The sequence below is a fragment of the Arthrobacter jinronghuae genome (genome assembly GCF_025244825.1).
Lineage (GTDB): Bacteria > Actinomycetota > Actinomycetes > Actinomycetales > Micrococcaceae > Arthrobacter_B > Arthrobacter_B jinronghuae.
The window spans coordinates 3,084,989-3,141,280 of record NZ_CP104263.1; the positions used below are offsets into that span (position 1 = coordinate 3,084,989).

Here is a 56,292-nt window from a genome sequence, read left to right on the forward strand (position 1 = left end):
TTCGCCGGTGACGGCGCCAAGAAGGACGAGGACGGCGACATCTGGCTGCTCGGCCGCGTGGACGACGTTATGAATGTCTCCGGACACCGGCTCTCCACCACGGAGATCGAGTCCGCCCTGGTCAGCCACCCGTCGGTGGCCGAGGCCGCCGTCGTCGGCGCTGCGGACGACACCACCGGTGAAGCCGTGGTTGCCTTCGTGATCCTGCGCGGCAGCGCGAAGGACGACGACGACATTGTCACCACCCTGCGCAACCACGTGGGCAAGGAGATCGGTCCCATCGCCAAGCCGCGGCACATCCTGGTGGTTCCCGAACTGCCCAAGACCCGCAGCGGCAAGATCATGCGCCGGCTGCTCAAGGACGTGGCCGAGGGCCGGGAAGCCGGCGACTCGAGCACGCTGGCGGACAACACCGTGATGCAGCAGATTGCGGCTTCGCTCAAGAAGTAGGCACAGCGAAATAGACACAGCGAAATAGACACAGCACCAAACAGCAGCAGGTGCCGTCCCTTGATCGGGACGGCACCTGCTGTTGTTCAACCCTGTGACCCTTAGCCGACGGTGACGTCCAGGTTCACGTCAATGTTGCCGCGGGTGGCGTTGGAGTAGGGGCAGACCTGGTGGGCGGCCTGGGTCAGCTTGTCCGCAGTTGCTTCGTCGACGCCGGACATCTCCACGTGGAGTTCAACGCCCAGCTTGAAGCCGCCGTCGTCGTTCTTGAAGATGCTGACGTCCGCCGTTACGGCGGCATCCGAGATCGGCGCCTTTTCTGCGCGGGCAATCATCTTCAGTGCGGAAAGGAAGCAGGCGGCGTAACCGGTGGCAAAAAGCTGCTCGGGGTTCGTGCCTTCGCCGGAACCGCCCATTTCGGTCGGAGTGGACAGGTTCACCTCGAGCTTGCCGTCGCTGGTACGGGCTTCTCCGTTGCGTCCGTCTCCGGTGGCGGTGGCAGCGGCAGTGTACAAAGCGCTCATGGGGAACTCCTTTTGTGGGGAAAGTCGGTAGACCTCAAGGTAGACTAACTAGTACGTCTACTGCAAGTGAGGGAGTCAGGGGAACCATGATGGCAGCTACACCCGTGCGGGAGCGGATCCTGGCACAGGCCTCTCTCCTGTTTTACCGAGAGGGGATCCGGGCAGTCAGTGCGGACAAGATCATTGCCGCTGCCGGCACCACGAAGGTGACCTTCTACCGCTACTTCCGCTCGAAGGATGATCTCGTGGTCGCGTACCTGCGGGAGCAGTCGGCGGCGATGCAGGCGCGGGCAGCGAAGCTGGATCCGGATCCGTGCACCGGGCTGCTGCAGTTCGCCGAAGCGATGGGTTCCGAGGCGTGCAGCGCAGGCTTCCGCGGCTGCCCGTTCATCAATGCGGCGGCGGAATATGCGGATCCCGGCCACCCCGTCCGCGTGGTTGTTTCGGAGCACCGGGCCTGGCTCCATTCCCTGGTCACCGGGCGGCTGCAGCAACTGGGCGCCGCAGACGCCGGACAGCTCGCGGACCAGCTGCTTATGCTGCGGGACGGGGCAATGGTGCATGGATACGTGGCGGACGGGACCGCCGTCGAACCGGCACTGATCACCGCCGGGAAGGCGCTGATCCTCCCGCACCTTCCGGAGCCGGGACAGTCCTCGTAGCGCGGCGGAAATCCGGACCGGTGTGACGTTGGACTCATGGACTTGGTGAAAGCCTCCGCTGCTAGGACAATTCCTGTCTGTGTCTACTACACCCGCAGCGGCCGCACCGCCCGCTTCCCCCACCCCCTCCTCTTCCAAGATGGCCCGCAAAGTTGCGGGCGCCTCGTTTATCGGCACCGCCCTGGAGTCCTACGACTTCTATGTTTTCGGCACCGCCGCAGCCCTGATCCTGAACCGGATTTTCTTTCCCGACGTGGATGCAGCAACAGGCATTCTGCTGTCCTTCCTCACCCTGGGCATGGGCTTCATTGCCCGACCGCTGGGCGCCATTCTCTTCGGCCACATCGGTGACCGGGTAGGACGCAAAACGTCCCTGATCGGAACCATCGTCCTGATGGGTACCGCCACCGGAGCCGTCGGCCTGCTGCCGGACTACGACACCATCGGGATCTGGGCGCCGCTGCTGCTGGTGGGTCTGCGCCTGCTCCAGGGCCTGGCCGTCGGGGGTGAATGGGGCGGTTCCATCCTGATTGCCACCGAGCACGCCGCTCCCCGAAAACGCGCGCTGTACGCGGCCATCCCGCAGATCGGTTCACCGGTAGGCACGATCATGGTCACGGGCATCTTCCTGCTGCTCACCCAGGTCTCCGACGCGGACCTGGCAGCAGGGGTCTGGCGCATTCCGTTCCTGCTGGCCTTCCCGTTTATGGGCATCGCCCTGTACCTGCGGCTGGCCATCGATGAAACCCCCGTTTTCAAGGGCGTGGCACAGGCCCACCAGATCACCCGGGTTCCGCTGCTGGAGGTGCTCCGCACCCAGTGGGCTGCGGTCCTGGTGGCAGCCGCCGCTGCGCTGCTGGGTATCGGCTCCTACTTCCTGATGACCACCTACACCCAGTCCTACGGGACAACGGTGCTGGGGCTGTCCGAATCCACGGTCCTGAACGCCGCATTGGTCGGTTCGGTGCTGCAGCTGGCAACCATCCCCGCGTTCGGTTTCCTGGCCAACCGGATCGGTTCGGCACGGATGGTGATGGCCGGGGCCGTTGCGACCCTGCTGATCTCCTTCCCGCTGTACTTCATCATCAGCAACGCCACCACACCGGTCTACATCCTGACCATCCTGATCGGCGGCATCGCGCCGACGGCCGCGTGGGCGGCGCTGGGCGGGTTGATGGCGGATCTGTTCCCGGCCCGAACCGGGTTCACGGCAATGTCCCTGGCCTACAGCTTGGCCGGCATCCTCTCCGGATTCACCCCATCCATCACCCAGGTGTTCTCCAACGCAACCGGCGGCGCGTGGTGGCATCCCGGCGTCGTCCTGGCCCTGATGTCCCTGATCACCATTGCCGGCGCGCTGGCCGCCCGCCGCATGACAGCGCGCAACACGGACGCGCTGCAGTCCGCTTCGCAACTGAACTCCGGCATAGTTAAGCCATGACTGCAGCCGGCACCCGCAACCTCCTCGTCCTTAACGGCCCCAACCTGAACCTGTTGGGCACCCGTGAACCGGCGATTTACGGCAGCTCCACCCTGGCGGATGTGGAGGCCGCGGCCATGGCCGCGGCCTCCGCCCACGGCTGGACCGTGGACTGTGTCCAGTCCAACCACGAAGGCGATCTGATCGATGCCATCCACGCGGCGCGCGGCACTGCGGACGGCATTGTCATCAATCCCGCTGCCTACAGCCACACGTCGGTTGCCATCCCGGACGCATTGTCCGGCGTGGAACTGCCGGTGGTCGAGGTTCACCTGAGCAACATCCACCGCCGCGAGGAGTTCCGCCACCACTCCTTCGTCTCCGCCGTGGCGGAGGTAGTGATCTGCGGGGCCGGTATCAGCGGCTACCGCATGGCGGTGGACTACCTGATCGGGTCCGCCGGGCAGGCCGCCGAGTAGCCATGGCCGCCACTGCGCAGCGGTATGCCCGGTTCGCCGAATTCGAGGCCCGGGGATCCTCCCCTGTCTACGAGCAGTGGACCGCGGCTATCAGCGCGGACCCTGAGGTGCTGGAGCTGATTGACGGCCTTCCGGAGGCCAAGCGCCAACCCAACCTCGTGCTGGCGGCCGCCCGGAGCCGTGGCGCCGCCGCCGGACCCTACGCGCAGTTCCGCTCCTTCCTGCAGGAGCATTGGGAAGACATCCGGTCGGTCATCCTGCGCCGGAGCACGCAGACCAACGAACCCCGCCGCTGTGCCGTCCTCCTTCCCCTGTTCGCCGAAATCGCGCGGACGGAGGGGCGCCCGCTGGCCCTGATCGAAGTCGGCGCTTCCGCCGGGCTGTGCCTATATCCGGACCGCTACGGTTACCGGTACGACGACGGCGACCTCCTCAACGATCCGGGCCGCCCGGACCTGGTCCTGGACTGCACAACCACCGGCAATCCGCCGCTGCCGCGGGCCTGTCCCGAGATCATCCACCGGACCGGCGTGGACCTGTCGCCGCTGGACCCTGCCGACCCCGAAGACCTGGCCTGGTTGGATGCCTTGATCTGGCCCGGCATGGAAGACCGCCGAATACTCCTGAAGGCAGCGGCCGAAACCGCCGGCCAGTCCCCAGCCCGGATCGTCAAGGGGGACCTCAACGCCGAAATCGCCGGATTAATTGAAGCAGCCCCGGCCGAGGCCGCCGTCGTCGTGTTCCACACCGCCGTCCTCGCCTACGTTCCGAAGGCGGACCGGGAAATCTTCCGGGAGAAGGTGTCCAGCTACGTGGATATCCCCGGACGCCCGGTGCATTGGATTTCCAACGAAGGCAGCGGTGCTCTTCCGGGGCCGGTGGAGCCTGAGCCCGTTGCGGAACCGGGACTGTTCGTCCTGCACCACAACGGCAGGGCGGTGGCCCGCACCGGAGCGCACGGGCAGTCCCTGCACTGGCTCTAGCGGGTTGACTGCTGGCCGTGTATTGAGCGGGGCAGCTTTATTTGCTCGTGCACTGACCGGCTGAAACCGGGCTGTCGTAATCCGACGCGGCGTCAACCACGGGGCCGACTTCGGCCAGCGAGAGGGCGTAGCCGATGGGCTGGTCACTGGTGGTCTTGGCGAAAATGATGCCGGCGAGGCGGCCGTCCATGTCCAGCAGCGGCCCGCCGGAATTGCCCTGCTGCACGTTCGCGGCCAGGGTGTAGACCTCCAGCACTTCGGGGGAGGTTCCGTAGATATCCCGGACGGACACGTTGGACAGGCCCTCAACACTTGCTGCCTGCAGCCGGAACGGGCCGCCCGCCGGATAACCGGCAAAGGCCGCGGTGGTGCCGGCAGCCAGCGCCTCACCCATGGGGACGGGATCGGCGTCGAGGCCGTCCACCGCGAGGACGGCCAGGTCGCGTGCCGGATCGAAGTGGACCACCCGTCCGGGCAGTACGCTGCCATCGGGAACTTCCACCACCGGTTCGTTCACGCCAGCAACCACGTGGGCGTTGGTGACCACGCGGTCATCCGCCACCACAACGCCTGAACCTGTCTGGTTCTGTCCGCACTGATATGCCGTGCCCGTGATTTTGAGGACCGACGCCGACGCGGTCCGCAGCTCTTCGGAGTCCACCTCGGCGCTCGGCGGGACAGCCGTTTGGGGCGCGGCGCTGTCGAGGATGGTCGGCAGCCCCTCGGAAACAGTGAAGGAACGGATCTGCGCACTCCAGGTCTTCACCTGCTCGGGGGTGGCATCGTCAATGGCGGTGAGTACCTTCGAGGCGGCAATCTGCTGGGACAGGAACGGGACGCCCAGCGTCGTCACGCTGAAGGCAAGCATCGCCATGACCAGCGCAGCCACTGCAAGGTTGGCGGCGCCGCCGAGTACGCGGTCCAGGAACCTCAGCGGCGGGAAATTCAGCCACCTGCGGATCATTCCGCCAAGCGCGGCTCCGGCCGCGTGGCCCACGAGCACCAGGACGACGGCCGTGGCAATGACCACCGTCAGCCGCCAGCCGTTATCCGGAACCCATTCGGTAACCAGCGGAATGGCAAAGAACGCGCCGACGGCGCCGGCAACGAATCCGACGATCCCGCCGAGGGTGACCACCAGTCCGTTGCGCAGACCTGCAGCCAGGTAGAAGATCAGGACAAGGAGCAGGATGATGTCCAGAAGTGTCAGTCCGAGCACAAAGAGCTCCAAGCGTGTCAATCGGGGTGGCCGGGCGGTGGAAGGCCGCTGCAGTGCGAGTTTATAGGGACAACCTCCGGAACCCGTTATCAGGATTGACCCCGCGCCTGTGGTCCTGCCCTCTTTTTCGGAGCTATCAGTGAACAAACGTGCTTTAGGTATCACTAGGGGGTGACGTGCGGCAAGATAATAAGGAGAGACCACTATTTACAGGAGATTTCATGGATATCGAGGTACTGCGCCGCGCGCCGTTGTTCGCCTCTCTGGGAGACGACGTCTTCGCCGCCCTGACCGAAGAGCTCACTGAGGTCGACCTCTCACGCGGCGCCTCCGTCTTCCGCGAAGGCGATCAGGGCGACCAGCTCTATTTCATCGTCTCCGGCAAGATCAAGCTTGGCCGCTCCGCCCCGGACGGCCGTGAAAACCTGCTGGCGATCCTCGGCCCGGGCGAACTGTTCGGCGAGATGGCCCTTTTTGATCCGTCGCCCCGGAACGCCACGGCAACCGCCGTTTCCGAAACCCGTCTTGCGGGCCTCCGCCACGAGAACCTGCGCGCCCTGATTGAAACCCGCCCCGAGGTTTCCGTTCAGTTGCTGCAGGCGCTGGCCCGCAGGCTTCGCCGCACGAACGAGTCCCTGGCGGACCTCGTGTTCTCCGACGTTCCGGGCCGCGTGGCAAAGGCGCTGTTGGACCTGGCGGACCGCTTCGGCCGTCCGGCGACGGACGGCATCCTCGTTGCGCACGAGCTCACGCAGGAGGAACTGGCCCAGCTGGTGGGCGCCTCCCGCGAAACCGTGAACAAGGCCCTCGCCGAGTTTGTCCAGCGCGGCTGGCTGCGCCTGGAAGCCCGCGCGGTTGTCATTCTTGACGTGCAGCGGCTGCGCCAGCGCTCCCGCTAAAGGCACGAAACACCAACAACGGCGGCGCCGGTCCCTGGGACCGGCGCCGCCGTTGTTGGTTCAAACCCGTGCACATTTGTGCACCGACGGTCCCGCGGCGGTTAGCGCCCGTGCTGCGAGGACCCTTCGGCACCGCCGCCTGCACGAACGGCTACGCAGGGCTTTCCGTCAACTTCCACCAGTTCCGGCTGATAAACAGCGGCGGGCCGGCGGCTCGAAAGGTAAGCGATACAGCCGCGGGCGGACGCCACCTTTTCCAGGGTGATTTCGACGGCGGGAACCACCAGTTCTCCCAGGGTCAGTCCGGAGGTGTCCGGCTGGCCGATTTCGTCGCCCAGCGCGGTGCTCTCCCGCGCGGCGATGACTTCCGCCGCCGGTTTCCAGTCTGCCCAGACACCTTTACCCTCCAGCAGGGTGGCGTCCTGGCCTACCGGCTGGACCGCAGCAAAATAACGGGTATCGAAGCGCCGGAGCGCAAAGTCGGCACTGTGCCAGTTGGACAGCGGGCGCAAAAGGTCCGTGCGCAGACCGAGGCCGCGCTTTCCAAGCAACTCCAGGAAGGATGCCTCCTGGGTGGCAATCGCCGTCCGTGCAGCCATCCATTCCGGGCCGCGGTTGCTTTCCAGCAGCGTGGACTCGTCCGGGCCGGCCAGCAGGATGCCGGTTTCTTCGAACAACTCGCGGATCGCGGCCACGACGTGGCGGCGGGCCAGCCGGGCGTCGTCGGCGCCCATGGACTTCGCCCACAGCGCCGGTGCCGGACCGTACCAGGTGACCTGCGCGTCGTCGTTCTCCTCGATGCTGCCGCCCGGGAAGGCGACCTTACCCAGGGGCGATTCGCCCCGCCGGTAGGAAAGGTACGTCTGGGTGCCGCGCGGAGAGTCCCGCAGCAGCACTACTGAGGACGCCAGCCGCGGTTTGCGGGGCGTGCGGTCGGGGCGCTCGAACCAGGTCTGGGCCGCCACCCGTTCCGAGGGCGCCACCGGGAACAGCCGGACTGGGGTGTTAGGCAAATTCAACGATCATTTCTATTTCAACCGGCGCATCCAGAGGCAGGACTGCGACGCCGACGGCGGAACGCGCATGGCTTCCCGCGGAGCCGAAGACATTTCCCAGCAGCTCGGAAGCACCGTTAATGACGGCCGGCTGGCCGGTGAAGGAAGGGTCGGAAGCGACATAGCCCACCACTTTGACCACCCGTACCACGCGGTCAAGGTCACCGATCTGAGCCTTCACGGCGGCCAGGGCATTGACGGCACAGACGGCCGCGTAGGACGCCGCATCCTCTGCGCCCACTTCCGCACCCACCTTGCCCGTGGCCGGCAGGACCCCGTCCACAAACGGCAACTGGCCGGACGTGTGGACGAGGTTGCCGGTGATCACGGCCGGAACGTAGACAGCCACCGGAGATGCGACGGCGGGAAGGCTCAGGCCCAGTTCCCGGAGCCTGGTCTCAACAGCCGAGACTGCACCGGCAGCGCCAGTCACTGGTTTTTTTCGCGTTTCATGTAGGCGACGGAACCGGTTCCATTCGGCGCCGAAGCGATCTGTACCAGTTCCCAACCTTCTTCCCCGTGCATATTCAGGACTTGCCCGGGTGTGTGCAGTGGAAGAGGCGTAATGAAGTATTCCCATTTGGTCATAAGGGAAAGCGTAACGTGCTTGTAGACTGTCTCGCATGGCAGCACGCAAATCACCGTTCTTTGACACGGCGACCACTCTCGGGAAGCTCGTCGCGTTCTTCGGCATCAGTGCTCTTTGCGGAGTCCTGGCTGCCGGTCTCCTGGTTCCGGTAGCCGCAGCAGCAGGCACAGCCGCATCCGGATCCATCCAGTTCTTTGACCAGCTTCCGTCGGAACTGGAGCGCGGGGCACTGGCCACGCCGTCAAAGATCTATGCAAACGACGGCTCCCTGATCGCCACCGTGTACGAGGAGAACCGCCAGCCCGTGACCCTCGACCAGGTGTCACCCAACATGGTGGACGCCATGCTGGCCATCGAGGATGACCGGTTCTACGAACACGGCGGGGTGGACCTGCAGGGCATCATGGGCGCCCTGGTGTCCAACGCCACCAGTGACAGCACCCGCGGTGCTTCCACCATCACCCAGCAATACGTAAACAACGTCATCATTGACACCAACATGCAGAACAACAAGGAAGTTGTTTTCAGCGGCGGTAAATCGGTGGGCGACAAGCTTCGCGAAATGAAGCTTGCAATTGCGGTGGAGAAAGAGCTGAGCAAGGACGAAATCCTTGAGGGCTACTTCAATATCGTTCCCTTCAGCGGCACCACGTACGGCGTCCAGGCTGCGGCGCGCTACTTCTTCAACGTGGACGCCAAGGACCTGAACATTGCGCAGTCGGCGCTGCTGGCCGGCGTCGTAAACGGTCCCACGTTCTACAGCCCGGAGCTGAACCCCGAGCGCTCCCTCGAACGCCGGAACCTGGTGCTTCAGGCCATGTTGGATAAGGGCCGCATCAGCCAGGAAGACTTCGACGCTTCTGTTGCCACCGGTTTGGACCTGCAGATCACGCCGGTGTCCAGCAACTGCGTTGGGGCCTCACAGGCCCCCTACTTCTGTGACTACGTAACGCGCCTTGTGCTCAATGACGAGAACTTCGGTGCCACGGAGGACGACAGGGACAAGCTGCTCAAGCGCGGCGGCCTGACCATCAAGACCACGCTGAACCCGACGTTCCAGAACGCCGCGCAGACAGCCGTCAACGAAACGGCCAATCCGGACACCACCGATGCTGAAATCGGCCACGCAATGGTCAGCGTTGAACCCGGCACCGGCAAGATCCTGACGATGGCCCAGAACACCCGGTACACACCCGAACTCGCGGACGGCAACTCCGTCCAGAACTTCAACGTGGACGTTAACCAGGGCGGTGATCCGACCAAACCCCTTAACGGCCTCGGCGGATTCCAGCCCGGATCCACCTACAAACCGTTTACGGTTGCTGCCTGGCTGGATGCGGGCAAGACCCTGAACACCACGCTGAACGGTTCCAAGCGCACCTACCCCGCCGGACACTCCTGGAACGCCTCGTGCCTGCCCGGCGGCCGCTATGTGGCACTGGAACCGTGGACGCCCATCAACTACGGGGATACGAACTACAAAACCACCACCGTCCTGGACGGCCTGGCCCAGTCCTACAACACCATCACCCTCGCCGAGATCAACCAGCTGGATCTGTGCTCCTTCCAGCAAATAGCCTTTGCTGCAGGAATCCACGACGGCAAGAGCTCGGAAGGCAAAGAGGACATGCTCTCCGTCAACCCGCCGTCAACCTTCGGCGGCGGCGGCGACGCCTCTCCGCTGTCCATGGCCACCGGTTTTGCAACTTTGGCCGCCGAAGGCCTGCAGTGTGACCCCATTGCCCTTGAATCCGTCACCGGTGCCGACGGCACCGAATATCAGGTTCCGGAGCAGTCCTGCGAACAGGTGATGCGTAAAGAGGTTGCCCAAGGCGTCAATATGGCCACCCAGCGGGTTATGACCAACGGTTCCGGTGTGAACCTGCAGGTCGGTGTTCCCACCGCAGGCAAGACCGGCACCAACGACACCCGCTCGCAGACCTGGTTCATGGGTTACAGCACCGGAATGGTCACCGCCTCGTGGATCGGCAACTGGAAAGCCAATAACACCACCATGTCGGACAAGTTGATCGGCGGACGGACCTACCCGGAGATCGACGGATCCCTGATCGCCGGCCCCTCGTGGAAGAACTACATCCAGCGGATTGCCGGACAGTACGAAGCCAATGCGTTTACCGCTCCCCCGGCCAGCATGGTCGGCAACACGGCTCCTGCCCCGCGCGCCACACCCCCTGCCTCCCCGCCGGCGTCCCCGGCTGCAGATCAGGGTCCCGGCAACGGCGGCGGCGGTGAAGGCGGCGGTCCCGGCAACGGCGGCGGCGGTGAAGGCGGCGGTCCCGGCAACGGCGGCGGCGGTGAAGGCGGCGGCGGTGAAGGCGGCGGTCCCGGCAACGGCGGCGGCGGTGAAGGCGGCGGTCCCGGCAACGGCGGCGGTAACGGATAGTGGCTGATTCAACCCTGTCATCCGTGGGACGCAAGGCGGCATGGCTGGCCGGCGGCTTGGCCGGCACCGGTGCTGCGGCCTTCGCCTACGGCTCCCTGATAGAACGGAACCTCTTCGGTGTCCGTGAAGAAACCGTCCGGGTCCTTCCGGCCGGAAGCACTCCCCTGCGGGTCCTGCACCTTTCGGACATCCATTTTGTTCCCGGCCAGGAACGGAAAGTCCGCTGGCTGCAGGGCCTGGCTGACCTGGAACCGGACCTGGTAGTCAACACCGGTGACAATCTCAGCCACCCCCAGGCAGTACCAGCCGTGCTTGAGGCGCTGAAACCCGTAATGCGTTTCCCGGGCGTATTTGTCCCGGGCTCCAATGATTACTACGCCCCGGTACTGAAGAACCCGTTTACGTACTTCACGGGCCCCTCCAAGCATCGGCGCGAGCCGGAGAAGCTGCCTTGGGGAACCCTCTTCGGATCTTTCCAGGACGCCGGCTGGCAGAACCTCACCAACACCAACAGCGTGATGGACCTGCCCGGCCTACGCCTGAACTTCTCCGGCGTGGATGACCCGCATCTGGGGCGGGACAAATATCAGGGCTTTGCACCGTCCGGCGTACCCGCTTCCACGGGAACCAACACAGCGCCAGAAGTGAAAATCGGCGTCGCCCACGCTCCCTACCAGCGCGTACTAAACGAATTCACCGGTGGAGGCGCCGAGATCATCCTTGCGGGGCACACCCACGGCGGACAGGTCTGCATTCCCGGCTACGGCGCCCTGGTCAGCAACTGCGACCTGCCGACCTGGCAGGCCCGCGGCCTGACCTCCTGGGCACATGCGGGACGCCGGGTGCCACTGAACGTCTCCGCCGGCATCGGCACCTCGCGCTACGCGCCGGTGCGCTTTGCCTGCCGTCCCGAGGCAGTCCTGCTGACCCTGACGGCGCGGGACGCCTAGCTCGGATCGGGGTCCGGACCTGCCTTTCGCAGGTGCCGCCGGAGACGTTCAAAACGCCCGTTTCGCGGAATCGGGATTTGTCTAGTATCCTTGTAAAGTTGCTTCGCGAGGTCGTCAAACACTTCAGCGAAGCAGTGGTTACGGGGTGTGGCGCAGCTTGGTAGCGCGCGTCGTTCGGGACGACGAGGTCGCAGGTTCAAATCCTGTCACCCCGACCAGCAAGGGCCGGTCAGAGAAATCTGACCGGCCCTTTTGCGTTAAGCGCCCCGCGCCTCGGGAAACTTACACGAATCCCTCCCCGGTCAGCCGTTCATAGGCCTCCACATACCGGGCCCGGGTTCGTTCGACGACGTCGTCCGGGAGGGCAGGGGGCGGCGTATCGGAGTGCCGGTCCCAGCCCGAGGCCGGTGAGGTAAGCCAGTCCCGCACATACTGCTTATCGAAGGACGGCTGGGCCTGACCGGGCGAATACAGTGCCGCATCCCAGAAACGGGACGAATCCGGGGTCAGCACCTCGTCCCCCAAGGTGACCGCCCCGGTCAGCGGATCCTTCCCGAACTCCACTTTGGTATCGGCAAGGATGATCCCGCGTTCCCGTGCGACGGCTTCGGCACGGGTGTAGATCTGCAGCGTCAGCGAACGCAGCTCGTCGGCCGTGCCGGCGCCCACCGTGTCCACCACCGCTTCAAAGGTGATGTTCTCGTCATGTTCGCCCTGCTCGGCCTTGGCCGAGGGGGTGAAAACGGCCGCTTCAATCCGCGAACCGTCCACCAGCCCGGCAGGCAGCGGCAGCCCGCACACTGTTCGGGAGGCCTGGTACTCGGCCAGCCCGGAGCCGGTCAGGTAGCCGCGGGCAATGCACTCCACCGGGTACATCTCAAGCTTCTTGCAGATCATCGCCCGGCCGGCCACGGCCTCCGGAATGCCTTCCTGTGCGGAAATCACGTGGTTCGGAATTTCCGCCAACTGGTCGAACCACCACAGACTGAGCTGCGTGAGGATCCGTCCCTTATCCGGAATGGTGCTGGCCAGCACGTGGTCATACGCGCTGATCCGGTCGCTGGCCACCACCAGCACGCGGCCGGCGTCGTCCCCGGCTCCCTCGGGCACGTACAGATCGCGGACCTTGCCGGAATACACATGCCGCCAGCCCGGCAGCTGGGGCGCACGGCCCGTACCGTCACTCATGCCGGGTTCCCTTCGCGGGCCGCAGCCGCGTCCGGCGCAGGCATGCTGCCGGACTGTCCCGAACTGCCTTCCGGGACCCGCACTTCGCCGCGGGCAGCCTTCAAGGCAATATCGGTGCGGTGCTGGGAGCCTTCCAGCCGGATCAGGTCGACGCCGGCGTAGGCGCGGTCCCTCGCTTCGTCCAAGGTGGAACCCAGCGCGACCACGGAAAGTACCCGCCCGCCGGCGCTGCGCACCTTGTCCTTCTTGAGCTTCGTGCCGGCGTGCAGCACGTGCACACCCTCCAGCTGCGCGGCTTTCTTCAGCCCCCGCACCCGGTCACCGGTCTTCGGCGTGCCGGGATAGTTTTCCGCTGCCACCACCACGGCGACGGCGGGGCGCGGGTCCCATTTAAGCTGCTCCATGGCGTCCAGGCCACCCTTGGCCGCCGCCATCAGCAGACCACCGAGCGGGGTCCTCAACCGCGCCAGCACTGCCTGCGTCTCCGGGTCACCGAAGCGGGCGTTGAATTCGATGACCCGCACCCCGCGCGTCGTCAGGGCAAGCCCGCAGTAAAGCACACCCACAAAAGGGGTGCCGCGGGAAGCCATTTCGTCAATGGTCGGCTGCGCGACCCGGCGGACCACGTCCTGCACCAGCCCGGCCGGTGCCCAGTCCAGAGGCGAGTAGGCGCCCATGCCGCCGGTGTTGGGGCCGGCGTCGTCGTTGAAAATCCGTTTGAAGTCCTGGGCGGGAGCCAGCGGCACCACGTGCCGTCCGTCGGAGAGCACGAAGAGGGAGACCTCGGGGCCGTCCAGGAACTCCTCAATCACCACGGTTCCGCCTGCCTCGAAGCAGGCTCGGGCGTGTTCCAGTGCTTCGTTCCGGTCCGAGGTCACCACCACGCCCTTGCCCGCGGCCAGCCCGTCGTCCTTGACCACGTACGGGGCGCCGAAGGTGTCAAGCGCGTCGGCGGCTTCTTCCACGGTCCCGGCCATGCGCGCCATCGCGGTGGGAACGTTGGCGGCCGCCATGACCTGCTTGGCAAAAGCCTTGGAAGCTTCGAGCTGCGCGGCCGCCTGCGACGGGCCGAACACGGCAATCCCTGCCTCCCGCAGCGCGTCGGCAACACCTGCCGCGAGCGGCGCCTCGGGGCCGATAACCACTAGGTCGGAACCGAGGGACCGAGCCAGGTCCGTGACAGCGGCGGGGTCGGTGGCCTCGACCGGGTGGACCGGGACCATCTGGGCAATGCCTGCGTTCCCGGGTGCCGCGTGGACCTCACGGACGTAGGGATCGGCCAGGAGCGCTCGGACAAGGGCATGTTCGCGGCCGCCTGGGCCTACTACGAGAACCTTCACAGTAGATCAGGGTACTTGCTGGGATGGACCGCTCGAAAGCACCTGCCCAACATGACGCCGCGGCGCGGATTGCCGCCGGGATGCCTGCCGGCGACGGTTCGAAACCCCGTGGCTACCTATTTGCCGCCCGCCCGGTACCTGTAGGCCAGCACCCCTTGCAGGTAGCCAAAGGTGGATCGATAGTGGAACTGCGGACGCTGCAGCGGTAAAGCGCACGCCGGGGAACAGCGGGGGGCAGCGAGATCGACGGCGGTGCCGGGGCCGTCATCGCCGGTTCGCCTCCCGCTCCCCTTTAGACTGAAGAACATGAACGCAACTTTTACCGCGTCCGACGCCGTTGAACTGGCCGTGCTGGAGCGCAACGGTTTTATTGAGTCCCGCCACATCGGTTCCGCCGTCGTGATGGCCGCCGACGGCACCGTGGTCACGGAACTCGGTGACATCACTACGCCGATCTTCCCCCGCTCCACGCTCAAGCCGTTCCAGGCCGTCGCAGCGATGCAGTCCGGAGTGCCCCTGCGCGGACCGCAGGTGGCCCTTGCCGCCGCCAGCCACGTCGGCTCCCGGGAACACACCGACGTCGTCCGCGGCATGCTGGCTGCTGCCGGCGTCACCGAGGGGCACCTGCAGTGCCCCGAGGACTGGCCGCAGGACGCTGAGGCCCGCAATGAACTCATCCGCGAAGGCAAGGGGCCGCAGCGGATCGCGTTCAACTGCTCCGGCAAGCACGCCGCCTTCCTCTGGGCCTGCACCGAGAACAACTGGGACCACGCAACCTACCTGGACCCGCAGCATCCGCTGCAGCGCCGCATCGCCGAGGTGATCGAGGAGTTCACCGGTGAAACCGTGCAGCACTGGGCGGTGGACGGCTGCGGTGCACCGCTGGCCGCTGTCTCGCTGACCGGGCTGGCCCGCGGCATCGGCCGGCTGGCCAAGGCGCCGTCCGGCAAGCACGGCAACGCCCGTGCGGCAACGGTAGCCACCGCGATGCTCGACTACCCCTGGGCGGTGCACGGACACGGCCGCGAGAACTCGGTTGTGATGGAGGACCTCGGGATCATCGCCAAGAACGGTGCCGAGGGTGTCCTGGTGCTGGGCACCGACACCGGCGCTTCCGTGGCACTGAAGATGCTCGACGGCAATACCCGCGCCGCATCCCTGGTGGGCCTGACGCTGCTGGCTGCGAGCGGCGCCGTCGACCCGCTGGCCGTGGAGAAGGTGCTGGACAAGATCATGCAGCCGGTGCTCGGCGGCGGACAGCCCGTGGGAAGCCTGCGGCTGGGCGCGCCGGTCACGGCGCTGCTGGGCTAGAAGCGTGGCACGGCGCCGGATCTCCGGCGAAGACGGCCGGGCGGCACTGCAGGCAGCAGCCGCCGGGGCAACTGACCGCGGCACCACTGCCATGGCAGTGCGCTATGCCTTGGAAGAACTCGCCGAACGCGCCCCCGGCAACAGCGTCGAGGTCCGGGTTCCGCCGTTCGGGGTGACCCAGTGCGTGGCCGGCCCCCGGCATACCCGCGGCACTCCCCCGAATGTCATCGAGACCGACGGCGCCACCTGGCTGGCGTTGGTCACCGGCCGGCAGTCCTGGGCCGACGCCGTTGCCGCCGGGAAGGTCGCGGCCTCGGGGCTGCGTGCCGACCTTTCGGATGTGCTGCCGCTGTTCCGGACCGGGTCGTAGCGTCCCGGGGCCTGGTCCGTCCCGTCCGCGCCTAAACTCCATCGGCACAGCAGGAGGGTACCCGCCCGGTAGAATCGGAGCATGGTTTCCGAGCAGCACAGCCCTGAGCGCCGCGAGATTACGGTCCGCCGCGCTCCCCGTTTCGTCCCTTTCCTGGCACTGGGCGTGGTTGCCGGGTTTATTGCTGCCCTCTTTGTCGCCTATGGCGGGGCCGAGAACCCCAGCTTCACCCGTGAGGCCACCCTCGGGTTCTTCACCATAATGTTCGGCCTCCCGGGGCTGCTGCTGGGAGCCTTGACCGCCCTCATCCTCGATTGGATCAGTGTCCGCAGGGCTCGCCGGTCCACGGTTGAAAGCGTGGATCCCGCCGAGCCGGAAAGCCGGGAACAGCCGCCGTCGTAACGCTGGCGCACACAGCCCGCACCGTCGGTCGTCCATGAGACAATTCACACATGGCACGTGGAGACGGACAGCTTTCCCATGATCTGATGCCCGGCGAAAAAGGCCCACAGGATGCCTGCGGGGTCTTCGGAGTCTGGGCCCCCGGCGAAGAGGTAGCGAAGCTAACCTATTACGGTCTTTACGCCCTGCAGCACCGGGGACAGGAGTCCGCCGGCATCGCCACCAGCGACGGCAACCGCATCAGCGTTTACAAGGACATGGGACTGGTTTCCCAGGTCTTCGACGAAACCACGCTCAATACCCTCTTGGGGCACATAGCCGTTGGGCACTGCCGGTATTCGACCACAGGAGCCTCCCACTGGGCCAATGCCCAGCCCACCCTCGGCGCCACGGCGAGCGGCACCGTGGCCTTGGCGCACAACGGCAACCTGACCAACTCCGCCGAACTGTATGAACTGATCCTCGAGCGCGAGGGCCGGCCCCGGGCCGGTGAAATCGCCCAGGGCAACACCTCGGACACGGCATTGGTCACCGCCCTCCTCAACGGCAGCGACGGACGGTCACTCGAGGACACGGCCATGGAACTGCTGCCGAAACTGCGCGGCGCGTTCTCCTTTGTGTTTATGGATGAGGGCACCCTCTATGCCGCGCGGGACACCTACGGCGTCCGGCCGCTGGTGCTTGGGCGCCTGGAGCGCGGTTGGGTGGTGGCCTCTGAAGGCTCCGCCCTCGCGACGGTGGGAGCCAGTTTCATCCGGGAGATCAAGCCGGGCGAATTCATCGCCATTGACGAATCCGGGGTCCGCAGCCGTACCTTCGGTGAGCCGACGCCGGCCGGCTGCGTGTTCGAGTACGTTTACCTCGCCCGCCCCGATGCCACCATTGCCGGCCGGTCCGTATATGAATCCCGCGTTGAGATGGGCCGCCAGCTGGCACGGGAGAACGCGGTTGAGGCGGACATTGTGATCCCGGTCCCGGAATCCGGCACCCCGGCCGCGGTGGGATACGCCGAGGAATCCGGCATTCCCTTCGCCCATGGCTTCGTCAAGAACTCCTACGTGGGACGCACCTTCATCCAGCCCAGCCAGACCCTTCGCCAGCTCGGCATCAAGCTGAAGCTGAACGCCCTCGAATCCGTGATCCGCGGCAAGCGGGTAGTGGTGGTGGATGATTCGATCGTGCGCGGCAATACACAGCGTGCCATTGTCCGGATGCTGCACGAAGCCGGTGCCCTTGAGGTACACGTGAAGATCTCCTCTCCCCCGGTCAAGTGGCCGTGCTTCTACGGCATCGACTTCGCCTCGCGCGCCGAGCTGATTGCCAACGGCGCTGCCGTGGAGGAAATCCGCGCATCCATCGGCGCGGACAGCCTGGCTTACATTTCCGAAGACGGCATGATCAACGCAACCCTGCAGCCGAGGGAACGGTTGTGCACGGCCTGCTTCACCGGTGTCTACCCGATCGAGCTGCCCGCCGCGGACCGGCTGGGGAAGAACCTGCTGGAACCCGCGAATCCCGCCAATCCCGCGGAGGACGCCGGCTCCAACGGCTGTGACCCGGGACCGGACAGCGAATACGAGAACCTGCTTACCGACGCCGAAAAGAAAGAAGCCGTATGAACGCCGCCCCCATCACTTACGCGTCCGCAGGAGTGGACGTCGAAGCCGGCGACAAAGCCGTTGAACTGATGAAGGCGGCCGTAAAGGCCACCCACAATCCGTCGGTGCTGGGCGGCGTCGGAGGTTTCGCCGGCCTTTACGACGCCTCCCGGCTGCTCCAATACCGGAAGCCGCTGCTCGCAACGTCCACGGACGGCGTCGGTACCAAGGTTGCCATCGCGCAGGCCATGGACATCCACGACACCATCGGCTTCGACCTCGTGGGCATGGTGGTGGACGACATCGTTGTGGTGGGAGCCGAGCCGCTGTTCATGACCGACTACATTGCCTGCGGCAAAGTGGTACCGGAGCGCATCGCCGACATAGTCCGCGGCATTGCGGCGGCCTGCGAGGTGGCCGGCACGGCACTGGTGGGCGGGGAAACCGCCGAACACCCGGGCCTGCTGGGTGATCACGAGTACGACGTCGCGGGCGCTGCCACGGGCGTTGTGGAGGCGGACCGGCTCCTCGGCCCCGACCGCGTTCGCCACGGCGACGTAGTCATCGGTATGGCGTCCTCAGGTATCCACTCCAACGGCTACTCCCTCGTTCGACGCGTCATCAACCATGCCGGCTGGCAGCTTGAGCGCCAGGTTTCCGAGCTGGGGCGCACCCTGGGCGAGGAACTGCTCGAACCTACGCGCGTCTACGCCGCCGACTGTCTGGACCTGGCCCGCTACGACGCGGCCGGAGTGCACGGTTTCAGCCACGTGACCGGCGGCGGATTGGCAGCAAACCTGGCCCGCGTGCTGCCGAAGGGGTTGCAGGCGACGGTGGACCGCTCCACCTGGGAACTGCCGCCCGTGTTCAAGCTGATCGCCGAACTGGGGAACGTCCCTCAGCCGGACCTCGAACGCACGCTGAACCTCGGCGTCGGCATGGTGGCGATCGTCGACGCGGAAAGCGCGGACGCGGCGCTTGAGCGCCTCGCGGCCCGCGGCGTCCCCGCATGGGTCATGGGCACCGTCGGCGGGGTCGAAACACCGTCCGGCGCCGATTCCGATTTCGTCCAGGGCGCCAAGGGCGTTGACGGCGGCGCGGTCCGCCTGGTCGGCACCTACGCCTGAGCAGTCCCGCCGGGCAAAGCCAAGGCCCCGGACCGGATACGCCGGTGCGGGGCCTTGGCATTTAACTGTGAACTGAACATACAGGCTTAACGCCATTCAGCGGACCCACCCTGAGGTGATCCGCTGAAGGAGGCAATTGGCCAACGTCGTTGAGGAAATTACCGCTAGCCTACGCGGCGGTTACCCTCATCATCGTCATCGTCGCCAAATTGATCCGCGTACTTATCTTCGTACGCCGAGTAGTCGGGTTCAGCCGGCTCCTCGGGATATCGACTGGATGGACGACTCGTCGGTCCTGAGAGCTCACGCTGCAGCGCCGAGTAGTCCGTGGCAGGGGTGAAGTACTTCATCTCCCGTGCCTGCTTGGTTGCTTTTGCCTTTTGACGGCCGCGCCCCATGGCGTGACCCCCTTTTTGCGTCGATCCGGAGGTTAGTCGTTCGGGCAGATGAACGAGGGCCCCGGAATATTTGGTCAATTTGTCGTAAGTACAGGTTACATGTTTTCCCGCTGGCTTGTGCCCCCTCCGCCGCAGCAGGGGGTGTTCCCCGGGCATTAGCACAGCGCCTCCGGCACGCCGGTCCCTGCGCCTGCCCTCCGATATTGGCTAAAGTCGGGGGTAGAGACAGTTTTGGGGTGCATCATGCCACCGCCTACAGGGAGGACAGACGTTCACCATGAGCGATCAGAAAAGTACACCGGGAGCGGGTTTTCCGCCACCGGAGAAGGAAAGTACGCCGGGCGCCTTCCCCGATCTGAGCGCGCATTCGGACTCCCCCGCGTGGCTCTCCGAAGATGGAACGCACGACGCCGGCGTCTGGGAACGCAGTTTCGAAGGTGCCGTGAGCGGTGAAACGGCCGCAGCCGAAGAGGCCGACGGCGTAGGCTCCGTGGTGGATGCACCGACTACGGACGCCGAAGCTGACGGCGACGGTACCGCTGCGTTGGAGCTTCCCCCGGAACCGGTGGTAGTGGCACCCGAGGAACTCAAGCTGGAGGAACCTTCCCTGGCCGAGCCGACCCTGAGCGATGACGCCGTGGAAGCAGCGGCCCTCGACCAGGTTGCTTCGGAAACCGCTGCAGCCGAGGCCACCGCGGCCGAAGCGGGACGCCTGTCCGGACTGGAACCCGCTCCTGCCGGGACGGAAGTCCAGGTGGACGCTAACGCCGCCGGCGCCAATCGGCCCGGCGAAACCGGCGAGGCGACCACTCTTTCCGGCCCAACGCCCGAGGACGGCGAGGCAACGGCCTCCGATCCCGATTCGGCTGCCGGCACCGCCTCCGAAGGCAGCGCCGAAACTGACGCCGCGACGGATGGCAGCGGGGACGGAGCGGCGACAGGCAGCGCAGAGGACCCAGTCGACCCCAAGGCCGACGGCGCCGGCGCGGATGGCGCGGAGGCGAATGGCACCGAGGCCGAAGCGGTGCCGGACAGCGCAGCCGTTGCGGACGCGTCCCAGGCCGATGGTGCCGAGGCTGAAACTGCATCAAGGTCAGACGCCTCGGAGCCAGTGGAAGAACGTGAACCGGCTGGCGAAGCGGAGCACGAACCGTCCCAAGGGGACGCCGAGCCTCACCCCCTGCACGGCATCAACGCGGCGGCTCCGATGACTGCCGCGCACCAGGAGCGCACACCCGCGCCGGTGGCTGCGTCAGGCGAACCGGAGCCCGTTACGGCAGCTGTGCCGGCCGGCGACACCCGCCGGTCACGCCGGCTGGCCGAAAGCCAGGCAGCGGGGGCAACAGCAGCATTCAATCAGCCGGGTGCATCCTCCGGCACCACGGAGCCCGCGACAGGGGCAGCGACGGCGGTTGGCACCGCCCCCACCGGGGCAAAGGACAGCGGCAAGAGTAAGCGGAACACGCGCCTGATTCTGGTGCTCGGCGGCGTTGTACTCGCCGCCGTCGTCGCCATCCTGCTTTTCGTGTTTGTTTTTAACGGCAAGGAGGAAGGCGTCATCTCCGAGGACGTAAGTCCGCTGGAGCTGGAAGACGGCGCGTGCCTGAAGGATTGGGACGACGTCAATTCCAGTGCCACCGTAGTCACCTGCGAAACGCCGCACAACGCCCAGTTGGTCGCCACCGACAGTTTCACCGAGGACGCTGCCTTCCCCGGCACAGGCGCCTTGGAAGAGCGGGTCAACGATGTCTGCGAGGCTGTGCAGTATGCCGACGCCGCCGCGGAGTTCCCGGGCTTGAAGCTGGCCAAGTCCATCCCCACGGAGCAGACCTGGGCCTCTGGTGACCGCCGCGTGGACTGCATCGTTTTCGCCCCTGAGGGCCAGGAACTCACCGAGTCCCTCGTGCAGGAGTAAGCGGGTGCATGAGTAAGCGCTGGTAACAGCAGAAAGGCGCGCGGCGGGCATCAGCCGCCGCGCGCCTTTTGCTGTGGTCTAGGCGACCGCAGCCACCGTAAGCCCGGGCTCGGCCACCAGCCCGTCGCCGTCCAGCCCGTCTGACGGCCTGTCCACCCGCACTGTGTCGCCGTCGCTGATCTTTCCGGCCAGGATCCCGCGGGCCAGCTGATCGCCGATCTCCCGCTGCACCAGGCGGCGGAGCGGCCGTGCACCGTAGGCCGGATCGTAGCCGGTCAGGCCCAGCCATTCCCGCGCTGCATCGGTCACGTCCAGCACCAGACGGCGCTCATGCAGCCGGTTGGCCAGGGCACGCACCTGGATGTCCACGATCCGGGTCAGGTCCTCCAGGCTCAGCGGATCGAACAGGATCACGTCGTCGAGTCGGTTGAGGAACTCCGGCTTGAAGTTCGCGTTGACCATGGACATCACCGATTCGCGCTTCTGCTCCTCGGTCAGGCCCGGATCGACCAGGAACTGGGACCCGAGGTTGGACGTCAGGATCAGGATGACATTTCGGAAGTCCACCGTCCGGCCCTGGCCGTCCGTCAGCCGGCCGTCGTCGAGCACCTGCAGCAGAATGTCGAAGACATCCGGATGTGCCTTCTCCACTTCGTCCAGCAGGATCACCGAGTAGGGGCGGCGGCGTACCGCTTCAGTGAGCTGGCCGCCCTCTTCATAGCCCACGTATCCGGGAGGTGCCCCCACCAGTCGGGACACCGCATGCTTCTCCGAGTACTCACTCATATCGATGCGGACCATGGCCCGCTCATCGTCGAAGAGGAAGTCCGCGAGAGCCTTCGCCAGTTCGGTCTTGCCGACGCCGGTGGGGCCAAGGAACAGGAAGGATCCGGTGGGCCGGTCCGGGTCGCTGACGCCGGCCCGTGAGCGGCGCACGGCATCGGAGACCGCGGCCACGGCCTTGCTCTGCCCGATCAGGCGCGAGCCGATGGCTGCTTCCATGTCCAGCAGTTTCTGGGATTCACCCTGCAGCATGCGTCCGGACGGGATGCCGGTCCAGGCGGAGACCACTTCCGCAATGTCGTCCGCAGTGACTTCCTCGGAGACCATCAGTTCCCGGGTTTCTTCGCCGAAGCTGTTCTCCTCCGCCTGCTGAGCTGCCTCCAGTTCCTTCTGCAGGGCGGGTATTTCGCCGTACAGGATGCGGGAGGCTTCCGTGAGGTCGCCGTCGCGCTGGAATTTTTCTGCCTCGCTGCGCAGCTCGTCGATCTTCGCCTTGAGGTCGCCGACCCGGTTAAGGCCCGCCTTCTCGGCCTCCCACCGGGCGTTGAGCGCCGACAGCTGTTCCTTCTTATTGGCCATGTCCTCGCGCAGAACGGCCAGCCGCTCCATCGAGGCCTCGTCCGTTTCATTCGCCAGTGCGAGTTCTTCCATGGTGAGCCGGTCCACTGCACGCCGGAGCTCGTCGATTTCCTCGGGGGCGGAATCGATCTCCATCCGCAGCCGGGATGCGGCCTCATCCACCAGGTCAATGGCCTTGTCCGGAAGCTGGCGTCCGGTGATGTACCGGTTGGACAGCGTTGCAGCGGCAACAAGAGCCGAGTCGGCGATGGCGACCTTGTGATGGGCCTCGTAGCGCTCCTTCAGGCCGCGCAGGATGCCGATGGTGTCCGGGACGCTGGGTTCACCGACGTACACCTGCTGGAAGCGGCGCTCCAATGCCGCGTCCTTTTCGATGTTTTCGCGGTATTCGTCCAGGGTGGTGGCGCCGATCAGCCGCAGTTCCCCGCGCGCCAGCATCGGCTTGAGCATATTGCCGGCGTCCATGGATCCCTCGGCTGCGCCCGCACCTACGACGGTGTGCAGCTCATCGATGAAGGTGACGATCTGCCCTTCGGCGCTGGAGATTTCCTCCAGCACTGCCTTGAACCGCTCCTCGAACTCACCGCGGTATTTAGCCCCGGCGACCATGGACCCGAGGTCCAGGGACAGCAGGGTCTTGCCGTTCAGACTTTCCGGCACATCCCCCGCGACAATGCGCTGGGCAAGTCCCTCGACGACGGCGGTCTTGCCGACGCCGGGCTCGCCGATAAGCACGGGGTTGTTCTTGGTGCGGCGGCTGAGCACCTGGATGACGCGCCGGATCTCGGCGTCCCGGCCGATCACGGGGTCCAGTTTGCCCGAGCGGGCCATTTCAGTCAGGTCGGTACTGAATTTTTCCAGAGCCTGAAAGGTGTTCTCCGGATCAGCATTGGTCACTTTGCGGTCTCCTCGTACGGATGGAAGGACGGCGCTGAGCGCGTCGTGCCCGGCGTTGTTATCCCGAAGCGCTTTTCCTGCAGGGCCGTTATCGAGAGACAACCCAAGCAGGAGGTGTTCGGTGGAGACAAAGGCATCCCCCAGCTTCTCGGCTTCCTGCTGCGCTGCGTTGATGACTTGGAGCAAGGGCCTGGAAAACTGGGGCTGCGCCACCGAGCTGCCGGAGGAGGACGGCAACTGGTGGATGGCAGTGCTGGCAGCGGCACTGACGGTATCCACGTTGATTCCGGCAGCCTTCAGGAGAGCGACGGCGACCCCTTGCCGCTGATCCATCAGCGCTTTCAGCAGATGCGCCGGTTCAATCTGTGGATTTCCGGCAGTGTTCGCGTTCATGGCCGCAGCCGAAAGTGCTTCTTGGCTCTTGTTCGTGAATTTCGTGTCCACGGTGGCTCCTCAAAACCTCAGCGAAGAATGCTTCCGCAATGCTAAACAAAGTTGAGTCTAATCGGCTCAACTTTGGAAGTAAAGCCGTGCGCACCTCCGCCGTGTGCGCGAAGCCTAGGGAATATGCTCCTGATCGAAGTCATGGGCGGTTCGCAGCCACCGTTCATTGCGGGCTTCGAAGAGCTGGGCGAGCGGGCCCTCGGCCTCGATTTCAAACCGGATTCCCTGGGGCTCGTCAGGAATGGTTCCGGCCAGATATTCCTCCAGGACATCGAGGAAATATTCCCACCCCGCACCACCGGTCCAGAGGCCTGCGCCGGGGGCAGCCGTTACCGCGAATCCCTTGCGTACGGAGGCGTACCGCAGCTCGAAGCGGGTGAACCCGTCCTCTCCGGTCAGGTGGAACTCCACTTCCGCCACGGAGGACCCCTCCCGCGCCCAGGACACGGTGAGAAGGCGGGGTCCGTCGCAACGCAGGATCGTCCCGTGGGATCCGTCCGGCAGTGTGTAGGTGCCGCCGCGGCGCAGGTCCCCTTCCGGATCCGCCACCCATTGGCGCAGCTGTTCCGGATCAGCGAGGGCCGACCACACCTCTCCGATGGGATGCGGAATGTCACGCTCCATGACGATCATCAGTGCGTGGCCAGCCTGGATCTGCCGCCGCCCGTAGGACCGCACCGTCTTCTCGAGAATTATGTCCAGATCGGACATTGCCCACTCCTGCCGTAGAACAACCGGCAACCGATCCGGTCCTCCAGCGGCCATTACGGCCACCCGGCTGTCCGCAGGATGCCGGTGGAAGCGAGTTGTATTCAGGGTTACAGTTCTGAGTTACCTTCAGCGGCCGTTTCCCGGCCGTTTTTCAAACCGTAGCAGGGAAACAATGCCCTGCACAGGGTCGGCCGACCGGCGCGGACCAGGGCAACCCGGCGAAAGGTTTCCGGTGCTTGCTCCCCCTGTCCGGGGCACTCGCCGGGTAGCCTGTGCGGATGGGGAAAAACCGTACTTCCGTTTCTGTCCTTGCCGTTGCCGCACTGGCACTGACGCTGGTGTCCTGCTCAGGGGACAAGCCGTCGCCTGACGACGCCGCTGCCGACCTCGCCCAGGGCCTGAGCCAAATGGACGTTTCAGCATCTGCCTTTACGGCGGGCACCCCTGCGGAAGTGAATGCGGAGCTGGAGCAGTTGCTCGCCGACATGGGCCCGCTCCGCCCGGAGGTCACGGTGGCCGGCGTTAACGAAGACGAGGACGATGACTCCGCCGCCACCGCACGGCTGGCCTATGCCTGGGACGTCAACAGCGATTCGCGGCCGGACTGGTCCTATGAGAGCTCCGCCCAGCTCCGCCGCGGAGAGGACGACCAGTGGCTTGTCGAGTGGGCACCCTCCGTAGTGTTCGATTCCCTGGCCGACGGCGACCGGCTGGTCCGTTCCACCACCCCCGGCGACCGTGCCGACATCCTGGACCGCAACGGGGAACCGCTGATGAATGCGCGGCCGGTGCTTCGTATCGGCATCAACAAACCCGACCTCTCCGAGGAGCAGTATGCCTCCTCGTCGGCTGCCCTTGCTGAACTGGTGGGGCTGGATCCCGCCGACTACACCGCAAAGGTGCAGGCCTCAGGCCCCGAAGCCTTTGTCGAGGCGATTGTGCAACGTGAGGAGGCCGAGGGGCCCGCAACCCCAGCGGCTGTCGAAGCCATCCCCGGTGCCCTTTCCCTTCCCGCCCAGCGGATCCTGGCACCCACCCGCGGCTTCGCCCGTGCCCTGCTGGGCACCGTGGGCGAGGCGACTGCGGAATTGGTCGAGGAGTCTGAGGGCAGGGTGTCCGCCGGGGACCAGACGGGGCTCTCCGGCCTGCAGAGGCAGTACAACTCGCAGCTGCAGGGCAGCCCCGGCGTCACGGTTACCGTCGACAACGAGGCCGGAACCAAGGAAACCGTCCATAGCTCCGATCCGCAAACGGGCACGGACCTGCAGACCACCCTGAACCCGAAGCTGCAGCAGTTGGCCGAGGAAGTCCTGGAACAAGAACCGTCGGCGTCGGCCATCGTGGCTATCCAGCCCTCCACCGGCGAGATCCTGACCGTGGCCAACGGCCCCGGCAGCGAGGGCCAGCAAACCGCCCTCCTGGGCCAGTACCCGCCGGGATCCACGTTCAAGACAGCCACCGCGTTGGCGATGCTGCGCAACGGCACCACACCGGCCAGCACCGTGGAGTGCCCGTCGGAACTCAACGTCGACGGCCGCAAGTTCAACAACGTCCCCGGCTACCCGGCCGAGGCCACCGGCAGTATCCCGCTGCGCACGGCATTCGCGAACTCCTGCAACACTGCCTTCCTCAATGCCCAGGGCACCGTTTCCCAGCAGAGCCTCTCCGCTGCCGCCGGAGACCTGGGCATCGGTGTGGACGCGTCCATCGGCACCGACGCGTTCCTGGGGTCCGTGCCCGCGGAGGCTGAAGGCACCGAACACGCCGCCTCGCTGATCGGACAAGGGCAGGTCCTCGTGTCCCCGCTGGCCATGGCGGTTGCCGGTGCCTCCATCGGCAAAGGCGAACGGGTCTCCCCCACGCTGATCCGGGAATCCACCCCGCCGGCCCCGGCAGGCGGCTCCGCTTCGGCTGCTCCCACTGCCTCCACCTCGGAATCGACAGCTCCCGTTCCGGGCAACCTCACGGCAGAGGAGGCAGCATCACTGCGGGAGATGATGCGCGCCGTCGTCGCCGAGGGCGGAGTGCAGATGCTGCTCGGCGTGCCCGGCGAACCCGTGCTCGCCAAGACCGGAACCGCTGAGTTCGGCAGCCAGACGCCGCCGGAGACCCATGCATGGGTGCTGGCCATCCAGGGCGACCTGGCCGTTGCCGTGTTCGTGGAGCAGGGCGAGCGGGGCTCCACCTCCGGAGGACCGCTCATGAAGGCCTTCCTTGAGGGCGCCCAGGGCTAAGCAGCAGGCCGCCGGAGCCCCGTCAGCCAATCAGGCTACGGACCGGATCAGGAAGGCCACTGCTGCTGGGGTGCAACCCGGCCCTGATAACCGGGCTGCCGGTACGCGTTCCCGGCGTACGGCGTGATCTGCCAGGTGTCCGTGGGCACGATGACCTTGCCCAGCGGCATGAGCGAAATCGGCAGCATCTTCAGGTTGGCGATGCCCAGCGGGATTCCGACGATGCTCACGAACATCGGGATGGCCGTGAGGACGTGTCCAATGGCGATCCAGATGCCGGCCAGCAGCAGCCAGATGATGTTTCCCAGCAGGCTGAGGGGACCGGTGAACCCGCCCCGGTCCACAACCGTCCGGCCGAACGGCCAGAGCGCATAGTTGGCGATGCGGAAGGATGCGATGCCGAACGGGATGGTGACAATCAGCAGGCAGCAGACCACGCCCGCCAGCGCATAACCGAGCGCGAGCCAGATACCGCCGAACAGCAGCCAGATGACGTTCAGGATCGCTTTCATGGCTCCATTGTTCTCCACACGGCACAGATAAGCCACGGCTTCTCTGCCTGCATACCCGCCCGCCTGCACCTGCCCTAGACTGACGCCATGCCGATCAGCGATGAGAACCCCGCAGACCACCTGACTTCCAGCCAGTGCTGGACATACGTCCGGCAGGCCAAGTTCGGCCGGCTCGCCGTGATTGTCGACGGACATCCCGAAATTTTCCCCATTAACTTTGCCGTCGACCACGGCACGGTGGTTTTCCGCACCGCGGCGGGAACCAAACTGGCCGGCGCACTCTCGGGCAACCCGGTTGCGTTCGAAATTGACGGTTACGATGACACGCTGTCCTCCGCCTGGAGCGTGGTGCTCAAGGGCGGCGCCACCCTGCTCGACGACTTCTCGGAGATCATGGACTCCGAAGAACTCGCGCTCTTTCCGTGGCAGTCGGGGACGAGAAACGCGTTTGTCCGCATTGAACCGGAGGTCACCACCGGCCGCCGGTTCCTTATCTCCAATGCGGCCCGCCGCAATGTGCTGCGTGGAATGGGGCTTTACACGGAGTAGTCCACTCCTGGAAAGCAGAAGAGGCGCCGCACCTTGTGGGTGCGGCGCCTCTTCTCAGCTGTGGCTATGCCTTAGCGGGAACGGCGTTCGTTCGACGCCGGTGCCGTTGCGCGGCGGGGACCGGCGGCACGTGCCGGACGGCCGGAGGCTGCACCGGCGGCGCCCCGGGAGGCTCCGCCTGCACGCTGGCCGCTGCCGGCGCCCTCGGCGCGCTGGCCGGTTGCCGGGCGGCGGTTGCGGCCGGATGCGGTGGCCGCTGAGGCGCTGTTGCGGCGGCCGTCAGAGGACCGGGCCGGACGCTGCGTACGCACGTCGTCGACGGCACGGTCATTGCGTTCGCTGCGTTCCATGCGGTCGGGGCGTTCAGCCGAAACGCGTCCGCGTCCGCCTGTACCGCCGCGTCCGCCGGCGCGGGGAGCACCTGTGCTGCGGGCAGCACGCTTGCGCTGGGCGTTGGCGCCGGTGGAGCGCCCGCCGCCCTGCTGCGGGGACTTGGCGGCAAGCTGCGCTGCACGGACATGCGGTTCCACGATGGCCGCGCGTTCGCCAATGAGCTTGGCGATCGACGGCGAGTTGTGGCTGACCTTCTCGATGGAAACGTCGACGCCGGCAGCCTTCATCAGCTTCGACACCTCGCTCTTCTGCTCCGGAAGGGTCAGCGTCACGACGGTTCCGCTGGAACCGGCGCGGGCTGTACGGCCTGAGCGGTGCAGGTATGCCTTGTGTTCCGTGGGCGGGTCGATGTGGACGACCAGCTCGACGTCGTCCACGTGCACGCCGCGGGCGGCGACGTCGGTGGCCACCAGGACGCGGACGTCGCCCGAAGCGAACTCCGCCAGGTTGCGGTCACGGGCATTCTGGGACAGGTTGCCGTGCAGGTCCACCGTGGGGATGCCGTTGTCCGTGAGGAACTGGGCCATCTTGCGGGCGTGGTGCTTGGTGCGCATGAACATGATGCGGCGGCCCTGGCCACCGGCCAGTTCCTTGACCAGCAGCTTCTTGGCCGTCTGGTCCTGGACCAGCAGCACGTGGTGCTCCATGGTGGACACCGCTGCCTGCGGCTCATCCACGGAGTGCGTCAGCGGGTTGGACAGGTAGCGGCGGACCAGCTTGTCGACGCCGTTGTCCAGGGTGGCGGAGAACAGCATCCGCTGGCCCTTTTCCGGAGTGCGGTCCAGCAGGCGCTGGACAACCGGCAGGAAGCCGAGGTCGGCCATGTGGTCGGCCTCGTCCAGCACGGTGATCTCGACGGACTCGAGGCTGATGACCTTCTGCTTCATCAGGTCTTCGAGGCGGCCGGGGCAGGCGATGACGATGTCGACGCCGGCCTTGAGTGCCTTTTCCTGACGCTGCTGGGACACGCCGCCGTAGATCACGGTGGTGTTCAGGCCCAGCTCCTTGGCCAGGGGCTCAATCACGTTGTTGATCTGCGTGGCCAGCTCGCGGGTCGGCGCCAGGACCAGGCCCAGCGGGCGGTTCGGGCGGCGGCGGTAGGCGGCTTCATTCTCGGCCAGACGTGCAACCAGCGGAAGGGAGAACGCCAGCGTCTTGCCGGAACCGGTGCGGCCGCGGCCCAGGACGTCACGGCCCTTAAGAGTGTCCGGAAGGGTTTCCACCTGAATGGGGAAGGCCTCGTCAATTCCGGCGGCGGCGAGGGAGGAAACAAGTGCCTTGGGCACACCAAGGGCAGCAAAAGTGGTCATTAAAGACAGGCAACTTTCGGTAAGAGGCCCCCAACGCCGTTTGGGCCGGGGGTTCGCCGAAGAAAAGTCAGACAGTGTCTACCGCACTGAAGCGGGACAAAAGAAAGCGTTCATCGACGCAGGCTGGACTGCTTACACACACTGTTGAAACCTTGGATTTTAAGCATGGTTCAACAGTGGCAGGACCAACATCTGCCTCCAGTTTACCGTAATGCGGAATCTTTCCTAATCGGGGGCTGCACCGGCGGTGAAATCCGGGGCCGTGCCAGCCGATAGCATTAACAGTGATGACTACTGAACCAGCCCTGCCCGACGCCGCCGAAACCGGGCCGGCGGATCCCGCTGCCGGCACCGACGAGGAGCAGCATTTCCGCTCTCCGGTGTCCTTTGTCCGGCGCGGCTCGCGCCTGCAGGGCCGTCGCCAGCAGGCCTGGGATGAACTCTCCGAACGCTTCGTGGTGGATGTCCCGCGTGATGAGGCCGACACCTCGGTGCACCCCGGATACGTGTTCGACGCCGCCGCCGAGTTCGGGCGCACCGCTCCCCTCGTCGTCGAAATCGGCTCGGGCCTGGGCGAAGCCGTTGCGCATGCCGCCGAGCAGAATCCCGAGAAGGACTTCCTCGCCGTGGAGGTCTATCTCCCGGGCCTGGCGCAGACCCTGCAGCGGATTGGGCAGAAGGGCCTGACCAATATCCGCGTGGTCCAGGCGAATGCCCCGGAGGTGCTGACCAGCATGCTCCCGGCCGGGTCCGTGGCGGAGGTTTGGGTGTTCTTCCCCGACCCCTGGCACAAGACCCGGCATCACAAGCGCCGCCTGGTCAAGGAATCCTTCGCCGAGCTGGTGGCCCGGGTGCTGGTACCCGGTGGCACCTGGCGCCTGGCAACGGACTGGTCCGACTACGCCGTACAGATGCGCGAAGTGCTGGATGCTTCGGCCCGGTTCGAGAATCTGCACACCGGCGAACGTGCCGGTGACGAAAGCCCGCTGACCCGCGTGCACCGGGAGGGCCTGGAGAACAAGGCCCCGGAAGACGACGTCGATACCCGCGGCGGCTGGGCCCCCCGCTTCGAGGGCCGGACCCTGACCAGCTTCGAGAACAAGGCCCACGAGGGCGGCCGACTGATTTTTGACCTTGCTTACCGAAGGATCTAAGAACCATGACTGAACCGAACGACGCACGCGTCGGCCTCTACATCGACTTCGACAACATTGTCATCTCGCGCTATCAGCAGTTGCATGGCCGCAACGCGTTCCAGCGTGACGGGATCCGGAATTTCGACCGGACGAACCGCGAGGCCGATCCCGAAGTTGCCGCCAAGCTCACTGCAGCGACGGTGGACTTCAACGCCATTATCGATTTCGCCGCTTCCTTCGGCACCCTGGTGGTTAACCGCGCCTATGCCGACTGGTCGGTACCGGTGAACGCGAGTTACCAGCGCCAGCTGATGTCCCGGGCAGTGGACCTTACGCAGCTGTTCACCACCACGACGCGCGGAACCAAGAACGGGGCGGACATCCGCCTCGCCGTGGACGTAGTCGAAGACCTCTTCCGCCTGCCCGACCTGACCCACGTCATCATCGTCGCCGGCGACAGCGACTACATTGCCCTCGCGCAGAAGTCCAAGCGGCTCGGCCGCTTCGTCGTCGGCATCGGCGTTGCCGGGTCAACCAGCACTTCCCTCGCTGCGGCCTGCGACGAATTCGAGGATTACGACTCGCTTCCCGGGATTGAAGCCGCAGCCGCCGCTCCGGCCGCGGCGGATACTGCCGCCAAAAAGACTGCGGCACCGACGGATTCGCAGCCCGATCCGGCTCCAGCCCGCAGGCTCACCACCGTCCCCATGTTCTCGCACACGGGACAGGCCGGGTTTGAGGAGCCGGAGCCCGCCGACGACGTCGACCCGGGTGTCCTCGCGACGGAACTCCTCGTGCGGGCCCTGCAGATCGGCCACGCGAAGGGCGACGCCGACGAGTGGCTCAACACGGGCACGGTCAAGAACCAGATGCGCCGGATGGACCCGGCCTTCAACGAGAAGCCGCTGGGCTTCCGGTCCTTCACCGACTTCCTCTCCTCGCACGGCGACCTGGTGGAGCTGGACGACGACGGGCCGCAGCGCCTCATCCGCCTTCGCCCGGGTGCCGACGCCCGGCGCTGAGCAGCAGGAACCCGGGGGCCGGTGGACGCCGCCGGCCCGTCTGCGTGCACGGGGACCCACTAAGTGGTGCTGCTGTTACAGCTGAGGTCCCGGACGGCAACAGGAACCCCACCGGGTGGGATGCTGTGCCGCAACCGGCGGGTCAGTGCGCCGGGCGGAGGATGCCGCCGCTTCTGTTGACAGGTACAACGCCGCGTCACGAGCATGGTGCCTGTCACCGTCACCCAGTGCCGCAACCAACGGGAGGGCACCATGGCCGGCCGCGTTTCCATCGATCTTTTTATGACCCTCGACGGCGTCGCCCAGGCTCCGGGCGGCCCGGAGGAAGACCCGGAGGCCGGCTTCGCCTACGGTGGCTGGCAGGCTCCCCTGTTCGACGAAACCGTGGGAGCGCAGGTGGACGAGGGCATCTCCTCCATGGACGCACTGCTGCTGGGCCGGAAGACCTACGACATCTTCGCCGACTACTGGCCTCACCAGCTGGACGGTGGCAACTCCGACATTGCACGCAAGTTTGACTCCATCCCCAAATACGTCGTGTCCCGGGGAACCCCGGATCTGGGCCGATGGCGGGACTCGCACCACCTCGAGGGGGACCTGGCGGACGCGGTGGCAGGCTTACGGGCGCGACACCAGGACGTCCACGTCATCGGGAGCATCGATTTCGCCCGCACCCTGGTGGCGGGCGGTATGTTCGACTCCCTGAACCTGTGGGTGTATCCCGTAGTTCTCGGCCCCGGGAAGCGCCTGTTTCCTCCGGACGGGCCGCCCGCGGAACTGAAACTGCTCGAAGCTTCAGCCGCTTCGGAAAATGGAGCCGTGCTCCTGCGCTACGGCTGGGCGGGACCGGCCCCCGCAACCGGAGTCATGGGGTCCTGACCGGGGCTGCACGCGACGTTATGCGGTCCTGCTGCGGCGGAGGACAACGGCATCTCCCACCCGCAGCATTCCGGTCCGCACTACGTGCGCCTGCAGACCGAACTCCGCGGAGTGGGAACTGCCGAGCAGCTTGAGGGCTTTGGTTTCCGCCGGGACACCCGCCTGCGCCTGGTCGATCATCACGCAGCGTGGCATCCCCTCCCCCAGACGCAGAACAACCTCGCCTCCGAGGACCAGTTCGGCGCCCACCCAGTCGTCCTCGCAGAACGCCGGCTGGGAACCGGTGTCGATCACGATGTTGGCGCGGAAGCGGCGGTCATCCACCGCACCACCGGCCAGGTCCTCGAGAGCAGTCAGTGAGGATGTTGTCACCAGGTGCAGGGGCGTCTCGTCGTGGTGTCCGGCACCGGTTTCGGCCCGCAGGGTCAGTTCCCGGCCGAAGGCTGCGCTCAGCGCCCGCGAGGCGGCCGGATCATCGACTCGATACCGATGGCCCTCGGGGCTCAGCAGCAGCGGTACGCCGCCGTTGTCATCAAGGAAGTTGTTCTCACCAAGGATGTTGTTGTCCTCGACCACGGAGGACCACTGCATCAGCCCGGGGACCGGGCGGAACCGCCGGGTCCGCTTGCCGCTGGCGATGCCGCCGTCGCCGGTGTAAACCGCCCACCGGCGGTCATGCTGCAATCCCGTGCCGGTCACGGCGGACGCGCGCACCGCCTGGCCCGCGGTGGACTTGACCGGATAGCGGTACAGCGCCTGGACCTGGCCTACCGGGGTTTCCTCGTATGGCATCCCGGCATTGTGTCACAAGGACACCAGCGGCCGGCGCTTAGAGTGACTGCACGTAGTCGTCGTCGGCGTAGTTCCGCTCGGCGGACTTGCCGGCGGGAAGGGCGCGCAGCCTGCTCCGGCGCTCCATCAGCGAGACCAGGCCCAGCTGCTGAACGGCTGTCGCGGCGGCCGGCGGGCGCTGCCCGCGGCTGAGGGTGACGACGTCGCCGGCGAGCCCGGCAGCGAAGACGCGGCTGCGGTCCGGGGCACGCCGTTGCGCCTCGTCCAGTTGGGTGGAGAGTTCCACAACCCGCTGGCGCAGGCCGGTGACTTGGTTCTGCAGCTCCATGATCCGCTTGATGCCTTCGAGGGAAACGCCCTCCTGGGAGAGTTTCTGGACCTCTCGCAGCAGTTCGATGTCGCGCTGCGAGTAGCGGCGGGAGCGGCCGGGCGCCCGACTGGGACGGACAATCCCGAGCCGGTCGTATTGCCGGAGGGTCTGCGGATGCATTTCCGCGAGCTCAGCGGCAACGGAGATCACGAAAATAGGCGCATTGACATCTATGCCCATTGTTCCTCCTTCACTGCTGTTGAAATGGTAGCGCGGGAAGTTCGCCCTCCGGCGGATGAAACCACCTGTTAAAGCCGTGCTTTTGCTGCCAATCCGACCCGGGGGTCCTCGCCCTTGGTCGCATCGGCAAATGCCTCCACAGCTTCCCGGGCGTCCTTGTTCAAGTGGGTGGGCACGGCGACGTCGATAGTCACCAGCAGGTCCCCGTTGCCCTTGGAGGTGTGCACGCCGCGGCCCTTGACCCGCAGGGTGCGTCCCGACGGTGTTCCGGCGGGTACCTTGAGCCGGACGGTATCGGAGGTGAGGGTAGGCACCTCGATGGTCGCCCCCAGGGCTGCCTCGGGGAACGAGACCGGAACGTGGATCCGGATGTTGTTGCCCTCGCGGGTGAAGAAGTCGTGCGGCGTGACGTGGACGGTGACCATCAGGTCTCCGGCACCTGCGGCGCCGGGCTGCCCCTTGCCGCGCACCCGGATCTTCTGGCCGTCCTTGACGCCGGCCGGCACCCGGACCTCCACTACTTCGCCGCTGGGTTCGCGCAGGCCGATCACGGTTCCGTTAATGGATCCGGCAAAGGAAATGGTGGTGCTGGCCGTCCGGTCCGCGCCCTTGGTGGGCGGCGGGGCGCCGAAGCCGCCGCCGCCGAAACCGCTGCCGCCGCCGAAAAGGTCGGCGAATTCGGGCGGGATGTTGCTGCCGCCCGCGTTAAAGGTGGTCCTCCGGCCGCCGCCGCGTGCGGTCTGCCCGAACAGGTCTCCGAAGATATCCTCGAAGCCCGCCCCGCCGGCGCCGCCGCCGCCCTGGGGGCCGCCGGCAGTGAACCGGGCGCCGCTTCCCATGGCGCGGATGGCGTCATACTGCTGGCGTTCCTCGGCATCGGAGAGGACCGAATACGCCTCGGAGAGGTCCTTGAACATCCGCTCGGAGTTGGCGTCGCCCTGGTTCTGGTCGGGATGGTACTTCCGCGCCAGTTTGCGGTACGCCTTCTTGATGTCGGCGTCGGACGCATCCTTGGGAACACCCAGAATCTTGTAAAAGTCCTTATCGACCCAATCCTGACTAGCCAATTGGTGTCCCTTCCTCATTTGCGAATCCCGCTGCATTGCCGTGAAAACACGGCTGCCGGGCCTGCTGCCCCTGCTGCGGGACCTGCCGATGGAAAAATGTCCGGGGCCGCTTTACGGCGGCCCCGGACACGGTACAACTACTGTTCCGGAACCGAAACAATCACCTGCGCGGCACGCAGGACCCGGTCGCCGGACTTGTAGCCGGCCCTCAGGATCTGCGTGACGGTATCGAACGTGACGTCCGCGCTCTGCTGCTGGATGAGTGCCTCGTGGATGTTCGGATCGAACTCCACACCGGTCTCATCGATGCGGCTGAGCCCGTACGTCTTCAGCGAGTTCTCCAGCTTGGTAGCGATCGCAGCGAAGGGTCCCTCCGCCAGGTCGCCGTGCTGGCGTGCGGCGTCGATGTCGTCCAGGACGGGCATCAGGGAGTTCAGCACTCCGATGACGGCCATTTCCCGGGCGACGTCGCGGTCGCGTTCCACCCGCTTGCGGTAGTTCACGTACTCGGCCTGCAGTCGCAGCAGGTCGTTGCGCAGTTCAGCGGCTTCCGGCGAACCGGACGCGGCAGGCTGGGCCGGCACGTCGGCGTTGTTCAGGATCTGCTCCGCCTGGGAGAGCGCATCTCCGTCGGCCCCGGCGGCCGGGGCGGAAGCCGAAGCTTCCTCCCCTGCCGCGCCACCGTTGGCGGAATCCGCAGTCTCGCCCGCGCCGGGCGTGTCCTGGCCGTTTACGGGCTCTTCACCTTCGGGAGTGTTCCCGTGCTCGTTTTCCGCCGGCATGATTACTTCTTTTCTTCGTCGTCGACAACTTCGGCGTCAACGATGTCTTCGTCACCGGCGGCGCTGCCTGCGGCAGAGCCGTCACCGGCCGGAGCACCGTCAGCAGCACCGGGGGTGCTGTCAGCGCCGGCTGCGGAGGCCTGGGCGTAAATAGCTTCGCCCAGCTTGGTCTGGGAAGCCTGCAGCTTCTCAAACGCGGTCTTGACCTCGTCGTCGTTGTCCGTGCCTTCAAGCGCCTTCTTCAGCGCGTCGACGTCGGACTTGACCTCGGTCTTGACGTCTTCGGGCAGCTTGTCGTCATTGTCGGTGAGGAGCTTGTCCACCGAGTAGGCGAGCTGCTCGGCCGAGTTGCGGATGTCGGCGGCCTCGCGGCGCTTCTTGTCTTCCGCGGCGTGCTCTTCGGCCTCGCGGACCATGCGGTCGATGTCTTCCTTGTTGAGGGAGGACCCGCCGGTGATGGTCATGGACTGCTCCGCGCCGGTGCCCTTGTCCTTGGCGGACACGTGCACAATGCCGTTGGCGTCGATGTCGAAGGTGACCTCGATCTGCGGAACGCCGCGCGGAGCCGGCGCAATGCCGGTCAGCTCGAACGTGCCCAGCGGCTTGTTGTCGCGGGTGAATTCGCGTTCGCCCTGGAAGACCTGGATGGCCACGGACGGCTGGTTGTCATCCGCCGTGGTGAAGGTTTCGCTGCGCTTGGTGGGGATGGCCGTGTTGCGCTCGATCAGCTTGGTCATCACACCGCCCTTGGTTTCGATGCCCAGGGACAGCGGGGTGACGTCGATGAGCAGCACGTCCTTGCGCTCACCCTTCAGCACGCCGGCCTGCAGGGCAGCGCCCACGGCCACAACCTCGTCAGGGTTTACGCCCTTGTTCGGCTCCTTGCCGCCGGCGAGTTCCTTCACCAGTTCGCTGACAGCCGGCATACGGGTGGAACCGCCCACAAGGATGATGTGGTCGATGTCGGAGACCTTGATGCCGGCCTCGGAAATGACGTCGTTGAACGGCTTCTTGGTGCGGTCCAGCAGATCCTTGGTCAGGTCCTGGAACTTGGCACGGGACAGGTGCTCATCCAGGTGAACCGGGCCTTCGGGGGTGACCGAGAGGTACTGCAGGGAGATGTTGGTGGAGGTGGCCGAGGAGAGTTCCTTCTTGGCCTGCTCCGCAGCTTCCTTCAGGCGCTGCAGGGCGATCTTGTCCTTGGACAGATCAGCACCCTTGGCCTTGGCCTGGCTCAGCAGGTAATCAACAATGCGCTGGTCCCAGTCGTCGCCGCCGAGGCGGTTGTCGCCGGCCGTTGCACGGACCTGGATGGTCGAGAATTCGTCTTCGTCCTTGCCGACTTCCAGCAGGGAAACGTCGAAGGTGCCGCCGCCGAGGTCGAAGACGAGGATGAGTTCGTCTTCCTTGCCCTTGTCCAGGCCGTACGCCAGGGCAGCTGCGGTGGGCTCGTTGACGATGCGCAGCACGTTGAGGCCTGCGATCTCGCCGGCTTCCTTGGTTGCCTGACGCTCGGCATCGTTGAAGTAGGCGGGAACGGTGACCACGGCGTCCGTGACCTTCTCACCGAGGTAGGCCTCGGCGTCGTTCTTCAGCTTCATCAGGATGCGGGCGGAGATCTCCTGGGCGGTGTACTTCTTGCCGTCCACGTCAACGTTCCAGTCGGTGCCCATGTGGCGCTTGACGGAAGCGATGGTCCGGTCAATGTTATTGACGGCCTGGCGCTTGGCGATCTCGCCGACCAGGACTTCACCGGACTTGGCGAAGGCTACGACGGACGGCGTGGTGCGGCCGCCTTCGGCGTTGGCGATAACCGTGGGCTCGCCGCCTTCGAGAACCGAGACAACCGAGTTGGTAGTACCGAGGTCAATACCTACTGCACGTGACATATTTGCTTCCTCTTTCCTTGGAGAAACCCGCATCTCGTGGCGACACCGGCGCGGCCTGCCCCGGAGGACAGCCACCCGGTTCGCCACCAAGAGCTATTGAGCGTTCTACACTCAACTTTACTCAGCAGCACTTCTTTGTCAACAAACTTGAGCGCATCCGGCTCAACTCTGTGCCCGGAGGTTGCGGAACACGGCAGCCGGCCCTTCCCCCTCCCCGGCGGGTCTGGCGGTAGGGTCCTGCCATGGCTTCCGAAACCTATTCCCACGGCCATCACCGCAGCGTGGTGGACGTCCATGCCCTCCGCACTGCGCGGGACTGCGCAGCGTATCTGTTGCCGGAACTGCAGCCGGGAGTAAGCATTCTCGACGTCGGCTGCGGCCCGGGCAGCATCACCGCCGACTTCGCGGCGCTTGCGGCACCGGGACCCGTGGTGGGCCTGGATTCCTCCGAGGACGTCCTTGTCTCCGCCCGTGCACGGGCAGCCGGGCGCGGGCTGGCTAATGCCTCCTTTGTTGCAGGGAACGTCTACGACCTCGATTTCCCGGATGAAACCTTCGACGTTGTCCACGCCCATCAGGTGCTCCAGCACCTGATGGACCCGGTGGCCGCACTGCGGGAAATGCGCCGGGTCGCCAAGCCCGGCGGGCTGGTGGCGGTGCGCGACGCCGATTTCGCCGGCATGATCTGGCATCCGCCCACACCGGAACTGGCGCAGTGGATGCGGATCTACCGGGAGATTGCCCGCGGCAACTCCGCTGAGCCCGATGCCGGCAGGCACCTGCTGGCATGGGCACTGGAGGCCGGCTTCACCGAGATCACACCCTCATCCTCCAACTGGCTCTACGCGACACCGGAAGAGCGGCGCAGGCACGCGGAATCCTGGTCCGAACGCGTACTGCACTCCGCCTTCGCCGAGCAGGCCCGGGAACGCGGACTGGCGGACCGTCACCAGCTGGAACAGGTTGCCGCCGGCTGGCGGGAGTGGGCCGATGCCCCGGACGGCTGGTTCCTCATCCCGTGCGGGGAGCTGCTTCTTCGGGCCTGACCTTTTCTGGCTAGGGTTAAGGAATGTTCCGAATCCTGACCGTGTGCACGGGCAACACCCCCGATGCCCGCTAAACCCGGCGCGCCCCTGCTTATTGCCGTGGACGGCTTCTCCGGTGCCGGCAAAACGACCCTGGCCACCGAAATTGCCGCCGCCATGACCCGATTCGGCTCCGTGCGGCTGTTCCATCTGGAGGATGTCTACCCGGGCTGGGACGGCCTGGAATCGGGAATGACCTACTACCGCGAGCAGATCCTGCGCCCGCTCGCCGAAGGACGCTCCGCCCGCTGGCAGGCCTGGGACTGGGATGCCGGCCGCTACGGAGACTGGCAGACCACCGAACCGGCCGACGTCGTGGTCTTCGAAGGCGTGGGCTCCGGGCACCGCGAGGCCCGCGCCCTGCTGGACACCACGGTCTGGGTGGCGGGTGAGGAAACGGTCCGCCGCCGCTGCGCACTGGAACGCGACGGCGGCACCTACGCTCCGCACTGGGAACGCTGGGCGGCACAGGAACGCCGCTGGGCTGCCGACGACGACGCCGCCTCCGCCGCGGATCTCACCGTGCGTCTGGTGGGTCCGCAGGGGAACGCCGGGGCAGCGCTGGCGGCCGTCCTGTCCCGGCTGCAGCCTGAACCGCAGCACATTCCCGGCTAGGGATTACTGCAAGGTCGCGGTCAGCCGGGCCACGTTGTCGATGTACCGCTGCCAGACCGGCCGGCCCACCCAGTTCTCCAGGATGAGCTCCTTGGACAGGGCCCGGTAGGTGTCCTCGATGCGGCGGATCTGCTTCACAATGGTGCCGTCAAACATCATCACCGACACCTCGAGGTTCAGCGAAAATGAGCGCATGTCCATGTTGCTGGACCCCAGCACCGCCACGTCCTCGTCGATGGTGAAGTGCTTTGCGTGCAGCACCAGCGGTTTGGGGTACTGGTAAATCCGGACACCGGCGCGCAGCAGCGCCTCATAGTAGGAGCGCTGGGCGTGGTCCACCAGGAACTGGTCGCCTTTTTCGGAGACGAACAATTCCACGTCCACGCCGCGCTGCGCCGCCGTCGTCACTGCGTAAAGCAGCGTGTCATCGGGGACGAAGTACGGGCTGGTGATGGAAATGCGGTCGCTGGCCGAGTAAATAAGGGACGCGAAAAGGCGCAGGTTGTTCTCGGTGCTGAACCCGGGGCCGCTGGGTACTACCTGGCAGGTGACGTCTCCGGGATTGAACGAGGATTCGTACAGGTCCAGTTCGCGTTCCAGGTTTTCGTCCGTTTCGGCGTTCCAGTCGGTGGCGAAGACAACGTTGAGTTCGTCCACCACCGGCCCTTCCATGCGGGCCATCAGCTCTACCCATTTGCGGCCGGACCGGCGGTTTCGGCGTTTGTTGTAGGCCGGCTCCACCATGTTCTGGGAGCCGGTGAAGCCCACTGCCCCGTCCACCACCAGGATTTTGCGGTGGTTGCGCAGGTCGGGGCGGCGCCAGCGCCCGCGGAGCGGCTCCACCGGAAGCATCCGCCGCCATTGGACGCCGCTGCTGCGCAGTTCCCGCAGCAGCTTCCGGTAGCCGGGGATGCGCAGGGTGCCGATGTGGTCGAAAAGCAGCCGGACGGTGACTCCGCGCCCTGCAGCGTCCTTCAGGGCCTGGAAGAAGTCCCGGGTCACGGCGTCATAGCCCATGATGTAGAACTCCACATGGACGTACCGCTTGGCCAATTCCACTTCGCGGGTCATGTCCGCAATGGACTCGAGGTAGTCGCGCTGCACGTCCACCTTGTTGCCGTCCAGGGTGGGAAAGGAGCCCAGCCGGCGGTTGAGTTCTGCGGCATTCAGTACCCACTCGGGGCCGCCGTAGTTGGTGCCCTCGGTTTCCAGTTCCTTGGTGTTTTCACGGACCAGTCGGCTGATTTCAGCCTGCCGTTTGACCCGGTGTTCGGAGAGCCGGTGGTTGCCGAAGAGTGAAAAGAGAATGATCCCCGGGATCGGCAGGAAGAAGATGCACAACAGCCAGGCCATTGCTGTGGTGGGCCGGCGGTTGCCCGGCACAATGCCCAGGGCAATGATCCGGATCGCGTAATCCACCGCCGTCAACACGCCGGTAGTCCACCCAGCCAGGTCAATACCGGTCAGAGACCACCACACACTTATGCTCCTCCCGAGCCGCCTTTTAGACAGCCTATCGGCCGGAAGGACCTATCCGGGCCTGCGCCGCTACGCTGATGACATGACTGTTCTGGTTTTCCTGGATTCAGCTTTCCCCGACGGCCGTCCGGCGGACGCCGGGGTCCCCCAGCTGATGATCAATGATCTGGGTGTGACCCGCGGGGACGGGATCTTCGAATCGCTCCTGGCCGTGGACGGGGTGCCCCGTAAACCGGGCGCCCATTTGGACCGGATGGCATCCTCGGCGCAGCTGCTGGACCTGGCGCTGCCGCCGCGCGATGCCTGGGAACGGGCCATTGCCACCGCGCTCGCCCTGCACACGGAGGCCTCCGCCGCCGGAACCGGTTCCGCCGCCCGGGCGGCGGTGAAACTCGTGGTGACCCGTGGCGTCGAGGGCGCCGGCACACCCACGGCATGGGTGCAGGTGACCGCTGCCCCCGATGCCTCACGGCAGCGCACCGAGGGCATCAAGGTCCTGCTCCTGGACCGCGGTTATGACAGCCTGGCGGCTGCCCGAGCTCCGTGGCTGCTGCTCGGCGCCAAGACGCTCTCCTATGCCGTGAACATGGCCGCCCTGCGCTACGTCCGCGCGAACGGCGCCGACGATGCAATCTTCACGTCCTCCGACGGCAAGGTCCTCGAAGGGCCAACGTCCACCGTGGTGCTGGCCCGCGAACGCAACGGCGTGCGTACCCTGCTCACCCCCGAGCGCAAGAGCGGCATCCTGGCCGGGACCACGCAGGATGCCCTTTTCAGGGCGGCTGAAGCTGCCGGCTGGGAGCTGGGGTACGGGCCGCTGGTGCCCGAGGACCTGTTCGCGGCCGACGGTGTCTGGCTGGCGTCCAGCATCCGGCTGTTGGTGCCGGTGCGTTCCATCGACGGCAGGGAACTGCCCTTCTCCGAGGCGCTGAACACCGAACTCACCAAGCTGGCGGACGCCGCCCTCTAAGTCTGCCGGGCCGGGAAGCCTCAGGTCAGGATGAAGTTGAACGTTCCGGCCGCCACCGCAGCTGCCACCGCAGCAACGGACAGGGCTACCCCCACCCCGAACACCACCGCGTCCACCCCGCTGAAAGTCGACGTTCGAGCCCAGGTCCGTTCCGCTGCGCCGAAGCCGCGCGCTTCCATTGCCGTCGCCAGGCGGGTGGCCCGGCGGATCGCCTGCACCAGCAGCGCCAGGGACTGCCCGGCGAAACCTCGGATCCGGGCTGCTCCCCCGGCGTCCGGTCCCGCGCCGCGGGCATGCCGGGCCAGTCCGATGGTGCGCCATTCCTCCACCAGCAGCCCCACCAGCCGCATGGCCGCCAGCGCGCCCAGGACAAAGCGGTGCGGCAGCCTCAGTTTCTGGGCCAGGGCATCGGCCAGGTCGGTGGGATCGGTCGTGGCCAGCAGATAGATTCCCGGCAGGGCTATGGCCAGGCCGCGCAGCCCGATGGCGATGCCCGCGGCAACGGAACCGGAGGTGAACACCAGCGGCCCGGCCTCGAGCAGCACCGTCCCGGTCTTTTCCGCCAGCAGCGCCGTGCCCCACGCGCCGATCAGCGCCGCGGCGAGCAGCGGCCAGATCCGCCGCACCAATGTTCCGATCCGGATGTGCAGCAGCGGCAGCAGGGCCAGTTCGGCGGTGAGGACGACGGCGGCACTCACCCAGTCCACCGTCACCAGTACTGCCAGGGTCAGCAGCACTGCCGCGGCAAGCTTGGAGAGCGGGTTGGCGCGGGCCAGGAACGTGCCGGCGGGCCGGGCCGGCGCCCCGGCAACTACAGCGCTCATCGCCGCACCTGGACGTCCCGGGCCGTTCCGACGTCGCCGGTTGCGGCGCCGCCGGCTGGAACGCCGGGCGCGGCAGCTGCAGGTGTGAGGACCCCGTCCGCCACCCGGAGGTTCCGGGAGGCGAGCGCCTCGATGAATTCGGCATCGTGCGTTACGGAAACCACGCAGCGTCCTTCCGACAACTGGCCGCGGAGCAGCGCCACCAGTTCCGCCCAGGTCCGGGCATCCTGTCCGAAGGTCGGTTCATCCAGCAGCAGGATGGACGGCTCCGTGGCAAGCATGGTCGCCACGGACAGCCGGCGTTTCTCGCCGCCTGAAAGCGTGAACGGGTTGGCCTCGAGCAGCCCGTCCAGCCGGAGCCGTTCCGCCAGCTGATGCACCCGGGCCAACACCTGTCCGTCCGTCTCCCGGCCCAGCCGCCGCGGCCCGAAGGCCAGTTCATCCAGCACGGTGTTGGCCAGGAACTGGTGTTCGGGTTCCTGAAAGACGGTGCCGATGCGGTCCACCAGCTGCGCGGAGGTCCAGCGGCCGGGTTCCGGGCGGGCCGTGCCGGCAAGGGCAGGGGCCGCGGTGAGGGTTCCTCCCCGTGGCCGGAGCAGACCGCCGAGAGTCAGGGCAAGCGTGGATTTACCCGCACCGTTGGGTCCGGTGATACCGACGGCGGTGCCGGCGTCCAGGCTCAGGTCCGCTCCGGTCAGCACGGCGGGGCCGCGGAGCGAACGCGCAACGGCCAGCCCGCGGGCCTCCAGCAGCCGGGGACCGGCCGCAGCCGGTCTCCAGGGACCGCCCGGAATTTCCGGCCTGATGCCGGGAAGCCAGACACCGGACTCCGCCAGGGTGCTGCGGTGCCCGGGATTGCCCAGTACCTGTTCCGGGGAACCATCCGCCAGCACGCCGCCGCCGGCGGCGAGGACCACTACACGGTCCACAACACCGGCCCAGACATCGACCCTGTGCTCCACCACGATGAGCGTGGCACCCGTACGGTCCAGCACCCGCGTCACGGCGTCGCGGATTTCCACCACCCCGTCCGGGTCCAGGTTGGCTGTGGGTTCATCGAGCAGCAGCAGGCCCGGTTCCATAGCCATCACGGATGCGAGGGCCAGGCGTTGCTTCTGTCCGCCCGAGAGCGCGGAGGTGGAGCGGTCCAGCGGAACTTCCAGTCCGACGTCGGCCAGCGCCGAGCGCACCCGCGGCCAGATCTCCGCCGCCGGAACGGCCAGGTTCTCCGCACCGAAGGCCACTTCGTCCCCTACCCGGGACAGGACGGTCTGAGAGTCAGGGTCCTGCAGGACCAGCCCGGTCCGCCCGCGGGCGTTCGCGGGATGGACGCCGTCGAGCGTCAGGACCCCCTGTTCCTCTCCGCCGGTGTCCGGGCCGAGGACACCGGCAAGGGCATGCAGGAACGTGGATTTTCCGGCACCGGAAGCACCCAGCAGCAACACCCGTTCACCCGGGGAAATCGCCAGGTCCAGACCGGAAACGGCCAAACCGGCCCGTCCCCCGTGCTGCCAGCCCCAGCCGCGGGCAGCGACGGCAGCCGGGCGGGGCCGGCGTCGGGAGCCGGGGGCGGCTTCGGGGCGTGGGATGGAAGGCGCTGCAGCGGGCGGACGGTTTCCGCCGCCCTTCTTACCGAAGAGCACCGCTACGCCGTTCCGGTCCGACCGGACGCGAACGGCGCAAGGGCACCCGTCCGTGCCAGCGCGCGGACCGCCAGCCAGGACAGCCCGCCTGCGATAACCGCTCCCGATACGCAGGTGAGCAGGACGTACAGCAGCTGCCACTGCGCTGCCCATTCCACGTTGTACAGGACGTTTTCGCTCAGGCCGAGGAACAGTCCGGATCCCAGCCCGGCCAGCAGCGCCACGGGAAGGGAGAACCGGCGGTACAGGAACAGCAGCAACACCAGTTCGGCACCCAGGCCCTGCAGGAAGCCCGAAAGCAGTACGGAGAGACCGAACTGCGTGCCCAGTACGCCCGACACAGCGGCGGCCAGCATTTCGCAGTAGATAGCCGCGCCGGGTTTGCGGATGATGAGCCCGCCCAGCACTCCGGCAATCAGCCAGCCGCCGGTGTAGAGCCCGGCGAGCGGCGGAAACGCCGCGGTGAGTGCGCTGATCCCGGCGTAGCCCAGGGACCAGGCCCAGAAGATCACGCCCACGGCCACCGCGAGGACGGAGGCAACAACAATGTCCACCACCCGCCAGGAACGCCCTGAGGCTGCAGGTCGGGTGCGGTCGGGTACTGCGGATTGGTCTTTCATGAATATCCTCCTGAAGTCAGGAGGGGAGGGTGATGCTGCGCCGGTAAACCGGCGCACTTCCCCGCGGGCCGTTGCCGGCCAACGGGGAATTTCCCTGAGCTCTCGACTCCCTTCGCCGGTACTAACCGGATCAGGTTCGAGGGTCTGCGGCTATCCGCACTCTCAGCGCCTTTTCCTTCGCGGTCCGAAGACCTGCTGCGGGACGGCGCTCCCCTGTCGTATGTTTGCGGTTCCACTCTACACACGCGCTCCCGATCCGGCGACGGGCAAACGGGTACCGTAGGGTTAGGAAAAACGCCCGAAGCTAGGAGTATTCATGAACCTGATCCTCAAACTGCTCGGAACCGGAGCGAGCATCCTCTCCGGAATCGTCGCCGCCAAGGTGCTGGACTTCGCCTGGACCAAGGCCACCGGCAACGAGCCGCCCAAGGATGCCGAAGGCAGCCTGGAAAACAGCCTCCGCTCCGCCGTGGCGTTTGCCGTGGTCTCGGGTGCCGTCAGCCAGGTCATCCGCGTGCTGACCAACCGGGGCACGCAGCGGGCCATCCAGCGCTACCAGAAGACGCCGGAAATCGTCTAAGCCTTTGAATACTCCGCCGTTGGTGGAGGCAGGGGCGCTCAGCCCTCGGGGTTTTTCCCCGGGCGCTGGGCGTCGCTGTTTAACGCTTCCCCCGCTCCGGTTCCGCGGGCGCGCAGCATCTCATCGTCGTCGAGCTCCCCGGTGTAGCTCTCCCCCGGGTCGTCATCCACGCGCGGATCATCCTCCTCGTCTTCGAGCGCGTCCTCTTCCGCCTCCCGGAGCAGGCGCTGCGCGCGTTCGACGACGTCGTCCAGTTCGTCGATGACCAGCAGCTCGGGCCGCAGGTGCTTGGTCCGGTAACCGGCCCGGCCGACCATGTGCGCCGAGACCGGTGCGGTCAGGAGCATGAAGATCCAGGCCACGAACAGGATAGGAAGCAGTTTCCAGCTGCGGAACTCCACGGCCATCGCCAGCAGGAACAGCAGCAGCCCAAGCACCTGGGGTTTGGTGGCTGCGTGCATGCGGCTGAGCAGGTCGGGGAAACGGATCAGGCCGATGGCGGCGGCCAGGGACATCAGTGCGCCGCCGAGCATCAGCACGGCCGTGATCACGTCATAGACGGTCTCTTCCATGGTGCTACCGCCTGTCCGTTACGAAGCGGGCAACCGTCACAGACCCGATGAAACCGATCAGGGAGATAGCAACCACCAGGGCCAGGTAGTCCAGGTTGCGGTAAACGATCATGTCCGTGATCAGGGCCGCGCCGACGATGGCCAGCAGGACGTCCGAGGCCAGTACCCGGTCCAGGATCGAGGGACCGCGGGCAATCCGGTAAATGGCACCGGCGCCGGCCACCGCCAGCATGACGGACACGGCCACCACAGCTGCGCTCATCATGCCCGGCCTCCAATCTTTCGTTTCCGTGTTTCAGCGGTTTCGGCGCGCAGGGCGGCCAGCTCCTCTTTCGTTCCCAGGGTGCGGATCAGCCAGGCCTCGGCGTCCAGGGCATCTGCCCGCACTCTCTCGGCCTGTTCCGCCGTGGACACGTTCAGCGCATGCAGGTACAGAGTCGAGGTGGAACGGTCGACGTCGACAATCAACGAGCCGGGGATCAGGGAAAGCACGTGGCCGGTGGCCGTGACCAGCAGGTCCGAGCGGCTGCGCAGTTTCACCCCGATCACCCCGTTGCGGATCCGCGGTCCACGGACAACTGCCAGCCAGAACACGTGGAAGCTGGCCTGCACCAGCTTGTAGAGGAAGCGCCCGGCGAAGAGCAGCGCGTAGAGCGGGTTGAACCTGCCGCTGAGTTCCACTGGCGGGAGGTAGAAGATGTTCGCCACGAAGAAGGCGATCACCGTTCCGAAGATCAGGTTCCCGGCGCTGAAGTCCTGCCACAGGGCTCCCCAAAGGAACACCAGCCAGATCAGCAGGGGCAGTTCCTGCAGCAGCGGAACCCGGGACCGGCTGCGCATGCGTGCTTCCTTGGTCATTCGGCTGCTCCCTCGCCCAGAACCGCTTCAATGTACGGCGTGCGGTCCAACAGGTCCCGTGCGGCGCCGTCACTGAGTGAAAACAGCGGCCCGGCGGCCACGGTCAGGGCGACGCCGAGTGCGACCAGGCCCACCGTCGGGTAAACCATGGTCCGGGGCAGCAGATCGACGGATTCCTTGCCGGAGAACCGCCCCGTGGCATGCTCGATGACATGCTCGGAGCTGCGCAGGCTGGACCCGTCGGTGCTGGTGGCCAGCAGGATCGGGTCCGGATGCACGGCGTCCTCGGGGGTACGCCAGAACGCGCGGTTCCACACCCGTGCCATCACCAGCAGGGTCAGCAGGCTGGTGGCGGCGCCCGCACCCACCAGGACATACGCCAGCGGGGTGCCCAGTTCCACGCCGGCCTGCATCAGGCCGAGCTTGCCCAGGAAACCGGAGAACGGCGGAATGCCGGCCAGGTTGATGGCCGGAATGAAGTACAGCACGGCCAGCAGCGGCGACAGCCGCGCCAGCCCGCCGAGCCGGTCCATGTTAGCGGTTCCGCCGCGGCGTTCAATCAGGCCCGTCACCAGGAACAGGGAAGTCTGCACCGTAATGTGGTGCACCACGTAGAACACGGTGGAGCCGATGCCCACCACGGAGGCAATCGCCAGGCCGAACACCATGTAGCCGATGTGGCTGACCAGGGTGAACGAGAGCATACGTTTAATGTCGGTCTGCGCCAGGGCACCCAGGATGCCCACCAGCATGGTCAGCCCCGCCACCACCATCAGCAGTGTGTTGATCCGGTCCCCGGGGAAAAGCAGGGTCTCGGTGCGGACCATGGCGTAAACACCCACCTTGGTCAGCAGGCCGGCGAACACAGCGGTGACCGGGGCCGGCGCAGTGGGATAGGAGTCCGGCAGCCAGAAGGACAGCGGGAAGATGGCTGCCTTGATGCCGAACGCCACCAGCAGCATCAGGTGCAGCATCAGCTGGGTCGCGGGATCCAGCTCGCCGAGCTTCAGCGCCAGGTCTGCCATGTTCACCGTGCCGGTGGCGGCGTAGATCATGGCAATCGCAATCAGGAACAGCAGCGAGGACACCACGCTCACCACCACGTAGGTCACGCCGGCGCGGATGCGCGGCGTAGTCCCGCCGAGGGTCATCAGGACATAGCTGGCGGTCAGCAGGATCTCGAAGCCCACGTACAGGTTGAACAGGTCCCCGGCGAGGAAGGCGTTGGAAACGCCTGCCACCAGGATCAGGTAGGTCGGGTGGAAGATCGAAATGGGTCCGTCTTCGTCGCCGTCGGCCATGCCCTGGCCAGCGGCATAGATCAGCACGGAGAGGCTGATGGCCGAAGAGACCACCAGCATCAGCGCGGAGAACTGGTCCACCACCATGGTGATGCCGAACGGCGGAAGCCAGGCGCCCAGGTTCACCGCCTGCGCACCGTTTTCCCACACCGAGGACAGCAGGACGACCTCAAGGAGCAGGGTGAAGCTGAGGATGCTGATGCTCACCACGCGCTGGGAGCGCTGGTGGCGGATCAGGATGAACGCGAGGGCGGCACCGAAAACCGGGAGCACCACCGCCAGCGGTGCAAGGCTGGCTGTGTTCATCGGTTCACCTCCGGTTCGTTTTGTGTGTTGCCGCGCTGGGAGCCGGGAGCCTCTTCGGCTTCCTCCGGCGGAGTGAATTCCGTGGTGTCCTCCGGGACGTCTGCGTCATCTTCGGCATCGAAGCTGCTCTGGCTGGCCACGCGCCGGTCCTCAATGTCGTCCTGGACCTCGTCCTGCCGGCCCAGTACCCAGGACCGGTAAATGATGCCGAGCATAAAGGCGGTGACCGAGAAGGAAATCACGATCGAGGTCAGGATGAAGGCCTGCGGCAGCGGATCGTTATACGCATCCGCCGCGATGTCCTTGTTGAAGATCGGGGCGAGCCCCGCGGCTCCGCCGGTGGCGAGCAGCAGGATATTGGTGGCATTGCTGAGCATGGCCAGGCCAAGCACCACCCGGGTCAGGCTCCGCTCAAGCAGCAGGTAGATGCCGGCCGCGTACAGGCACCCCATCACCAGCAGGAGGGTGAGGTTCACAGTCACCGTGCCACCTCTTCCTCTTCGGGGCGGGAGCCGGCGTCGGCATCGGCGTCGGAACGGATGGCAACGTCAATGATTTCCGGTTCCTCCACAATGCTTTCGTCGTCGTCATCATCGGCGTCGGCCTCGCTGCGCTCGTCGATCTCCGAGCCCAGGCTGCGCAGGACATCCAGCACCAGCCCCACCACCACCAGGTAGACGCCGATGTCGAAGATCGTGGAGGTGACGAACTTGACCTCCCCGAAGACCGGCCAGGTGAATTTGAGAATTGCGCTCTGCAGGATCTGCCCGCCGAAGAACAGCGGTGCCGCTGCGGACAGGGCAATCACGCCCAAGCCGCCGCCCAGCAGGGTGCCGGCGCTGACCGGACTGGCTTCGGCCAACTCAAAGCGGCCGCCGGCAAGGTAACGGATGGTCAGCGCGAGTCCGGCCATCAGACCGCCGGCGAACCCGCCGCCGGGCAGGTTGTGTCCGGCGATCAGCAGGTAGACCGAGAACAGGATGACGGAATGGAAAAGCAGCCGGGTAACGACCTCGAAGATGATGGACCGACGCTCGGGCGCAAGCGTCCGGCCTGCCACCAGCCAGGCGTCACGGCCAACGCTGGAGAATTTGCGGGCAAGCGCGAGGGTAGCCTGACGGCGCCCGGTGGGAGCAAACTGCTCGCGGCCCCGGTCCACTGAACCGCTGGCCACTCCCTCCGCCCGGCGCCGCTTGTCGCCGCGTCCGCGGACGAAGATCAGGGAGGCAAGGCCGGTGGCCGCGATGGCCAGCACCGTGATTTCGCCGAACGTGTCCCAGGCGCGGATGTCGACCAGCGTCACGTTGACGATGTTGGATCCGCCGCCGCCGTTGTAGGCCAGCTCCGGGAAATCGAGGGATACCGGGGTGGCGACCCGGGACGCCATGGCAGTCATGGCGAACACCACCATGCTGGCGCCGAAGGCGATGCCCAGCATGGCGCGCAGGAAGCGGTGGCGCTTGGGTTCGCGCTTCCACAACCTGGCCGGCAGGGACCGCAGGGCCAGCACGAACGCCACCAGGACTATGGTTTCGACGAGCATCTGGGTCAGGGCGAGGTCCGGGGCGCCCTGCAGCGCAAAGATCAGGGCAATGCCGTAACCGCTGACGGAAACCATCAGCACGGCCAGGAAACGCTTGGTGGCGCGGGCCGCTGCAACGGCGCCCAGGACCACCGCCGCGCCGATTACGGCCTGCAGCGGGGTATCGAACCAGCGGAAGTCCTGCGGCAGGGGCGCGGACCGCAGGATCAGAGCCATCAGCGGCGTCAGGATCGCCATGGTCAGGATGACGAACAGGTAGAACAGCAGCGAACCGCGCTGCGTGCGGCCGGTGACCCACACGGCGACGTCGTCGAGTACCCCGATGCCGCCGCGGTAGGACCGCTCGGCGTCGACCGGGAAGGCGACTTCCCGCTGGAGGTCCTCGACCTGCCGGGCCAGCAGGAACAGGACGACGCCGATGCCGAGGGTGAGCACGGTCAGGCCCAGCGCCGGGGTCAGGCCGTGCCAGAGGGCCAGGTGGGTGGGCTTGCCTTCGGCCGGGAAGAGGTCCGCGTAGGACGCAATCGCAGAATCAATCGGTGCCGGCCAGAGCCCGAATACTACGGTGACACCGGCCAGGATCGCCGGAGCTGCAAGGAAGGACCAGGACACCGCCTTGAACGGGGTGGGTGTGTAGCCTTCCTTGGCTGCGAAGGCGCCCCAGATGAAGCGGGCGCTGTAGGCAAAGGTGAGGATGGAACCGGTCACCACGCCGGCAAGCAGGAGCCAGGCGGCGATGGTTCCCTGCTGCTCGCCGTAATGCACAAAGGTCTCGTAGACCGATTCCTTGGCCACGAAGCCCAGCAGCGGCGGCACACCAGCCATGGAGGCTGCACCGATGACCGCGACGACGGCCAGTTTCGGCGCGGCACGGAAGATTCCCGAGAGTTTGCGGATATCCCGGGTACCGGCCTGGTGGTCGATGATCCCGACCACCAGGAACAGGGTCGCCTTGAAGAAGCCGTGCGCCAGGAGCAGGCCCATCCCGGCGACTGCAGCCTCCCGGCTGCCCAGGCCCACCACCAAGGTAAGGAAGCCGAGCTGGCTGACCGTGCCGTAGGCGAGGATCAGTTTGATGTCGTACTGGCGCAGTGCGCGCCAGCCGCCCAGCAGCATGGTGGCCAGGCCCAGGACCAGCACGATGGGGTGCCACAGCAGCGTCTCGGAGAAGCCGGGGGCCAGCCGGGCGATGAGGTAGATGCCGGCCTTCACCATGGCGGCGGCATGCAGGTAGGCACTGACCGGGGTGGGAGCGGCCATGGCGGCGGGCAGCCAGAAGTGGAAGGGCACGAGCGCGGATTTCGAGACGGCACCGACCAGCAGCAGGGCGATGGCAACGTTGACCAGCGTCCCGGCGTTCACCAGTTCCGGCGCCTGCGCCAGGATCTCCGAGATCCGGTACGTCCCGGCGGCGGTGCCGAGGATGATCATGCCGACCAGCATCGCCAGGCCGCCGAAGGTAGTGACGATCAATGCCTGCAGCGCCGCACGGCGGGCCGAGAGCCGGTGCGCCGAGTACCCGATCAGCAGGTAGGAAAGGATGGTGGTCAGTTCCCAGAAGATGAACAGCAGGATGAGGTCATCTGCCGTAACCAAACCGAACATGGCGGCGGCGAACGCCAGCAGCTGGGCGCCGAAGCTGCCCATCTTCGGGTCATTCGGCCGGAAGTACCGGGCGCAGTAGAACAGGACCAGGGCACCCACGCCCAGGATCAGGATGGAAAGCACAGCCGCAAGGGTGTCCATCCGGAAGGCCAGTTCCACCCGGAGCTCGGGAATCCAGGCAATGGTGACCGACGGCGGCGCGTTCGGTGCGCCGGAGGCCAGCGTCTGGTCCGCGCCGGTGTACCGGGGGAAGGTGGCCATCAGCCAAACGAACGCAGCGGCCGGGAAGGCGGCGAGGATGTAGAACGCGGACCGACCGATCCTGCGGAACACCAAGGGCGCAACCAATGCCACCGCAAATAAAACGGTGAGCACAAACAGCACTATGATCTCCCGGGCTCTTTTGTCGATGTTTCAGCCTGATTTTGGCTGCAGTTATCAAGGGGGGTGGTCAAGGTCGTATGTACATTCTACCCATGGCATACGTACGCCCTCCTATTCGGGCCGTTCGGCAAAGGAACCGGCCACCGGCGTTTTGGGCGTTGAATACCGTCACCGGCCGCGGCAGCCGCTAGGCTCAGCGGCATGAGTCTCAGCACACAAAAATCGTCTCCGGGTGTCCCGGCGCCGGGCGCCGCCGCACCTGCACGCTGGAAGCAGGTGGCGGCCTGGGCTGCCTGGGACTGGGGGTCCGCTTCCTTCAATGCGGTGATGACCACCTTTGTGTTCACTGTCTACTTGACCTCGGAGCAGTTCGGGGACAAAGACGAGAACTCCGCCGTCCTTGGCGCCGGCCTCGCCATTGCCGGTGTTGCAGTGGCCGTCCTCGCGCCGGTCACCGGCCAACGGTCGGACGCGGGTGGGCGCCGCCGCACATGGCTCACCGTCAACACCCTGCTGACCTGCGCCCTGGTCGCGGCGTGCTGGTTTGTTTTCCCCGCCCCCGAGTTCCTGATCCTGGGCGTGGCCCTGATCGCCGTGGCGAACCTGTTCTTCGAGTTCGCGGGCGTGAACTACAACGCCATGCTTAGCCAGATTTCCACACCGGCCTCGGTCGGAAAAATCAGCGGCCTGGGCTGGGCGATGGGCTATGTAGGCGGAATCGTCGCCCTGGCGCTGGTGCTCGTGGGCTTTGTGCAGCCCGATGTCGGCTGGTTCGGCGTCACCTCCGAAGACGGACTGAACATCCGGGCCGTTGCGCTGTTTTCCGCCGTCTGGTTCCTGCTGTTCGCCCTGCCGCTGATGTTCACCGTGCCCGAGGTTCCCCGGCAGGACGCAGTGGCACGGCTGGGGATCCTTGACTCCTACAAGCTCCTGTTCCAGCGCATCAAGGCCCTCTTCCGGACCGACCCGCACACCATTTACTTCCTTCTCGCCAGCGCCGTCTTCCGGGACGGTCTGGCGGCAGTATTCACTTTCGGCGGCGTTATCGCGGCGGGCACGTTCGACTGGGAACTGTCAGAGGTGATTATGTTCGCCATCTTCGGCAACGTGGTGGCCGCCGCCGGGTCCGTGGTCGGCGGCTTCCTCGATGACCGTTCCGGCCCCAAGGCCGTGATCGTCGGTTCGCTGATCGGACTGATCCTGGCCGGCACGGCCATCGTGGTGCTGGGTCCGGGCGACCAGGACCTGTTTGGGCTGCAGTGGACCGGCGACACCACATTCTGGATCTTCGGCCTGCTGCTGTGCCTGTTCGTTGGCCCGGCCCAGTCCGCATCCCGGGCGTTCCTGGCCAGGCTGGCCCCGGAGGGCAAGGAAGGCGAGCTGTTCGGCCTGTATGCCACCACGGGGCGGGCGGTCAGCTTCCTGGCCCCCGCCCTGTTCTCGGCCTGCATCGCGATCTTCGGCAGCCAGCGGTACGGCATTATCGGCATTATGGCCGTGCTGCTGGTGGGCCTGCTGGTCCTGCTCCCGGTCCGCTCCCCCGCAGCACGGACCGTTCCGGCCGCGGATAAGGAGTAAGCGCTATAGGTCCGGCCTATGGGCCTGGCTCCGGCGGCAACGAAATTCCTTCGCTCGCAGAGCTCGCTTGGAATATTAAAGCCGCCTCCGCCAGGCCCTCCAGCCGGACGGTCTCGCCGCCTCCGCCAGGCCCTCAGGCCCTCCAGCCGGACGGTCTCGCCGCCTCCGCAGGCCCTAGGAGGCGCTGACGCCCGCCGTGTCCTCGTCATTCGAGGCAGCGGTGACATCCGTGCGGTGGAAGTTCAGGTGGCTGCGCGACGCCGTCGGGCCGCGCTGGCCCTGGTACCGGTTGCCGTAGCTGCCGGAGCCGTAGGCGTGCTCCGCCGGGGAGCTGAGCCGGAAGAAGCACAGCTGGCCGATCTTGGAGCCGGGCCACAGCTTGATGGGCAGCGTTGCCATGTTGGAAAGCTCGAGCGTGACGTGGCCGGAGAAACCGGGGTCAATGAAGCCTGCCGTGGAGTGCGTCAGCAGCCCAAGCCGACCCAGCGAAGACTTGCCCTCCAGCCGCGCGGCAATATCGTCCGGCAGGGTGACCTGCTCGTAGGTGGAACCCAGGACGAACTCTCCGGGGTGGAGGATGAACGGCTCGTCCGGAGCCACTTCCACCAGGCGGGTCAGTTCGGGTTGGTCCTGCGAGGGATCGATGTGGGCGTACTTGTGGTTGTCGAATAGCCGGAAGAAGCGGTCGATGCGCACATCGACGCTGGAAGGCTGGACCATTGCGGGGTCATAGGGGTCCAGGGCAATCCGGTTGTCGGCAATCTCGGCTCGGATGTCGCGGTCAGAAATCAGCACTCTTCAAAAATAGCGCATGCCCCTAGCGGCCGATTTCCGTCCGCACCGCATAGAGCTCGGGGAAAAACGTCAGTTCGAGGGCACGCCGCAGGAAGCCTGCGCCGCTGGAACCGCCAGTACCCCGCTTCATTCCGATGGTGCGTTCCACGGTTTTCAGGTGTCGGAAACGCCACAGCTGGAAATTGTCCTCGAGGTCCACCAGTTCTTCGCAGGCCTCGTAGACGTCCCAGTTCCCGGCGGGGTTTTCGTAGACGTACTTGTAGACCGCAAGCAGTGACTCGTCATACACATGTGCCTGCGTCACGTCCCGGTCCAGGAGTTCCGGCGCCACCGCGTAGCCGCGCCGGGCAAGATAGCGGATGAACTCGTCGTAGATGCTGGTCCGGGACAGCAGTCCGGACAACAGCTCCTGAGCGGCCGGGTCTGCTGCGAACACGGCAATCATTGCCTCGTTCTTGTTGCCCAGCAGGAACTCCACGGCACGGTACTGGTAGGACTGGAAGCCGCTCGAAGCGCCCAGGTCATCGCGGAATTCGGAATACTCGGACGGGGTCAGTGTCGCCAGCACGGACCACTGTTCGGTCAGCGAGCGCTGGATGTGCTTGATCCGGGCAATTCCCTTCATGGCCGAACGCAGGTCATCCGCCGCCAGCCGCGCCCGCACGGCGAGCAGCTCGTGCAGGACGAGCTTCAACCACAGCTCCGAGGTCTGGTGCTGGATGATGAAGAGCATCTCGTCGTGGTGCTCCGGGCTGCTCACCGGATGCTGCGCGGAGAGCAGTTCATCCAGGGCAAGGTAGGACCCGTAGCTCATCTTGTCGCTGAAGTCCCGCTCAATGCCTGCTTCGAGGCTGCGGGTGTTCTCGTTCGGACTCATGCCCACCACGGTATCCGCTCAATATGCCAGACTTGGGGTTTTGGCACCGAGCCCTGAGAAGGAGTCCCCATGGAACCGGACAACACCCCCGAGATCCCGACAATGCCGCTGGCCAACGACGACGTCGAAGCACCCGGCGCGGCGCTTGAAGAGGCCATCACCGCAGGCCGCGAGGGCCGGATCACCAACCGCGAGGTCATGTCCGTCATCTGGACATCGGAACTGCTCAGCGTGGGGCGCCTGACGAAGGAAGACGATCCCTCCACCTTCCAGGCAGTGGTCCTGAAAGCCCCGGACGCCGACTACTCCGTGGCTGCCACCTTCACCTCCCCGGACCGCATCCCCGCGCAGCTGCGCGAAGCAGCACCGGTGGTCGTCAGGGCCAGCGGCGAAGCCACCATCCGCAGCATCGCCCCCGGATACGGCATGTCCGTGAACCCGGGACACGAAGTAGGGCTGGAGATCGGCCCGGACGTCGTGGCTTCGCTTGTCGAGGCGTACGAAAAGACCGCAGCGCAGGCACAGGACCCGGCCGCTCCCGAACAGGGCTGATCCGACCGCGAAAGGGTCGAAAACAGCCGATTAGGTTGCGTTATGGCCATTTGATGCCGTTTTTGCAGGCCTAGCGCTTGCAGTGTCAGTGCCGGGGCCTACGCTGGGGAACCTCACAACAGAGGGAGGGCTGTACCGTGACAAACTCAAGCGTTGCTTCTTCGATCTGTTCCATCGTTCCGCCGTATCTGCTTGCCCGCCTGGCCGCCGCCGAAGACCCTGCAAAGGCAACAGCGGCGAAGTCGGCCCGTCGTGCCTTGACCGGGATCGACGGCGTGGAATCCGCGCGCTCG

The 56,292-nt window shown here is 66.1% G+C and carries 54 protein-coding genes, 1 tRNA gene, 1 pseudogene and 1 riboswitch (2 of these 57 only partly in view); of the genes and pseudogenes, 27 read left to right on the plus strand and 29 right to left on the minus strand.

Annotated features, from left to right (window positions below; genetic code table 11):
* Positions 1-450, plus strand: the final stretch of a protein-coding gene (gene acs, locus N2K98_RS14470; RefSeq protein WP_255796827.1) for an acetate--CoA ligase. It extends 1,539 nt beyond the left edge of the window; only the last 450 of its 1,989 coding nucleotides appear in the window; the start codon falls outside the window, past its left edge; the stop codon is at positions 448-450.
* Positions 451-551: 101 nt separating this feature from the next.
* Here acs and N2K98_RS14475 read toward each other — a convergent pair whose 3' ends face one another.
* Positions 552-974, minus strand: coding sequence for an organic hydroperoxide resistance protein (locus N2K98_RS14475; RefSeq protein WP_255796826.1), 423 nt, complete (start codon positions 972-974; stop codon positions 552-554).
* 86 nt (positions 975-1,060) lie between these two features.
* Here N2K98_RS14475 and N2K98_RS14480 point away from each other — a divergent pair, with 86 nt between their 5' ends.
* From N2K98_RS14480 to N2K98_RS14495, 4 genes are all read left to right on the plus strand, one after another.
* Complete coding sequence (locus tag N2K98_RS14480) at positions 1,061-1,636, plus strand: TetR/AcrR family transcriptional regulator (protein WP_255864890.1); 576 nt, start codon at positions 1,061-1,063, stop codon at positions 1,634-1,636.
* 79 nt (positions 1,637-1,715) lie between these two features.
* Positions 1,716-3,077: an MFS transporter gene (locus N2K98_RS14485; protein WP_255796824.1), complete on the plus strand. Its 1,362-nt coding sequence runs from the start codon at positions 1,716-1,718 to the stop codon at positions 3,075-3,077.
* Complete coding sequence (gene aroQ / locus N2K98_RS14490) at positions 3,074-3,535, plus strand: type II 3-dehydroquinate dehydratase (protein WP_255796823.1); 462 nt, start codon at positions 3,074-3,076, stop codon at positions 3,533-3,535. Before N2K98_RS14485 ends, aroQ begins: the two co-directional genes overlap by 4 nt.
* A 2-nt stretch (positions 3,536-3,537) precedes the next feature.
* Positions 3,538-4,518, plus strand: a complete 981-nt coding sequence (locus N2K98_RS14495) for a DUF2332 domain-containing protein (protein WP_255864889.1) — start codon at positions 3,538-3,540, stop codon at positions 4,516-4,518.
* Between the two features lie 37 nt (positions 4,519-4,555).
* On the opposite strand, the gene N2K98_RS14500 is transcribed toward N2K98_RS14495, so the two are convergent.
* Positions 4,556-5,737: a MarP family serine protease gene (locus tag N2K98_RS14500; RefSeq protein ID WP_255864888.1), complete on the minus strand. Its 1,182-nt coding sequence runs from the start codon at positions 5,735-5,737 to the stop codon at positions 4,556-4,558.
* A gap of 221 nt (positions 5,738-5,958) precedes the next feature.
* Between N2K98_RS14500 and N2K98_RS14505 the strand changes: the two genes are divergently transcribed.
* Entirely contained in the window at positions 5,959-6,636 is a 678-nt protein-coding gene (locus N2K98_RS14505) for a Crp/Fnr family transcriptional regulator (RefSeq protein ID WP_146360700.1), read from the plus strand.
* Positions 6,637-6,737: 101 nt separating this feature from the next.
* Here N2K98_RS14505 and N2K98_RS14510 read toward each other — a convergent pair whose 3' ends face one another.
* Genes N2K98_RS14510 through N2K98_RS14520 form a run of 3 tightly spaced genes read right to left on the minus strand, consistent with a single transcriptional unit; the run spans position 6,738 to position 8,333 of the window.
* Positions 6,738-7,649: an NUDIX hydrolase gene (locus tag N2K98_RS14510; RefSeq protein ID WP_255796820.1), complete on the minus strand. Its 912-nt coding sequence runs from the start codon at positions 7,647-7,649 to the stop codon at positions 6,738-6,740.
* Entirely contained in the window at positions 7,642-8,124 is a 483-nt protein-coding gene (locus N2K98_RS14515) for a RidA family protein (RefSeq protein ID WP_255796819.1), read from the minus strand. Before N2K98_RS14515 ends, N2K98_RS14510 begins: the two co-directional genes overlap by 8 nt.
* Positions 8,121-8,333: a DUF4177 domain-containing protein gene (locus tag N2K98_RS14520; RefSeq protein WP_407079849.1), complete on the minus strand. Its 213-nt coding sequence runs from the start codon at positions 8,331-8,333 to the stop codon at positions 8,121-8,123. The genes N2K98_RS14515 and N2K98_RS14520 overlap by 4 nt, the downstream gene beginning before the upstream one ends.
* On the opposite strand from N2K98_RS14520, the gene N2K98_RS14525 reads away from it, so the two are divergent.
* From N2K98_RS14525 to N2K98_RS14535, 3 genes are all read left to right on the plus strand, one after another.
* Positions 8,315-10,684 (plus strand): transglycosylase domain-containing protein, encoded by a 2,370-nt coding sequence (locus N2K98_RS14525; RefSeq protein WP_255864887.1) that lies wholly within the window; start codon positions 8,315-8,317, stop codon positions 10,682-10,684. The two genes, N2K98_RS14520 and N2K98_RS14525, sit on opposite strands and share 19 nt — an antisense overlap.
* Positions 10,681-11,634 (plus strand): metallophosphoesterase, encoded by a 954-nt coding sequence (locus N2K98_RS14530; protein ID WP_370646368.1) that lies wholly within the window; start codon positions 10,681-10,683, stop codon positions 11,632-11,634. Before N2K98_RS14525 ends, N2K98_RS14530 begins: the two co-directional genes overlap by 4 nt.
* Positions 11,635-11,775: 141 nt before the next feature.
* Positions 11,776-11,852, plus strand: a tRNA-Pro gene (locus N2K98_RS14535).
* A 64-nt stretch (positions 11,853-11,916) separates the two neighbouring features.
* Here N2K98_RS14535 and N2K98_RS14540 read toward each other — a convergent pair.
* Positions 11,917-12,822: a phosphoribosylaminoimidazolesuccinocarboxamide synthase gene (locus N2K98_RS14540; RefSeq protein ID WP_255864886.1), complete on the minus strand. Its 906-nt coding sequence runs from the start codon at positions 12,820-12,822 to the stop codon at positions 11,917-11,919.
* A complete protein-coding gene (gene purD, locus N2K98_RS14545) occupies positions 12,819-14,162 on the minus strand; it encodes a phosphoribosylamine--glycine ligase (RefSeq protein WP_255864884.1) in 1,344 nt (447 codons plus the stop codon). Before purD ends, N2K98_RS14540 begins: the two co-directional genes overlap by 4 nt.
* Before the next feature lie 306 nt (positions 14,163-14,468).
* Between purD and N2K98_RS14550 the strand changes: the two genes are divergently transcribed.
* The 5 genes from N2K98_RS14550 to purM all read left to right on the plus strand — a co-directional run bounded on the left by N2K98_RS14550 (position 14,469) and on the right by purM (position 18,970).
* The gene (locus N2K98_RS14550; protein ID WP_255796814.1) at positions 14,469-15,473 is read left to right on the plus strand and encodes an asparaginase; all 1,005 of its coding nucleotides are present in this window, start codon (positions 14,469-14,471) and stop codon (positions 15,471-15,473) included.
* Between the two features lie 4 nt (positions 15,474-15,477).
* A complete protein-coding gene (locus N2K98_RS14555; RefSeq protein WP_227919182.1) occupies positions 15,478-15,843 on the plus strand; it encodes a sterol carrier family protein in 366 nt (121 codons plus the stop codon).
* 81 nt (positions 15,844-15,924) lie between these two features.
* The gene (locus N2K98_RS14560) at positions 15,925-16,245 is read left to right on the plus strand and encodes a hypothetical protein (protein ID WP_255796813.1); all 321 of its coding nucleotides are present in this window, start codon (positions 15,925-15,927) and stop codon (positions 16,243-16,245) included.
* A gap of 50 nt (positions 16,246-16,295) precedes the next feature.
* Positions 16,296-17,864, plus strand: a complete 1,569-nt coding sequence (gene purF, locus N2K98_RS14565) for an amidophosphoribosyltransferase (RefSeq protein WP_255796812.1) — start codon at positions 16,296-16,298, stop codon at positions 17,862-17,864.
* Positions 17,861-18,970: a phosphoribosylformylglycinamidine cyclo-ligase gene (gene purM, locus N2K98_RS14570; protein WP_255864883.1), complete on the plus strand. Its 1,110-nt coding sequence runs from the start codon at positions 17,861-17,863 to the stop codon at positions 18,968-18,970. Before purF ends, purM begins: the two co-directional genes overlap by 4 nt.
* Positions 18,971-19,134: 164 nt before the next feature.
* On the opposite strand, the gene N2K98_RS14575 is transcribed toward purM, so the two are convergent.
* Complete coding sequence (locus N2K98_RS14575) at positions 19,135-19,368, minus strand: DUF3073 domain-containing protein (RefSeq protein WP_146361664.1); 234 nt, start codon at positions 19,366-19,368, stop codon at positions 19,135-19,137.
* Positions 19,369-19,645: 277 nt separating this feature from the next.
* On the opposite strand from N2K98_RS14575, the gene N2K98_RS14580 reads away from it, so the two are divergent.
* The gene (locus tag N2K98_RS14580) at positions 19,646-21,283 is read left to right on the plus strand and encodes a septum formation family protein (protein ID WP_255864882.1); all 1,638 of its coding nucleotides are present in this window, start codon (positions 19,646-19,648) and stop codon (positions 21,281-21,283) included.
* A 78-nt stretch (positions 21,284-21,361) separates the two neighbouring features.
* On the opposite strand, the gene clpB is transcribed toward N2K98_RS14580, so the two are convergent.
* Together clpB and N2K98_RS14590 are read right to left on the minus strand one after the other, a co-directional pair.
* On the minus strand, positions 21,362-23,986 hold the full coding sequence (clpB, locus tag N2K98_RS14585; RefSeq protein WP_255864881.1) for an ATP-dependent chaperone ClpB: 2,625 nt from the start codon (positions 23,984-23,986) through the stop codon (positions 21,362-21,364).
* Between the two features lie 114 nt (positions 23,987-24,100).
* On the minus strand, positions 24,101-24,697 hold the full coding sequence (locus tag N2K98_RS14590) for an SRPBCC domain-containing protein (RefSeq protein WP_255796808.1): 597 nt from the start codon (positions 24,695-24,697) through the stop codon (positions 24,101-24,103).
* Between the two features lie 278 nt (positions 24,698-24,975).
* Here N2K98_RS14590 and N2K98_RS14595 point away from each other — a divergent pair, with 278 nt between their 5' ends.
* The gene (locus N2K98_RS14595) at positions 24,976-26,931 is read left to right on the plus strand and encodes a penicillin-binding transpeptidase domain-containing protein (protein WP_255864880.1); all 1,956 of its coding nucleotides are present in this window, start codon (positions 24,976-24,978) and stop codon (positions 26,929-26,931) included.
* A gap of 47 nt (positions 26,932-26,978) precedes the next feature.
* Here the strand turns inward: N2K98_RS14595 and N2K98_RS14600 are convergent, their stop codons facing one another.
* Positions 26,979-27,443 (minus strand): YccF domain-containing protein, encoded by a 465-nt coding sequence (locus N2K98_RS14600; protein WP_229950426.1) that lies wholly within the window; start codon positions 27,441-27,443, stop codon positions 26,979-26,981.
* Positions 27,444-27,530: 87 nt separating this feature from the next.
* Between N2K98_RS14600 and N2K98_RS14605 the strand changes: the two genes are divergently transcribed.
* A complete protein-coding gene (locus tag N2K98_RS14605) occupies positions 27,531-27,992 on the plus strand; it encodes a pyridoxamine 5'-phosphate oxidase family protein (RefSeq protein ID WP_255864879.1) in 462 nt (153 codons plus the stop codon).
* A 71-nt stretch (positions 27,993-28,063) separates the two neighbouring features.
* On the opposite strand, the gene N2K98_RS14610 is transcribed toward N2K98_RS14605, so the two are convergent.
* Positions 28,064-29,695 carry a DEAD/DEAH box helicase gene (locus N2K98_RS14610; RefSeq protein ID WP_255864877.1) on the minus strand — a complete coding sequence of 544 codons (1,632 nt, stop codon included), beginning with the start codon at positions 29,693-29,695 and terminating at the stop codon, positions 28,064-28,066.
* A 287-nt stretch (positions 29,696-29,982) separates the two neighbouring features.
* Here N2K98_RS14610 and trmB point away from each other — a divergent pair, with 287 nt between their 5' ends.
* From trmB to N2K98_RS14625, 3 genes are all read left to right on the plus strand, one after another.
* On the plus strand, positions 29,983-30,849 hold the full coding sequence (gene trmB, locus N2K98_RS14615; protein ID WP_255864876.1) for a tRNA (guanosine(46)-N7)-methyltransferase TrmB: 867 nt from the start codon (positions 29,983-29,985) through the stop codon (positions 30,847-30,849).
* A 5-nt stretch (positions 30,850-30,854) separates the two neighbouring features.
* Positions 30,855-31,853 carry an NYN domain-containing protein gene (locus tag N2K98_RS14620; RefSeq protein WP_255864875.1) on the plus strand — a complete coding sequence of 333 codons (999 nt, stop codon included), beginning with the start codon at positions 30,855-30,857 and terminating at the stop codon, positions 31,851-31,853.
* 204 nt (positions 31,854-32,057) lie between these two features.
* Positions 32,058-32,732, plus strand: coding sequence for a dihydrofolate reductase family protein (locus N2K98_RS14625; protein WP_255864874.1), 675 nt, complete (start codon positions 32,058-32,060; stop codon positions 32,730-32,732).
* 18 nt (positions 32,733-32,750) lie between these two features.
* Here the strand turns inward: N2K98_RS14625 and N2K98_RS14630 are convergent, their stop codons facing one another.
* The 5 genes from N2K98_RS14630 to dnaK all read right to left on the minus strand — a co-directional run bounded on the left by N2K98_RS14630 (position 32,751) and on the right by dnaK (position 37,812).
* The gene (locus N2K98_RS14630; RefSeq protein ID WP_255864873.1) at positions 32,751-33,524 is read right to left on the minus strand and encodes an MOSC domain-containing protein; all 774 of its coding nucleotides are present in this window, start codon (positions 33,522-33,524) and stop codon (positions 32,751-32,753) included.
* A gap of 37 nt (positions 33,525-33,561) precedes the next feature.
* Positions 33,562-34,074, minus strand: coding sequence for a heat shock protein transcriptional repressor HspR (locus N2K98_RS14635; protein ID WP_255864871.1), 513 nt, complete (start codon positions 34,072-34,074; stop codon positions 33,562-33,564).
* 68 nt (positions 34,075-34,142) lie between these two features.
* Positions 34,143-35,141 (minus strand): DnaJ C-terminal domain-containing protein, encoded by a 999-nt coding sequence (locus N2K98_RS14640; RefSeq protein ID WP_255796797.1) that lies wholly within the window; start codon positions 35,139-35,141, stop codon positions 34,143-34,145.
* Between the two features lie 137 nt (positions 35,142-35,278).
* A complete protein-coding gene (locus N2K98_RS14645; protein WP_255796796.1) occupies positions 35,279-35,923 on the minus strand; it encodes a nucleotide exchange factor GrpE in 645 nt (214 codons plus the stop codon).
* Positions 35,924-35,925: 2 nt separating this feature from the next.
* Positions 35,926-37,812, minus strand: a complete 1,887-nt coding sequence (gene dnaK / locus N2K98_RS14650) for a molecular chaperone DnaK (RefSeq protein WP_255864870.1) — start codon at positions 37,810-37,812, stop codon at positions 35,926-35,928.
* A gap of 242 nt (positions 37,813-38,054) precedes the next feature.
* Between dnaK and N2K98_RS14655 the strand changes: the two genes are divergently transcribed.
* Positions 38,055-38,858: a methyltransferase domain-containing protein gene (locus N2K98_RS14655; RefSeq protein WP_255864869.1), complete on the plus strand. Its 804-nt coding sequence runs from the start codon at positions 38,055-38,057 to the stop codon at positions 38,856-38,858.
* 63 nt (positions 38,859-38,921) lie between these two features.
* A complete protein-coding gene (locus N2K98_RS14660) occupies positions 38,922-39,512 on the plus strand; it encodes a nucleoside/nucleotide kinase family protein (protein WP_255864867.1) in 591 nt (196 codons plus the stop codon).
* Between the two features lie 3 nt (positions 39,513-39,515).
* Here N2K98_RS14660 and cls read toward each other — a convergent pair whose 3' ends face one another.
* On the minus strand, positions 39,516-40,991 hold the full coding sequence (gene cls, locus N2K98_RS14665; RefSeq protein ID WP_370646359.1) for a cardiolipin synthase: 1,476 nt from the start codon (positions 40,989-40,991) through the stop codon (positions 39,516-39,518).
* 82 nt (positions 40,992-41,073) lie between these two features.
* Here cls and N2K98_RS14670 point away from each other — a divergent pair, with 82 nt between their 5' ends.
* Positions 41,074-41,961: an aminodeoxychorismate lyase gene (locus N2K98_RS14670; protein WP_255796792.1), complete on the plus strand. Its 888-nt coding sequence runs from the start codon at positions 41,074-41,076 to the stop codon at positions 41,959-41,961.
* A gap of 20 nt (positions 41,962-41,981) precedes the next feature.
* Here the strand turns inward: N2K98_RS14670 and N2K98_RS14675 are convergent, their stop codons facing one another.
* Genes N2K98_RS14675 through N2K98_RS14685 form a run of 3 tightly spaced genes read right to left on the minus strand, consistent with a single transcriptional unit; the run spans position 41,982 to position 45,048 of the window.
* Positions 41,982-42,785, minus strand: coding sequence for an energy-coupling factor transporter transmembrane component T family protein (locus tag N2K98_RS14675; RefSeq protein WP_255796791.1), 804 nt, complete (start codon positions 42,783-42,785; stop codon positions 41,982-41,984).
* Positions 42,782-44,428, minus strand: a complete 1,647-nt coding sequence (locus N2K98_RS14680) for an ABC transporter ATP-binding protein (protein WP_407080030.1) — start codon at positions 44,426-44,428, stop codon at positions 42,782-42,784. Before N2K98_RS14680 ends, N2K98_RS14675 begins: the two co-directional genes overlap by 4 nt.
* Positions 44,429-44,430: 2 nt before the next feature.
* Positions 44,431-45,048, minus strand: coding sequence for an ECF transporter S component (locus N2K98_RS14685; RefSeq protein ID WP_255864866.1), 618 nt, complete (start codon positions 45,046-45,048; stop codon positions 44,431-44,433).
* Positions 45,049-45,138: 90 nt separating this feature from the next.
* Positions 45,139-45,273, minus strand: a riboswitch (TPP riboswitch).
* A 91-nt stretch (positions 45,274-45,364) separates the two neighbouring features.
* Between N2K98_RS14685 and N2K98_RS14690 the strand changes: the two genes are divergently transcribed.
* A complete protein-coding gene (locus N2K98_RS14690) occupies positions 45,365-45,628 on the plus strand; it encodes a DUF4235 domain-containing protein (RefSeq protein WP_227919224.1) in 264 nt (87 codons plus the stop codon).
* A gap of 188 nt (positions 45,629-45,816) precedes the next feature.
* On the opposite strand, the pseudogene mnhG reads toward N2K98_RS14690, so the two are convergent.
* The 6 genes and pseudogenes from mnhG to N2K98_RS14720 all read right to left on the minus strand — a co-directional run.
* Positions 45,817-46,200: pseudogene (gene mnhG / locus N2K98_RS14695) on the minus strand (monovalent cation/H(+) antiporter subunit G); the annotation flags it as partial.
* Positions 46,201-46,204: 4 nt separating this feature from the next.
* Positions 46,205-46,465, minus strand: coding sequence for a monovalent cation/H+ antiporter complex subunit F (locus tag N2K98_RS14700; protein ID WP_227919225.1), 261 nt, complete (start codon positions 46,463-46,465; stop codon positions 46,205-46,207).
* Entirely contained in the window at positions 46,462-47,058 is a 597-nt protein-coding gene (locus tag N2K98_RS14705; protein ID WP_255796789.1) for a Na+/H+ antiporter subunit E, read from the minus strand. Before N2K98_RS14705 ends, N2K98_RS14700 begins: the two co-directional genes overlap by 4 nt.
* Positions 47,055-48,665 carry a Na+/H+ antiporter subunit D gene (locus N2K98_RS14710; RefSeq protein ID WP_255796788.1) on the minus strand — a complete coding sequence of 537 codons (1,611 nt, stop codon included), beginning with the start codon at positions 48,663-48,665 and terminating at the stop codon, positions 47,055-47,057. Before N2K98_RS14710 ends, N2K98_RS14705 begins: the two co-directional genes overlap by 4 nt.
* Entirely contained in the window at positions 48,662-49,147 is a 486-nt protein-coding gene (locus N2K98_RS14715; protein WP_229950460.1) for a Na(+)/H(+) antiporter subunit C, read from the minus strand. Before N2K98_RS14715 ends, N2K98_RS14710 begins: the two co-directional genes overlap by 4 nt.
* Complete coding sequence (locus N2K98_RS14720) at positions 49,144-52,197, minus strand: Na+/H+ antiporter subunit A (protein ID WP_255864865.1); 3,054 nt, start codon at positions 52,195-52,197, stop codon at positions 49,144-49,146. Before N2K98_RS14720 ends, N2K98_RS14715 begins: the two co-directional genes overlap by 4 nt.
* A 201-nt stretch (positions 52,198-52,398) precedes the next feature.
* Between N2K98_RS14720 and N2K98_RS14725 the strand changes: the two genes are divergently transcribed.
* Positions 52,399-53,775 carry an MFS transporter gene (locus N2K98_RS14725; RefSeq protein WP_255864864.1) on the plus strand — a complete coding sequence of 459 codons (1,377 nt, stop codon included), beginning with the start codon at positions 52,399-52,401 and terminating at the stop codon, positions 53,773-53,775.
* 174 nt (positions 53,776-53,949) lie between these two features.
* On the opposite strand, the gene dcd is transcribed toward N2K98_RS14725, so the two are convergent.
* Together dcd and N2K98_RS14735 are read right to left on the minus strand one after the other, a co-directional pair.
* Positions 53,950-54,570, minus strand: coding sequence for a dCTP deaminase (dcd, locus tag N2K98_RS14730; RefSeq protein WP_255796785.1), 621 nt, complete (start codon positions 54,568-54,570; stop codon positions 53,950-53,952).
* 22 nt (positions 54,571-54,592) lie between these two features.
* Positions 54,593-55,447, minus strand: coding sequence for a tryptophan 2,3-dioxygenase (locus N2K98_RS14735; RefSeq protein ID WP_255796784.1), 855 nt, complete (start codon positions 55,445-55,447; stop codon positions 54,593-54,595).
* Between the two features lie 69 nt (positions 55,448-55,516).
* Between N2K98_RS14735 and N2K98_RS14740 the strand changes: the two genes are divergently transcribed.
* Together N2K98_RS14740 and N2K98_RS14745 are read left to right on the plus strand one after the other, a co-directional pair.
* Positions 55,517-55,999, plus strand: a complete 483-nt coding sequence (locus tag N2K98_RS14740) for an SseB family protein (RefSeq protein WP_255796783.1) — start codon at positions 55,517-55,519, stop codon at positions 55,997-55,999.
* Between the two features lie 137 nt (positions 56,000-56,136).
* Positions 56,137-56,292: the 5' end (the start) of a M4 family metallopeptidase gene (locus N2K98_RS14745; RefSeq protein ID WP_255864863.1), read on the plus strand. Its footprint extends 912 nt past the window's final position; the window shows 156 of its 1,068 coding nt (coding positions 1-156); it begins with the start codon at positions 56,137-56,139; the stop codon falls past the right edge of the window.

Coding starts and splice junctions, on each gene's coding strand:
- N2K98_RS14700 (WP_227919225.1), bottom strand. CDS start 46,465: ATGATGAGCGCAGCTGTGGTGGCCGTGTCCGTCATGCTGGCGGTGGCC.
- trmB (WP_255864876.1), top strand. CDS start 29,983: ATGACTACTGAACCAGCCCTGCCCGACGCCGCCGAAACCGGGCCGGCG.
- N2K98_RS14620 (WP_255864875.1), top strand. CDS start 30,855: ATGACTGAACCGAACGACGCACGCGTCGGCCTCTACATCGACTTCGAC.
- N2K98_RS14625 (WP_255864874.1), top strand. CDS start 32,058: ATGGTGCCTGTCACCGTCACCCAGTGCCGCAACCAACGGGAGGGCACC.
- N2K98_RS14710 (WP_255796788.1), bottom strand. CDS start 48,665: ATGAACACAGCCAGCCTTGCACCGCTGGCGGTGGTGCTCCCGGTTTTC.
- N2K98_RS14645 (WP_255796796.1), bottom strand. CDS start 35,923: ATGCCGGCGGAAAACGAGCACGGGAACACTCCCGAAGGTGAAGAGCCC.
- N2K98_RS14560 (WP_255796813.1), top strand. CDS start 15,925: ATGGTTTCCGAGCAGCACAGCCCTGAGCGCCGCGAGATTACGGTCCGC.
- N2K98_RS14480 (WP_255864890.1), top strand. CDS start 1,061: ATGATGGCAGCTACACCCGTGCGGGAGCGGATCCTGGCACAGGCCTCT.
- N2K98_RS14580 (WP_255864882.1), top strand. CDS start 19,646: ATGAGCGATCAGAAAAGTACACCGGGAGCGGGTTTTCCGCCACCGGAG.
- N2K98_RS14475 (WP_255796826.1), bottom strand. CDS start 974: ATGAGCGCTTTGTACACTGCCGCTGCCACCGCCACCGGAGACGGACGC.
- N2K98_RS14690 (WP_227919224.1), top strand. CDS start 45,365: ATGAACCTGATCCTCAAACTGCTCGGAACCGGAGCGAGCATCCTCTCC.
- N2K98_RS14610 (WP_255864877.1), bottom strand. CDS start 29,695: ATGACCACTTTTGCTGCCCTTGGTGTGCCCAAGGCACTTGTTTCCTCC.
- N2K98_RS14550 (WP_255796814.1), top strand. CDS start 14,469: ATGAACGCAACTTTTACCGCGTCCGACGCCGTTGAACTGGCCGTGCTG.
- N2K98_RS14595 (WP_255864880.1), top strand. CDS start 24,976: ATGGGGAAAAACCGTACTTCCGTTTCTGTCCTTGCCGTTGCCGCACTG.
- purF (WP_255796812.1), top strand. CDS start 16,296: ATGGCACGTGGAGACGGACAGCTTTCCCATGATCTGATGCCCGGCGAA.
- N2K98_RS14670 (WP_255796792.1), top strand. CDS start 41,074: ATGACTGTTCTGGTTTTCCTGGATTCAGCTTTCCCCGACGGCCGTCCG.
- N2K98_RS14685 (WP_255864866.1), bottom strand. CDS start 45,048: ATGAAAGACCAATCCGCAGTACCCGACCGCACCCGACCTGCAGCCTCA.
- N2K98_RS14635 (WP_255864871.1), bottom strand. CDS start 34,074: ATGGGCATAGATGTCAATGCGCCTATTTTCGTGATCTCCGTTGCCGCT.
- purM (WP_255864883.1), top strand. CDS start 17,861: ATGAACGCCGCCCCCATCACTTACGCGTCCGCAGGAGTGGACGTCGAA.
- N2K98_RS14675 (WP_255796791.1), bottom strand. CDS start 42,785: ATGAGCGCTGTAGTTGCCGGGGCGCCGGCCCGGCCCGCCGGCACGTTC.
- N2K98_RS14705 (WP_255796789.1), bottom strand. CDS start 47,058: ATGACCAAGGAAGCACGCATGCGCAGCCGGTCCCGGGTTCCGCTGCTG.
- N2K98_RS14605 (WP_255864879.1), top strand. CDS start 27,531: ATGCCGATCAGCGATGAGAACCCCGCAGACCACCTGACTTCCAGCCAG.
- dnaK (WP_255864870.1), bottom strand. CDS start 37,812: ATGTCACGTGCAGTAGGTATTGACCTCGGTACTACCAACTCGGTTGTC.
- N2K98_RS14495 (WP_255864889.1), top strand. CDS start 3,538: ATGGCCGCCACTGCGCAGCGGTATGCCCGGTTCGCCGAATTCGAGGCC.
- N2K98_RS14525 (WP_255864887.1), top strand. CDS start 8,315: ATGGCAGCACGCAAATCACCGTTCTTTGACACGGCGACCACTCTCGGG.
- N2K98_RS14660 (WP_255864867.1), top strand. CDS start 38,922: ATGCCCGCTAAACCCGGCGCGCCCCTGCTTATTGCCGTGGACGGCTTC.
- N2K98_RS14740 (WP_255796783.1), top strand. CDS start 55,517: ATGGAACCGGACAACACCCCCGAGATCCCGACAATGCCGCTGGCCAAC.
- N2K98_RS14505 (WP_146360700.1), top strand. CDS start 5,959: ATGGATATCGAGGTACTGCGCCGCGCGCCGTTGTTCGCCTCTCTGGGA.
- N2K98_RS14725 (WP_255864864.1), top strand. CDS start 52,399: ATGAGTCTCAGCACACAAAAATCGTCTCCGGGTGTCCCGGCGCCGGGC.
- aroQ (WP_255796823.1), top strand. CDS start 3,074: ATGACTGCAGCCGGCACCCGCAACCTCCTCGTCCTTAACGGCCCCAAC.
- N2K98_RS14575 (WP_146361664.1), bottom strand. CDS start 19,368: ATGGGGCGCGGCCGTCAAAAGGCAAAAGCAACCAAGCAGGCACGGGAG.
- N2K98_RS14540 (WP_255864886.1), bottom strand. CDS start 12,822: ATGAGTGACGGTACGGGCCGTGCGCCCCAGCTGCCGGGCTGGCGGCAT.
- N2K98_RS14655 (WP_255864869.1), top strand. CDS start 38,055: ATGGCTTCCGAAACCTATTCCCACGGCCATCACCGCAGCGTGGTGGAC.
- N2K98_RS14735 (WP_255796784.1), bottom strand. CDS start 55,447: ATGAGTCCGAACGAGAACACCCGCAGCCTCGAAGCAGGCATTGAGCGG.
- N2K98_RS14630 (WP_255864873.1), bottom strand. CDS start 33,524: ATGCCATACGAGGAAACCCCGGTAGGCCAGGTCCAGGCGCTGTACCGC.
- N2K98_RS14590 (WP_255796808.1), bottom strand. CDS start 24,697: ATGTCCGATCTGGACATAATTCTCGAGAAGACGGTGCGGTCCTACGGG.
- N2K98_RS14600 (WP_229950426.1), bottom strand. CDS start 27,443: ATGAAAGCGATCCTGAACGTCATCTGGCTGCTGTTCGGCGGTATCTGG.